This is a genomic window from Pseudomonas sp. F01002, from assembly GCF_004402115.1.
Lineage (GTDB): Bacteria > Pseudomonadota > Gammaproteobacteria > Pseudomonadales > Pseudomonadaceae > Aquipseudomonas > Aquipseudomonas frigoris.
In genome coordinates this window covers 70,322-113,904 of sequence record NZ_SOPU01000005.1, presented here as the reverse complement: position 1 = coordinate 113,904, position 43,583 = coordinate 70,322, and the positions used below count along the sequence as shown (strand labels likewise).

Sequence of the window (43,583 nt, the reverse complement as noted above, 5' to 3'; positions counted from 1 at the left end):
GCTGCGTGTATCGCGGCTATTCATCCAGCCGCTCGGTGTACACCACCCAAACGCTGCACGGCATTTTGTACAGCAGATGCTCCACCGTACTGCCGATCAGCCGGCCCATGCCGCGATGGCCGATCCGGCCCATGACAATCACGTCAACGTCATATGCATCGACATAGCGGGTGAGGACTTTGGCCGGGTTGCCCATGATCATGTGCCGCTGCTCCGGCGCGATGCCGTTGCGCTCGGCCAAGTCGTTGAAGGCATCCTCCTGGTAATCGAATACGGTCTTGGCCTTGCCCGACGAGAAGAACGCCGACCCGTTGTCGAAGCCGAATTCGTCGGCGCTGATGGATGAAAGGTCATAGGCGTAGACCACATCGAGCTCGGCATTACAGGCGCTCGCCAGTTTCGCCGCCTCGTGGAGGATCCGGTCGTTGAAGGTTTTGTAATGGTCATCGCGATGAAAGGGGTCGACCGCCGCGACGATCTTTCGCGGCAAGGCGTGCACGGCGTGGCTCACGAAATGCAGCGGCACCGGGCATTCGCGCAACAAATGCACATCGAGCGGGGTAAACATCAGCCGCGACAGCAGCGATTCGTGTTCCAGCGCCTTGATCAGCACGTCCATCGGCTGCTCTTTGAGGTGAATCAGGATTTCCTCCAAGGGGCGTTCGACCCAGGCCACTTCGGTGGTGACGTGCACACCGATTTTGCGCAAAGGGCGGGCCTGTTCCTCAAGCCATTGGCGGTGGCGCTCGACGTAGCCCACGCGGATTTGTTCCAGCGCCTTTTCGTTGACCAGACTGGCGGTCGCCAGGCCTTCCAGATAATCGAAGGCGACGATGTGCAGCGCGGCGTCTTCGGCCTTGGCCAGCGCAGCGGCCCTGTCGAAAGCGGGGCTGTGTTCCATCAGCGGTGATGCAACCAGCATGAAGCGGGATTGACCAGACATGACGAACCTCCCGTGGATTAGCCGCCCGACGTGCGGCTCGTGCGACGTACATCCAGTCTCTAAGTATTGACCATGATCAACCTCCCGTCCGTAAACCGGGCGCAGGCTGAGGTTCATGCTGAACTCAAACGCACGTGAACGCTCAGGAGAACCCCGATGGCAATCATGAAAGCCGCGATATTCGTTGAGAAAAACCGCATCGTGCTGGATGACAAACCGATCCCCGAGGTCGGGCCGCTGGATGCGCTGGTCCGCATTACTACCACGACGATCTGCGGCACCGACGTGCACATCCTGCGGGGTGAATACCCGGTGGCCAAAGGGCTGACCATCGGTCACGAACCGGTGGGCATCATCGAGCGGCTGGGCTCGCAGGTGCGTGGTTTTGTCGAAGGCCAGCGGGTGATTGCCGGCGCCATTACCCCCAGCGGACAAAGTTACGCCTGCCTGTGCGGTTGCAGTTCACAGGATGGCCCGGACACCCGCCATGGCTTCCGCGCCGCCGGTGGCTGGAAGTTCGGCAACACCATCGATGGCTGCCAGGCCGAGTACGTGCTGGTGCCGGATGCATTGGCCAACCTGTGCCCGATCCCCGATGGCCTCAGCGACGAACAGGTGCTGATGTGCCCGGACATCATGTCCACCGGGTTTTCCGGGGCAGAGCGGGGCGAGGTCAAGATTGGCGATACCGTGGCAGTGTTCGCCCTCGGGCCGATCGGCCTGTGTGCCGTGGCCGGCGCGCGCCTCAAGGGCGCCAGCACCATTATCGGCATCGATACCGTGGCAGAACGGATGAGCGTCGCCCGGCAGTTGGGTGCGACCCACGTGGTCAATTTCAAGGACGGCGACGTGGTCGCGCAGATCATGGCGCTGACCGACGGTCGAGGTGTCGACGTGGCCATCGAAGCGCTGGGCACCCAGGGTACTTTCGAGTCCGCGCTGCGGGTGTTGCGCCCCGGTGGTCGTTTGTCCAGCCTGGGGGTTTACTCCAGTGATCTGCGCATTCCCCTCGAAGCTTTTTCCGCGGGGCTCGGGGATTTCAGCATCGTCAGCACCTTGTGCCCCGGCGGTAAAGAACGCATGCGACGGTTGATGGCGGTGGTGCAAAGCGGTGGCGTCGATCTGTCGCCGCTGGTGACGCATCGCTTCAAGCTTGACGACATCGAAGCCGCGTATGAGTTGTTTGCGCATCAGCGGGACGGGGTGATGAAAGTTGCGATCACGCCTTGAGCTTGTCCTCAGGGTTTCCAGATATCGACGTCTTTCGCATCCACTGCCTTGGGCAATAAACCCGCGGCAAAAAAAGCGTCGGCGATTTTCTGCTGCTCACCCAACTGATCGCCTTGCACCGGCTGTACCTGGTAGCTGCGATGGGTGTTGGCCGTCTCGATGGTTGTTACATCAAGGTTGCCCCACAATGGGCTGAGTATTTGCGCCGCCTGCTTTTTCCAAGGCAGCGATCAGCCTGCGCAGCCTGAGCAAAAATCGGCATGGTATCCGCCACTTCAGCGCTGATATCGACGTTGCCGACATTCAGCGCTTCCAGCAGTGGCAAACCACTTGAAAACACATGCCAGCTCACATCGATGTTCTTCTGCGCGAGGGTTTTTTCCAGCGTGCCTTGGGTTTTCAACAAGGTGATGAGGGTCGATGACTTCTGGTAACCGATTCGTACCGTTTCCCGGGCCTGGGCCGCAAAGGTGAACGACATGGCCAGTGCAACGGCCAGACCGGCCAGTACCGGACGACGGTATTTCGCTTCAGCGTTTTGGTGTCAGCGATGCGTTGCTGCTCGGCCAGCTCATCGACCTTGATCGGGACGATGTCATAGCTACGGCGAGTGTTCGCCAGCTCCACCGTGGCGGCATTGATGACGGCCAGGATTCCCGCCGCCAACGGGTGTTTTTCCGGCAGATGCCGGACATTCATGAGGTCTTCAGGGATCGGAGCGCCCAGCGTGAGCGGGGCGAGTCAGCGCCAGCAGAGCTCATCTGATTCATGGGCGGCTCGCTCAGGTAGTCAGGACATATATCAGCACATTCGAGGACTTATTCGGAGAGTCCCTAAAGAGATTGTTCTTTAAAAGGTATTAACTATTGCGTGTATGGCGAGCGCCAATAAATAGTTATTAAAAAAATTGACGTGTTTCAGTAGCTTTACACAGTACGAGGAATTTATTAGATACGCTTACAATGTTGCAACGTTGGCATTGCACTGTGTCAGGGCTTTAGGCGTGTCTGTCCGGTAAGTATCGTAAGTATCTGCTTGTTTTTGGTGCGCAGGTATATGTTTTTGTTTGAGGTGTCAGTCACGATAAATTTTATATACCACTGATTTTAATAGTAATTTTATCAATGGTTAACGTGTTTACGATGTGGGTACTCACTTTGCTGATCCAACTACTCATGTTGTCGGCGCGAAGTGTTCGAAATTTCTTTTAAAAAAAACAGTACGTGCTTGATGTTTGTCTACACTCCAATTTTACGGTGTGGGTCGAGAGTCAAGTTGTATCTAACGGTCGGTTAGTTGGTGCGGTAGAGCGACTGTCGGCCTGCGCGGCATGCCGATGGCATTCCTGAATCAAGTTATACGGGGGGATTCACCGATGCGGATCAGCATATTTGGTTTGGGGTACGTGGGCGCTGTATGTGCGGGCTGTCTCTGTGCTCGCGGTCATGACGTAATCGGAGTGGATATCTCGCAAGTCAAGGTCGACCTGATCAACCAGGGTAAGTCGCCCATCGTTGAACCCGACCTGGAGCCGCTGCTCGAGCTGGGTGTGAGTTTTGGGCGGCTGCGTGGTGACCGTGATGTGAAGGCGGCAGTGATGGGCACGGACATGTCGTTCCTCTGCGTCGGTACGCCCAGCAAGAAGAATGGCGATCTGGACTTGGTCTACATCGAGTCGGTCTGCCGCGAGATCGGAGAAGCGCTGCACGACAAGCACAGTTGGCACACAGTAGTGGTGCGTAGCACGGTGCTGCCGGGCACGGTGAAGAACGTGGTCATCCCGATACTTGAAGACTATTCCGGCAAGAAGGCCGGGGTCGACTTCGGCGTGGCGATCAACCCGGAGTTCCTGCGCGAAAGTACCGCGATCAAGGATTACAACTGTCCGCCAATGACGGTGATCGGTGAACTCGACCAGCGCAGCGGTGACATGCTCGCCACGCTCTATCAAGAGCTGGACGCCCCGCTCCTGCGCAGGAGCATCGAAGTGGCGGAGATGATCAAGTACACCTGCAATGTCTGGCACGCGACCAAAGTGACCTTCGCCAATGAGATCGGCAATATCGCGAAGGCCGCCGGCGTGGACGGTCGCGATGTGATGGACGTGATCTGCCAGGACACCAAACTCAACCTGTCGCGTTATTACATGCGCCCCGGCTTTGCGTTCGGCGGTTCCTGCCTGCCCAAGGATGTGCGTGCGCTGAACTATCGCGCCGGGCAAATGGACGTCGAGCACCCGCTACTGGCCTCGATCATGCGCAGCAATGCGGTGCAGGTACAGAGAGCCTTCGACATTATCAGCAGTTACGGCAAGCGGCGTGTCGCGCTACTCGGCCTGAGCTTCAAGGCGGGCACCGATGACCTGCGCGAAAGCCCGCTGGTGGAGTTGGCCGAGATGCTGATAGGCAAGGGCTACGACCTGCATATCTTCGACCGCAACGTTGAATACGCGCGTATCTACGGGGCCAACAAAGAGTACATCGAGTCGAAGATTCCGCACCTGGCTTCGCTGTTGTGCCCTGACCTTGCGAAAGTGATCGAGCAGGCGGAGGTGATCGTGCTGGGTAACAGTGACGAGTCCTTCAAAGCCATTGCGCTTCAGGTGCCCGAGGGCAAGCAGGTGGTTGACCTGGTGGGCTTCCTGCCACACGCCAGTGACGATCGGCTCGAGGGTATCTGCTGGTAAGCGAGGCGCGGAGCTGATGCGCCCCAAACAACATGGGTTTATCGAACGGGGGGTCATAGGTATGGCTGATTCCAGGGTTTACTTGCGCGAAGCTGCGGGCTGGTTGTTCTACGTCACCGCGCTGATGGGGCTTGCACTGTTGCTGCCGCGCACCGTGTTCGATCCCCAATCCAGGGACTTTCTCCTGTTGCTGGGGGCGGTCGGTATCTGGCGTTATTCGATGGGCGCGATCCATTACCTGCGGGGGATGCTGTTCCTTTATCTGGTATTCCCTTATTACAGACGCAGAGTCACCAGGCTGGGCAGCACTGCCGATCCGTCGCAGGTGTTTTTGCTGGTCACCAGTTTTCGTATCGATGCGTTGACCACGGCGCAGGTCTACCGCTCGGTGATCGAAGAGGCCATCGGTTGTGGTTACCCGACCACGGTGGTCTGTTCCATCGTCGAGCTGGCCGATGAACTGCTGATCAAAGCGCTGTGGGACAGCTATACCCCGCCGGAGCAGGTCAAGCTGAGCTTCGTGCGGATTCCCGGCACCGGTAAGCGCGATGGCCTGGCCCATGGTTTTCGGGCGATCTCCCGGTATTTGCCGGATGCCGATGCGGTGGTGGCGGTGGTCGATGGCGACACCGTGCTCTCGCCCGGGCTGGTGCGTCAGACCGTGCCCTGGTTCAAGCTGTTCCCGAACGTCGGCGGGCTGACCACCAATGAGTTCTGCGAGGTGCGCGGAAGCTACCTGATGAGCCAATGGCATAAGCTGCGGTTCGCCCAGCGGCACATCAATATGTGTTCTATGGCACTGGGCAAGCGAGTGCTGACAATGACCGGGCGGATGTCGGTGTTTCGCGCCCAAGTGGTGACCGACCCCGGCTTTATTCAAGACGTAGAGAGCGATTATCTGCAGCACTGGCGCCTGGGGCGTTTCCGCTTCCTGACCGGTGATGACAAGTCCAGTTGGTACAGCCTGATGCGGCTGGGCTACGACACCTTTTATGTGCCCGATGCGGCGATCAACACGGTCGAGCACCCCCCGGAAAAGAGCTTCTTCAAGGCCAGCCGCCAGCTGATGTTCCGTTGGTATGGCAATAACCTGCGGCAGAACTCGCGGGCGCTGCACTTGGGCGTGCAGCGGTTGGGCTGGTTCACCTCGCTGGTGCTGTTCGATCAACGCGTATCGATGTGGGCCAGCCTGCTCGGGCCGTCAGTGGCGATCATTGCCAGCCTCAAATACAGCATGGCCTACCTGCTGATCTATGTGCTCTGGATCGGCCTGACTCGCTTGTTCCTGAGCCTGCTGTTGCTGGCTTCGGGGCACCCGGTCGGGCCGGCCTATCCACTGATTCTCTATTACAACCAGTTGGTCGGCGCCGTGGTGAAGATCTATGTGTTCTTCCGTCTCGACCGGCAATCGTGGACGCGCCAGAAAACCAGACTCGACCGCGGGCTGGCCAGCTATCAGCGCTGGTTCAATACCTGGTCGTCGCGGGCCATGACCTTTTCGGCCGGCAGTGTGTTTTGCGCGCTGCTGATGTGGATGGTGTAGCGCAGATGTCAGGGCAGTCGGCATGCCGTGCCGGTCTGCACAGCGGTAAAGGATAAAGGTGCATACCGGCTCTGACCTGCCGGATCGTTCTCAATCGTGGAAGGGAAGGGACGCGTTATGAACACAGCTTGTATTGCTGTTGATGACAATGTTGTGCATGAGTCGGAGGTGCAGCGTCAGCATGCGCGGCTGAATCTACCGGCGAGGCTCAAGTTACACGTGCCGAACCGGGAGATGTTCGATTGCGAGCTGATCGACTTGTCGGCCGGTGGCTTCAGCCTGAGTCAGCTGAACCCACCGCTGATCGTGGGCCGACAGCACAAAGGCAAACTGGTGTTTCAGGTCGATGCGCTTGGGTTTGCCATCGACGTGGAGTTTGTCGTGCGTTCGGTAGGTAGCGAGGGGCTGCGGGTGGGTTGCGAGTTCCACAACCTGCCTCCACGTGCGATCTCCGCATTGCGTTATCTGATCACCTCCTACCTCTCGGGTGGGGTGATCAGCCTGGGTGACATGCTCGCGACCCAGCAGCGCGACAACTTCACCAAGCCGCGAAAGCACGATAGCGGCAACGGCCTGGGCTTTTTCGCACGCTTGCGGGCGACCACGGTGAGCCTGCTGATGTTCCTGGTGGGACTGGGTGCCTTTGGTTATGTGCTGAACCAGTTGTATGGCATTTATTTCGTCACTCACGCCGAATCGGCGCGGGTCAACGTGCCCGGCCAGTTGATCGGCCTGCCGCGCGACGGCAGCGTCAAGTCGTTGGTCAAGGTGGGGGCGGTGGTGTCCAAGGGGGCGCCGCTGGCGACCTTTTCCGCGTCGCTGCTGGATGTGATGAAAGGCAACCTGCCACCCGGGCAGGCGACCCCGGAAAACCTCGAGCGCCTGTTCAGCCGGACCCTGCAAGGGTCGCTGACCAGCCCTTGCGATTGCCGGGTGGTGGCGCAGCTGGTGCCGGACGGCCAGGTCGTCGGCAAGGGCACCACGGTATACGAGTTGATGCCGATCGATGGTGTGGCGACCATCGAGGCGCGCTTCCCCTATAAGAACTTTGCCAAGATCCAGCCTGGCAAGGCAGTGAGCTTCCAACTGGTCGGTGAAGAACAGCCACGCACGGGCAAAATCGCCACGGTGGTGCTGGACAACGGCGGCCTGGCCTCCGACCTGCGGGTCACCATAGAGCCTGACAGCGCGTTGCAGACCGATCTCGCCGGGCGTCCGGTGGAAGTCAGTATCGAAAACCTGCAGAGCAATGCCTGGGTGAAGAATGCCTGGGCGGCCAATACCTGGGTGAAGAATGCCTGGGAGAATAAAGCCATGGCGGCCGGAAAATGAACGGCGCATGGCGATCGGGGCTGCGGTTTTCTGCGCTGGCCGCAGCTCTGATGATGATTCATGGTTGCGGCACCCTGCCGGATCAGGGGTTGGCGCGCGAGGCCATGTTGCGCGGCGATTATGAAACGGCACGCAAGCACTATGCGGCGCTGGCCCAGGACGGCTATGCCGATGCCCAGGCCGGGATGGGCGACCTGACGGCGTCGGCGGGCGACCCGGCGAGCCTGAAAGAGGCTGAAGCCTTGTACCGGCAGGCCGCGCCGGAGTCGGTCAAGGCGCAGTCACGTCTGGGCCGCTTGTTGTTGCGTCAGGGGCCGAGTGATCCCAAGCAAGTGCGCGAGGCCCAGCAATTATTGGAAGGCGCGCTGGATAAAGGCGAGTTCAGTGCGGTGGTGCCGCTGACGTTGTTGTACCTGGGCTACCCGCAACTGGTGCCTGGGGTGGATCCGCAGCAGAAGGTCGATGGCTGGCGCGCCCAGGGCATTGTCGAGGCGGATCTGGCGCAGATTCTGATTTACCGCAATCAGGGCACCTATAAGGCTCACCTGCCGCAGATCGAGCAGATGTGCCGGGCTCGGCTTGCGGTACTCGATGCCTGTTATGTGGAGCTGGCCACCATCAACCGAATGCGCGCCCAGCCCAATGCGCAAGCGGCCTTGCTGGTGGAGTTGCGCCAGGGTTGGCGCGAGGGACGAGTCGCGCCCTTGCGGGTCGAGTCGGTGGCGCGCGTTCTGTCGTCGCCAGCCCTCGAAGGCCCGGCCGATGCACAAAGCGCCCAGCGCCTGCTCGAGGAATTGGCGCCGGTCTATGCGCCGGCCTGGACCAGCCTGGCACGGTTGATCAACGACTACCCCGTGCAAGGCGATACGCCGCAATTGCTCTCGGCCTTGCAGCGCGGGCGCGAGGCGGGCGACCCACGGGCGGAACTGCTGACCGGGCGGCTGTATTACCTCGGCAAATGGTTGCCGCAGAACCCGCGTCTGGCTGAAGAGCATTTGCTCAAGGCGGCCGCGGCCGGTGAAGTCGGGGCGCATTACTACCTGGGCCAGTTGTACCGGCGCGGTTATCTGGGCCAGGTCGAACCGCAGAAGGCGCTGCAACATTTGTTGCTGGCGGCCCGCAACGGCTCGCCCAATGCCGACCTGGCCCTGGCGCACATGTTTTCCGACTCCCGCGGGGTCAAGGTCAATCGGATCAATGCCTATGTCTTTGCGCAACTCGCGCAGCGTCAGGGCGTGGTAAATGCAGAGCCAGTGCTGTCGGCCCTGCAGTCGGGGCTAACCCCGGCAGAAAGGAAAATCGCGCAGCCTTTGCTTGAAGGGGAAGCCCAGGCCCGTCTGACGGGCGCGGCGCTAGCCAGACTGCAAACTCCGGAAAATGGACAGGACTTACTATGAAGCAAGCATTATTGGCAGGTTGTGGTCTGGGTGTTTCGCTGATGTGCAGTGCCGGTCTGGTGCTGGCGGCGGAGGTGGCTCCGAAGAATTTCGGCCTGGATGTGAAGATTACCGGTGAGTCGCAGGACGACCGTGACCTGGGCACCGCACCCGGTGGCACGCTCAACGGTATTGGCATCGACTTGCGCCCCTGGGCCTTTGGCCAATGGGGTGACTGGAGTGCCTATTTGATGGGGCAGGCGGTGGCAGCGACCGATACCATCGACACCGATACGGTGAACAACGGCGTCGACGAAAGTAACGCCCGCGGGACCGATGACAGCTACCTGGCGATGCGCGAGTTCTGGGTCGACTATTCGGGCATCACCGCCTATCCGGGCGAGCATTTGCGCTTGGGGCGCCAGCGTTTGCGCGAGGACAGCGGCGAGTGGATGGACACCAACATCGAAGCGCTCAACTGGACCTTCGAGACCACGCTGTTGCGCGCCCACCTCGGCGCCGCTGAACGCTTTTCCGACTACCGCACTGACTTGAGTGACCTGGCGCCCGAAGACAAAGACCGTTCCCATGCCTTCGCCGACATCTCTACGCAATGGGCGCCCAATCACTGGTTCGGCCTGCGCGTGCATCACTCCGAGGACAGCGGCAGCCTGCCCAATACGGGCGAGCAGCTCGATGCGCTCGACAAGACCAACACCGGCAGCCTGACCTGGGTCGGTCTCGAAGCGAACGGTGACGGCTACAACTATCGCTCGACGATGCCGGTCAATTACTGGCTCAACGCGACCTGGCTGACCGGCAGTCGCGACAACCTCACCAGCGTGGTCGACGCTAACGGCGATCGCATTGCGACGGGCCACACCAGTGGCGACGTCAACGCCTGGGGGGCGGACCTTGGCCTGCGCTGGAACATCGATGAAAGCTGGCGCCTCGGTGCTGCCGCAGCCCGTGGCGACGGCGGTGGTCGCGACCAGGAGAATCAGTTCCAGCAAACCGGCCTGCAGAGCAACCGCTCGAATTACACCGGCACGCGTTCGCGCGTTCACCGTTTCGGCGAAGCCTTTCGCGGTGAACTGAGCAACCTCCAGGTGGCTACCCTGTTCGGCTCCTGGCAGCTGCGCGAGGACTACGACGCCAGCCTCGTCTACCACCGCTTCTGGCGGGTCGACGACCAGCAGGAAACCGGCGACGGCGGGATCATCAATGCGGCGCTGGTGGACGGTGAGAAGGACCTGGGCCAGGAAGTCGATCTGGTCATGACCAAGTACTTCAAACAAGGCCTGTTGCCCGCGAGCATGGTGGATTGGGTCGACGAACCCTCGGCGCTGATCCGCTTGCGCCTCGGCGTGTTCTTCCCGGGTGACGCGTACGCCAGCGACACCGACTCGAGCATGCACCGGGCGTTCATTGATTTCGTCTGGAAAATCTAGGCCCAGGTTGTTGCCCACGGTGATGCCATCGTGGGCAACGGCGCCTTGATCACACCACGTTGCATTTATTTTGATGAGTGAGGCTTATGGACAGTGTCGTCAAGATAGGGCTGTTGCTCGCCGGACTGCTGTTGGTGCAGACCGCGGGTGTCAGCGCGGCGGGTCTCGTATTCGCGCCGCGCTATACCATTAGCGAGGCACCGGGAAAGCCCTTGCTGATCAAAGAGCCAAAGATCCCCGACCTGTCCGGCTATACGGCCGAGGCAGCCATGGCGAAGATTTCCTACAAGCCCGCCGGCAGTGCCTTGATCCAGCCGATGCTCAAGGAAAACTCGCTCGACGAGTTCATCGGCGGCAAGGAGCGTCTCAAGGAATGGGTGGTGCGCCAGCAGCGAATGCCGGTGGCGATCTTCATCGATCGGGGCTACATGAACTTGACGCAACTGGCGCGCAGCCTGCCACCGACGGCCTTGCGCGAAACTGCGCCGGGGGTGTTTCTGGCACGCTTGCCAATTGTCATACGTCCGGGCGGGACCCTGCATATCGACAAGTCGGTCAAGGAGTTGCGATTGTCCCAGGAGGGCGGTTCCTTCCTGGTCAATGACGGCAAGCTGTTTATCACCGACACCAAGGTCAGCGCCTGGAGCGAGAAGGACGACAGCCCGGCCTGGTACAAGAAAGAGGGGGAGTTTCGGCCCTTCCTGGTGTCCTGGGGCGGCACCGAGACCTACATCGTCAACAGCACCATCACCAGCTTCGGCTACACCGCGAGCAAGAGTTATGGGGTGAGTATTTCCCAGTACAGCCCGAGCATGGCGCCGAAGATGAAGCGCAAGCGGCCGACCGGCTGGTTGCTCAATTCGCAGTTCGTTGACAACTGGTACGGCTTCTATTGCTATGAGGCCGACGACGTGGTGATTCTCGGCAATTCCTACCGCGACAACATCGTCTATGGCATCGACCCGCACGACCGTTCACGCCGGCTGATCATTGCCCACAACGACGCCTTTGGTACCCGCAAGAAGCACGGCATTATCCTCTCACGCGAGGTCAATGACAGCTGGATCATCTACAACCGCGCCTACAACAACCACCTGTCGGGCATCGTTCTGGACCGTTCCAGCGTCAATAACCTGGTGGCCTACAACGAGACCTACAAAAACCGCTCCGACGGCATGACCCTGTATGAGAGCGGCAATAACCTGATCTGGCGCAACCGCGCGATCGACAATGACCGGCACGGGATCCGGGTGCGTAACAGCACCGGTGTGCGGCTGTATGAAAACGAGCTGATGGCTAATGCCCTGACCGGTATCTACGGTCACATCAAGGATTTGCGCGGCAGCGACCGCGACCTCAAGGAAGATCCCTACGAAGCCAGGTTGTCGCTCACCGTGGTCGGCGGCAAGCTGATCGGCAACGGTTCCAGCCCCATCACCGTGTTTTCACCCTCGCGTCTGGAACTCTATGACTTGACCTTTCTGGCGCCGCAGAAACAGGACGGCCTTGCCTTCACCGGTTTGCTGGGGGAGGTGCAAGGCGACTTGATGGACATTCTCCTGCGCCGCCATGCAGCCGCGTTGATTCTGCCCGAGACACTGTGAGGAGCCTGCCGATGAACACCCTCCATGGATTTGCCGCGCTGTGCCTGCTGTCTGTGCCGACGTGGGGACAGGCGCAGCCGCAGTACACGGCCGAGGCCTGCTGTCAGCTGTGCCCACAAGCGGCGCAGGCGACACTTTACGAGCAGCCGGAGCTGAAAAACTACGCGACCCTGGTGGAGGCCCAAGACCAGTGGCTCTTTCGCACCCAAAGCGATTTTCGCACTGACTTCGGCCTCGATGAGAGCGGTTACAAAGCCCTCAAGCGTCTGCGCGACGGGCTGGCCCAACGCGGGGTCGAGCTGGTGTTGGTGTTGCCACCCAGCCGCGGCTTGCTGCATGCCGACCGCCTGACGCCGCTGGAACTGGCCAACTTCGATCAGGCCAAGGCCCGGCAGAACTACTTGCAAACGCTGGACCGGGTGCGCGACTTACGTATTCTGGTCCCCGACTTCACCAGCCTGCTGGGTGCGCCGCAGCCAACCGGGCAGCCTTTCTACTTCAAGGGCGACCACAACTGGACGCCCTATGGCGCCGAACGCAGCGCCCAGCTGGTGGCCCAGACGCTCAGCGGTAACGACGTGCTCAAGGCGTTGCCGCATCAGGTCTTCGCCAGCCAGCCGGTCGGCTTGTTGGGACGCTCTGGCACGTTGCAAAAAGCCGCCGCGCAGATCTGCGGCAACGGTTATGCGGCGCAGTTTGTCACCCGTTATCAAACCCGGGCCCAAGGCGATGCCAAGGTCCCCGCCAAGGTCGTATTGATCGGTACCAGCGCCAGCGGCGAGGCGTTCAACTTTGCCGGCTTCCTCGAACAGTATCTGCAGACGCCGGTCAGCAACTTCAGTGTGCCGGGCGGTGGCTATGATGATTCGTTGATCGCCTACCTGCTCGGCGACGACTTCCAGAAGCGCCCGCCGACGGTGCTGGTGTGGGAAACCGATAATCTCGACAACCTGGGCAAATCCAGTTTCTACCGGCAGGCGATGGCAGCGCTGAGCGATGGCTGCGACAACCAGGCGCCGCTGCTCAAAAGCCTTTCGACCCTGCACAGCGGGCGCAATCAGGTGTTGTTCAACGGCGGTGGCGGCAATGTGTATCCGATCAAGGGCAATCGTTATCAGGTCGACCTAAAGTTCGCCGATCCCGCCGTGCACCTGATGAGCGCGACCCTGACCTACATGAACGGTCGCCAGGAAAACATCAGCTTGAGCCGTTCGCCGACGGTCAATACCCAGGGCCGCTTCGCCTTCGAGCTGCGCGCCGATGCGGACTGGGACGAACTGACTTTTCTTTCCATGGACGTGCAGCCACCGCCTGGACCGACCTCCATGGAGCTCTCGGCCCGCTTGTGTGCCAAGCCCGTCATCTCTGCGACACCTTCCCTGCGCACCGCGCAGACGGAGGGGCACTGATGCGTCAGGCGCACTGGGCCGCCATTGGCGTGGCCTTCATTCTGATGGGGCCGACCGTGCAGGCGGTGGCCGCTCAACTGCGCCCGCCGCAGGGCTATTACGCGCCGGCCGTGGACAAGAAGGGCGACGTGCCGAGCTGTCCGGCGGCGCCCAAACCCTATACCGGTGACCTGTTGATCCCCAGTAAGTACGAGGGCTCGGGCAAGGCACGTGATCAGCTCAACGTGGAATCCAACCAACGCTACAAGCAAATGTCAGCCGATATCAACGAACTGGAGAAGGGCGTCAACAAACAAGTCGCCGCCTATTTACGGCTCGGCCGCGCCGGCCATGTGGACTGCACCATGAGTTGGCTGGGCGATTGGGCCAAGGCGCAGGCGCTGCTGAGTACCACCTACACCCATACCGGCAAGTCGATGCGCAAATGGGCGCTGGGCAGTATTTCTTCGGCCTATCTGCGGCTCAAGTATTCGCGCTCGCAGCCTTTGAGGGGCCGCGAGGCGCAGACCCGACCGATCGAGGTCTGGATCGGCCAGCTCGCCGATCAGGTGGTGCGGGACTGGCGCGACCAGCCACTGGACCGACTGAACAATCACCAGTATTGGGCGGCCTGGGCCGTCATGGCGGCCTCGGTGGTGGTCGACCGACGCGACCTGTTCGACTGGTCGGTAGCGCAGTTTCGCATCGGCGCTTCCCAGGTCGATGCAGACGGATACCTGCCCAACGAACTGAACCGCGAAACCCGTGCGCTGGCTTACCACAACTATGCGATGGGGCCGCTGATGATGATCGCTGCCTTTGCCCGAGCCAATGACATCGACCTGCGCGAAGAAAACCACGGTGCCATGCGGCGTCTGGCGGCGCGGGTGGAGGAGGGGATCAAGGACCCACGCACGTTTGAACGCAAGACCGGCTACAAGCAGGAACTCGAGGACCTCGACGAGGATGGCAAGTTTGCCTGGCTGGAACCTTACTGCGCGCTGTACGACTGCTCGTTGCAAACCAACCGCTGGCGCCAATCGTTCGAACCGATGAAAACCTACCGCCTGGGCGGCGACATCACCCAGCTATTTGCTGACCAGAAAGAATAAATGTAACAACCAACACGCTCTGGATACCCGGTGGGGCCATTCGTAATTGGGCTTGTGTTGTAAAAGAGAAGGCAGTCCTTCGCTGTTCGAAGCGCCTTCATGTCGAGTGATGAAGGTGCAGGAGGAAAGTGCAATGATTCCAGTCATTCTGTCCGGCGGCAGTGGTTCGCGGTTGTGGCCGTTGTCGCGCAAGTTGTATCCCAAGCAATTCCTGAGTCTGGCAGGCGAGGGATCGCTGTTTCAGCAGACCCTGCAGCGCCTGGCGTTCGAGGGTATCGGCAAGCCGATCGTGGTCTGTAATCAGGAACATCGCTTTATCGTCAATGAACAACTCGCCGCCATCGGCTGTACGCCGCAGGCGATACTGCTCGAACCCTTCGGCCGCAATACCGCGCCGGCGGTGGCGCTGGTGGCCCTCAAGCTGATCGCCGAGGGCCGCGATGAGCTGCTGCTGGTGCTTCCGGCCGACCACGTGATTAGTGACGTCCCCGCCTTGCGCGCCACGCTGTCACACGCGCAGGAAGAGGCGCTCAAAGGCAATATGGTGTTGTTCGGCATTCCGGCGATGCGTCCGGAAACCGGTTTTGGGTATATCAAGGCCGCCGGCAGCGATGCTGGCGCCGGCGCCTTCAAGGTCGAGAAGTTTATCGAGAAACCCGACCAGCAAACCGCCAGCGAATTTGTCCGATCCGGCGAGTACTTCTGGAACAGCGGGATGTTCCTGTTCCGTGCCAGCCGCTATCTCGACGAGTTGCGCACTCACGAACCCGACATGTACGACACCTGCGTGCTGGCCCTGGAGCGCAGCCGCAGCAGCGAAGGCGTGACCAGTATCGATCGGGTCACCTTTGAATGCTGCCCGGACAACTCCATCGACTATGCGGTGATGGAGCGCACCAGCCGCGCCTGGGTCGTCCCGCTAAGCGCTGGCTGGAGTGATGTCGGTTGCTGGTCTTCGCTGTGGGATGTGCACGACAAAGACGTCGACGGGAATGTGCTCAAGGGCGATGTCGTCAGCTACAACAGCCGCAATTGCTTCGTGCATGGCAGTAGCAAGCTGGTGACCCTGCTAGGGCTGAACGATTTGGTCGTGATAGAAACCAAAGATGCGTTGATGGTCGCGCACCGCGATGCCGTGCAGGACGTGAAAAAACTGGTCAATGCGCTCGATGCCAAAGGTCGCTCGGAAACCCAGAGCCACTGCGCGGTGTATCGCCCCTGGGGCAGTTACGATTCGGTGGACAGCGGCACCCGCCACCAAGTCAAGCACATCACCGTGAAACCGGGCGCGCAGCTTTCCCTGCAGATGCATCACCACCGCGCCGAACACTGGATCGTGGTCTCCGGTACAGCCCAGGTGACGTGCAACGAAAAGGTCTTCCTGCTCACTGAAAACCAGTCAACCTACATCCCGATCGCTTCGGTGCACCGCCTGTCCAACCCCGGCAAGATCCCGCTGGAAATCATCGAGGTGCAGTCGGGCAGTTACCTGGGCGAGGACGATATCGAGCGCCTGGAAGATGTCTACGGCAGGAGCCAACAGGTCAAGAGTTGAGCCCATTTACCAGAAGCGTTGGCTTGTTTATCGAACGAGGAAGATACGCGAGCTTCGTTGGGATCGAACCCACGACCCCTGCCTTCGGAGCGCGGCATGAATGGAGTGGCTGAAATATAATAAAAAAAAATGATAATTAGCTTGGATTAACATGTGCTTTTTATTATTTTTTGGCTTCCCATAGGCTTGCTGGAGATCCTTAAGGCCCTCCAGGAAGTTTTGCCATGAGCAGCGTCAGCCCGTTATCCAGCGTCTCGAAAAATGTTCGCCAGCGCGTCAGCCCCGAAGAATGGGATGTGCGGGTGAAACTGGCCGCGGCCTATCGGCTGGCGGCCCTGTTCAAATGGACTGATCACATCTACACGCATTTTTCGGCGCGAGTGCCGGGGCCCGACGAGCATTTCCTGATCAATGCCTTTGGGCTGCTTTTGGGGGCGGTGGGTAGGGCACAGTTGAACACTAACTACACTTGACGCTAACGGCCTTCGCGGCGCGTTGCAGTTCTTGTTTAACGTCGACAGGTATCCGCTGTTTCACGAGTCGCTGCTCGAGGAATGTCTGATCGCCTCGGGTATCAACCTGAGCGTCAATAGCCGCATCCTCCGCTTCCAGGGCGGCAGCGTGAGCCTCTATGACCGAGTCGACCTCAGCGTCGCTCTTGGCGGCATCGAGCGCAACAATGAGTGTCGCCACTTCGTCTTCTTCAGCCTTGGCATAGGCGTCTACAGACAATCCGGCAGCCAACGCCCGCGCTCGCATTTCCACGCCTTTCAGCGTCTGCTTGGCCTCTCCACACAGCATGTCGTGCTTGTGGCTTTCGACGACTTTCCATTGGAAAAATCCATACGTCATCGTGCCGATAATCGCTACGGCGATACCACCGATCAGGAACCGTTTCATGGCTACAGTCGTGAACGTGTGGGGATTGAGAGTTCGGTGGACATCGCTTCGTTCTCTATTCGAGGAAATGAAAGCGTAGCACCGGAACCGGCCTAGCCCCGTCCAACGTCAATGCAAATACATTGGTGAAGGAGAGGAGCGGCGTGTCTTCAAGATTACAACCTCACGTCCCTTGGACCCTTACTAGTTACCGTCCGCCACCTTCCGTTCTATCTCAGCTATTTTCCGACTGAGTTCCTCAGCTTCCTGCCCTTTGGTTCGAGTTGAAGAGGGCGTAACGGTTTCATCCACACCTTTGGCGTCCGTGTCCCTGTCCTCAAGCTCTCTTTCGGCGTTTGACGTTGCATTTGATTTGACGTCATTAACACTGTCATCGCTGTTCATATCGCTGACCTCCATTGACCTGAACATTGGATTCAACGCTATGGCTTGAGTTCGAGATTTTTTGTCGGCGTTCCTCGATTACCTGACGAAACGTACCGGCGGTCAGACGGCCTGAATTCTACCGGGTCGCAATACTCCACCGTCCGAGGAGCAGTCGCTCCTTGATAGCGGTGGAATCCGCCGGGGGAACACGTAATGCCATCGGTCGAAGACTTCAGGATCCACTCTCACGCTTTCCTGATCGAGCTGGATGCCGCAACGATGGGAATGATGACGCTGGTCTCTTCTAGATGTGTTTCAGGGCCGGAATGGGAAGAGGCAACCAAACGGCATCACGATGCTTATGAGATGTGGAATTCCTTTCTTAATGTCTCTGCTTCAGGCACTGACTCAGTCACTCCGTTAAATGCTTCAGGCGCTGACGCTTGCTAGAGCCCTTGTGTGCGGTATTCAGCATCCCTGCGATTCGCCGTTTCAGTGCTCTTTGACCTTCTTGATGCGGAAAATAATCAGCGCAAGGATGGCGATCGCGAGGGGCGTCATCGCCAGCATGGCCTCCCGCGGGGCCACCTCGGCGCCGAGCAGGTGCAACCCTGAGTAGCCAAGCTTGAGCAGGTTCAGCAGGTAGTAAGTAATGGCGATAATCGACAGACCTTCGACGGCGCGCTGGATTTTGATCTGGGCATCGGCGCGGGCGTTCAGGCTTTTGAGAATTTCCGAGTTCTGTTCTTCCATTTCCACCTGAACCCGGGCTTGTAACAGGTCGCCCAGGTTGGCCACGCTTTTCGCCAGGTGCTCCAGGCGTTGTTCGGTGGCGGTGCAGTACCTGACGGTGGGTTTGAAGCGGCGTTCGATGAACACCCCGAGGCGCTGGCAATCGCCTACGTGACTTTCCCGCAATTCGCCCAGGCGTTCGTACACGAGTTGGGCATAGGCCTGGGTGGCACTGAAGCGGTGGCGGGTTTTCGCGGTACTGCTGACCACTTGGGCTGACAGGTTGGAGATGTCCGCCAGCAGGGTTTTCGCGTTGCCGCTGTCGGCGTCGGCGTTACGCTCGGAGAGGGTGACCAAGGTCTTGTCAAAGACATCAAGTTGCGCGCTGAGGGTCTTGGCCGTGGTCAACGACAGCGAGGCCATCATGCGGTAGGTCTCGATTTCCAGCAGACGGCGGATCATCCGCCCTTGGCGGTAAGCGTTAAGGCGCCGGTTGACGAACAGGATGTGGTTGTTGCCGTCCTCGCTGAGACGAAAATCGCTCCAGACCACCGCATCGCCACCGCCCACGCAGGAACCGCACGGGTCCTTGAAGTCGTAGCCGGCGAGGTCCAGGCCGGCTTCGCCACGCACTACGATCTGCACCGAGTTGATCAACTGCGGCAAATGCGCTTCGACTTTTTGCGCCAGCACCTCGGGCAGCGATGTCCAGGACAGGTCATCGCAGGATGACGTGACCACCAGGGTCAGGGTGAAGAACTCGGCGTGGCGTTCCCATTTCAGGGCGTGGCCATCGAGTTGGGTGATGCCCTGGGCGGCATGAGGATCGATCGGGATAGGGCAGCAGCGCTCCAGCAGCGCATTGCACTCCGGTTCCCCGCCAAGAAAGGCCAGATGAAACACATGGGCCGGTTCGTCGAAATACAGTGACGGGCGCGCGTGCAGTTCGTTGTGCAGGGTTTGTCTTTGCGGATGCATGCTGTTCAGGCCATTGATCGACTGCTGTTGTAGGTGGGACAGGTCGATGAACTCACGAGTCACAAGCAGCAATCCATGGGTTGTCGCTGGGTGGTAACGCACCGCTGTTGATTCAGTAGCAGGCAGGCGAACCATTGCGTGGGAGGGAAGAACTAAAAAAGGCGCCTTCTACAACGTGAACCAGGCGCCCAAAACAGAAGAACGGGTTGCCGCTCACTTCTTGCTTGATTGCTCCCTGATCTGGGTCAGGCTAAGACGAGGGGTCAATGCTTCAGGGTCGACTCTGACCTCAATCAAGGATGGCCGGGACAAATCAAGGCAGCGTTCAAACGCTGGGGCAAATTCCGACGTCGTTGTGACCACCTCGCCATGCAGTCCATAGGCTTGGGCCAGTGCGGCGAAATCCGGGTTGTGCAATTCGGTGCCTGAAACGCGTCCAGGGTAATTGCGTTCCTGGTGCATTCTGATGGTTCCGTACATTCCGTTGTTGATCACGACGAAAATCACATGGGCGCCATACTGCGCTGCAGTCGCTATCTCCTGACCGTTCATCAAGAAGCAACCATCCCCGGAAAACGAAACCACCACTCGATCCGGGCACGTCAGTTTGGCGGCCACCGCCGCAGGAACGCCGTAGCCCATGGAGCCATTGGTAGGGCCTAACTGAGTGCGGTATTGGCGGAACTGATAGAAGCGTTGAAGCCAGACGGCGTAGTTTCCGGCGCCATTTGTCAGGATCGCGTCGTCCGGAAGACTGCGATTCAACCACTCAATGATTTCGGCCATTTGCACATCGCCAGGGGAGGGCGAGTGTTGCAGATTTTCGCAGTAGTGTTTGTTCAGGGTGCGCGTCCATTCACTCTTTATTTGGCTGGGCACCGCCGGAAGTTTTGCGGCTGATTTAGCAAAGGTCGACATGCTGCTGTTTATCGCTAACGCAGGTTGGTAAACCCGCCCCAGTTCCTCGATGCCTTGGTGAATATGGATCAAGGTTTGCTTGGGTACCGGGATGTCCAAGGCAGCATATCCGCCCGTTGAAACCTCACCCATTCTGGAGCCCACGACCAGCAGCAGATCGGCGTTTTTTACCGCTGAGGACAGCTGCGCTGACGCGGCGAAACCAAGATCGCCGACATAGTTCGGGTGTCGATTGTCGAACAGGTCCTGGCAGCGAAAGGAGGCGGCAACCGGGATATTTTGCTGTTCAGCAAAAAGCCGGATGTCGTGCACTGACTCGGTGTCCCAACCGCTGCCACCCAGCACCATCAATGGACGCTCTGATCGCTCAAGCAGTTGCTGCATGGCGGCCATTTGCTCGGCTGCCGGGGTCATCAATACGCGTTTGAAAGGCCCGGCATCACTGACTTCCGCCATTTCGGTCAGCATGTCTTCCGGCAGTGCGACCACGACAGGCCCAGGTCTGCCATTGACCGCTCGGTGGAACGCCTGGCTGATCAGTTCGGGAATTCTGCGGGTGTCGTCTATTTGCACGACCCATTTCGCCAAGGGGCCAAACATCTGGCGAAAATCAACTTCCTGAAAGGCTTCGCGATACTGCTGATCGCGAGCGACCTGGCCAATGAACAGAATCATCGGCGATGAATCCTGGAACGCAGTGTGAACGCCAATCGAGGCGTTTGTAGCACCCGGGCCTCGGGTCACGAAGCAGATGCCTGGCTCTCCAGTGAGCTTGCCGTAGGCTTCGGCCATATAGGCCGCCCCACCTTCCTGGCGGCACACCACCAGGTCGATTTCTTCTTGCACGTCATGCAATGCATCGAGAACCGCGAGGTAGCTTTCTCCCGGAACACAAAAAGCTCTTTTGACGCCATGGATGCGTAAGGCATCCACCAATATCTGACCTCCGCTACGACGAGAAATGGTTTTATTCATTGTTATCTCCTGAGTCGAATGGTGCGGTGTGAAAGGGTGAATCGCTCTCTTTCTGACAGGTACTGACTCGATCAAATGGAAGAACAATGGCTAACGTCTGCGCCACGAATTCTGAGCATCATCGAGTAGGGGTACAAACGATGATTGCTCAGCACTTCATTCCCTCAGCTATTGAAGTCGGACTTCAAGTCACCCAGTGACTTTTTTATGCTGCCGCGCGCTTCAGTCATGGCTATAAATCGTGAAATTGCAATTTCACACGACTACCGACTAATATACGGTTCATATGCATTTCATATCGGATTGAGCAGTGGGTATCGTAAAAATTTCAGAAGCCATGCACGAGAATCTGCGCGTCGCCAGCGATGCGCTGAGTCGCTCGATCAACGCCCAAGCCGAGCACTGGATGCGCATCGGGATGCTTGCGGAGTTACATCCCAACCTCGACCACAGCGACATCTGCCGCTTGCTGATTCGTGCCGAACTGGCTGGCGGCCTCGATCTAAAACAGCTATGCGCACTCGCCGATTTTTCGCAAAACGCCCAGGTTGATGCAACACCAGGAGCCCAGCAATGAAGGCCAGTGTTGCTATCAATACCCCGGCAGAAATAGCCAAGTCTCGCGCTGCGGGCACGCTGGCCGCCGAGGTCCTGGCCATGATTGCTCCGCATGTCAAAGCGGGGGGCACCACCGACGAACTTGATCAGCTCTGTCACGACTACATCGTCAACGTGCAGAAAGCCATTCCGGGGAATGTCGGCTATCACGGCTTCCCGAAAACCGTGTGTACATCGGTCAACCAAGTGGTCTGCCATGGCATTCCTTCGGCCACGCCACTAAAGGATGGCGACATCGTCAATATCGACATTGCCGTTATCAAGGAGGGTTGGTACGGCGACACCAGCCGCATGTACTTCGTGGGTGAGCCCGGCCCGGATGCCCGACGTCTGGCCGAGACGACCTATGAAGCGATGTGTGCCGGTATTCGCGTCGTCCGCCCCGGCGCTACCCTGGGTGACATTGGCCATGCCATTCAGACGGTGGCCGAAAGAGACGGATTCAGCGTCGTGCGCGAATACTGCGGTCACGGTATCGGCAAGATTTATCACGATGAGCCGCAGGTCCTTCACTACGGCTATCCAGGCCAGGGCCTGAAACTGAAAGCCGGCATGATCTTCACCATTGAACCCATGTTGAACGCTGGCAAACGCCATGTGAAAACGCTGGCTGATGGCTGGACCGTGGTCACCAAGGATCACTCACTCTCGGCTCAGTGGGAGCATATGGTCGCAGTCACTGACGACGGCTTCGAGGTTCTGTCCCCTTGGCCCGATAGTGTCGATGGGTATCCCGCCATCGTTTAGGCGCGGTTTGCGAGTGACACACAGCTACGTCACGGCCATCCAGATGGCCTGATCAATCGCAAAATGGCGCTAGTGGTTTTGAAACGTCTGCAGTTAGCATTGAGGTTTATCAACGCACCCAACGACAGGTTGGGTAACGTAACCGAGTAGGTCGAACATTGATCGAACGACGCCAATTTAGCGGAGGCATGAAGGGGAAAAATCTCCGCTATCTGAATGAGAACCCCAACGAGAAAACTCAAATGGTCCGGGCAGGATTTCTGCTGCTTGAGCATTTCTCGCTGCCCGCATTCACGCAAGCACTGGATACGATTGTCACCGCGAATCTTCTGCGACCCGGGTTGTTCTCTTCCCGAACGTTCGGCTTGACCGATGAGGAAGTCGTCAGTGACCTGGGCCTGGTCATTCGGCCGGATACCCGTTTCGATGGCTCAACGATCCAGGAGCTGGACCTTCTGGTCGTTTGTGGCGGCTACAGGACAGAACTCAAAGCGACGGATGAACTCATCTCCCTATTGAGGGCTGCATCAGACCAGGGCGTCATTTTGGCCGGGTTGTGGAATGGCGCATGGTTCCTGGGAAGGGCAGGTTTGCTTGACGGATATCGTTGCGCGATTCACCCCGAACATCGCCCCGCGCTCGCGGAAATCGCCAAGGCGACGCATGTCACCAGTGAGCCCTACGTCATCGATCGAGACCGACTCACGGCTTCCAGTCCCTCGGGGGCATTCCACATGGCGCTGGACTGGATCAAAGGCTTGCATGACAAAGCCCTCGTCGAGGGTATTGAGGACATCCTGGCTTTCGAGGAGTCACGTTATCGGCGCATAAAACCGACTGAAAATGTTTGCGTGAGCGCACCATTACGCGAGGTGGTGAAGCTGATGGATGCCAACCTCGAAGAACCTCTGGAGTTGGAGCAGTTGGCCGTATACGCAGGTCGTTCGCGTCGACAACTCGAGCGCTTGTTCAAGGAGCAACTGGGCACAACGCCGCAACGGTATTACATGGAATTGCGGATTACCGAGGCGCGTCGGTTGCTCCAGCACACGGAGCTATCCCAGGTGGACGTGTTGGTTGCGTGTGGCTTTGTATCGCCCAGCCATTTCAGCAAGTGCTATAGCTCGTACTTTGGATACAGGCCTTCCAAGGAAACGCGACTGGTCAAATAGAACTGCTTTTTGAGTCGATGCTTACTCGTGATTTGTGCAGATTTACGCCGTCATCATTCAGTAGTTTTGAGGAAGCCAAAACGTCCGTTTTCGACTCTTTGCCCCAACCTTGGGGTCATTCCTGAAAGTGGAGCGGTCTGTCGTCTAGATGCTTACCACAATCAACACCCTGTTCAGGTCCTGCATAAACTCCATGATCGTCACCAGGCTTGCGGTCTGCATCAGCAGCAGCGGTCGTCTACTAAGCCCTATCAGGCATAAACATTCGAAATTCCGGAAAGATGACCAGGTGCCGCAAAAGATGCCAAAGCAATGCCTGGGCCAATAGCCAAGTATTTCGACGGGACCGATGACTCGGGGGCGTCCCCCGGAAAGTGATCCGCGAACATGGGATGGCCGCCCGCGGAGCTTTCGCGCGTCGCCTCGTCTTGGGTGACATCGTTCGACCATCACGCCGTCTTCGACGCAATAACTCGTCTGCGTTCTTGCAGACGGGGAAATCCCTGCTTAACTCTGAACATATGGTCAGTCAGTGACTCATTGGTCACGGCAGCCATCCGAGCACCCTCGCGCTGTTGTCGCTTGTCCGTGTTGCCAGATTAAGCCCGAGGAGGCCTATGCGTTGACGCTTGAAAACCACTCTGAGTTATTGATGTATTGGCCTGACACTTCGCTGTCAGGTCCACGTGTTCTGCTGTCTGCGATAGGGCCCTGTGGGCATCCCAAACGCTGTGCGCTTAGTCCAATGGGTTCAAGGAAGTAAATGTCATGATGCCGAAAACTGCCATCGTCGAGATCTGCGGGAAGTACAAGGTATATACCGAGCACTATCTCAACACTGCCGCTGACAAGACCATCATTCTGGTCAACGGCTCACTGGCAACGACCGCATCTTTTGCCCAAACGGTGCGTTACCTGCAGCCGCGATTCAATGTGATTCTCTACGACCAGCCCTATGCCGGTCAGTCGAAGGAACACAACCTTCACGGCCAACCGATCCGAAAGGAAGACGAGGCCGCGATACTGCTGGATTTAATCGAACACTTTGGTGCGCACCATGTGCTGTCCTTTTCCTGGGGCGGTGCGGCTACCTTGCTGGCGCTGGCCCAGCGGCCGCGACGAATCGAGAAGGCGGTGATCAATTCATTCGCAGCTCGTATCAATACACCGATGCGCGATTACCTGGAGAGCGGCCTGAACCATCTCCAGGCTTGCGACCGCCTCAATGTCGGTCGCTTGATCAACAGCACAATCGGCAAGCACCTGCCATCGCTGTTCAAACGCTTTAATGACCGCCATGTCAGAAGCCTGGCCGAGCACGAGTACAGGCAGATGCATTTCCACGTCAATGAGGTGCTGACCCAAGACACCCATTGCTATGTCGCCTGTGCCGCTGCCATCGAAATACCGCTGCTGTTTGTCAACGGCGAATGGGATGAGTACACCTCGGTCGAAGACGCCCGGCTGTTCGCCGATCATGCGTCTCAGTCCCGGTTCCATACCATCAAGAACGCCGGGCACTTCCTCGATATGGAACATCCGGCGGCCTGGCATGACACCCGGCAGGCCTTGCTCGGTTTTCTGGATCCGGCTTCCAGGAGGCAGGGCCGTGTTGCCTCAGATATCCAGGTCAATCACGTATGAGCGATTAAATTCCGGATTTTCATTAACGCCATTTTTTGCATAGCCCCGGGCGTTGCAAATGACGCGAGTTTTGCCCACCTGGTAGTCAAAGCTCCCATGGGTATGGCCATGCAGCCAAAGTGCCGGCTGCCAGACGTTGATCCGGTCTTCGAGGTCTGAAACAAAACTCGCGTTAATCGGCGAATTCTCAAACAGCGGGCCTATGCTCAACCGTGTCGGTGCAAAATGCGAAACCACCACCGTGGGAGTGCTTCTGTCGCGGGTGAAGCAGTCTTCCAGCCAGGCGACTGTCTGTAAAAAAATCAGTTGGGAAATTGCCGGGCTGAACAGGTCTGGAAAATCTGGTGAGATTTTTATGTGGGTGAAGTCCCGCATGAGCTTCGTAGCCAGATCAATACCCTGTGCCCGATCCTCTGCAGAATCGAAAAGTCGATAGTCAGACCACAGGGTGCAACCCAAAAACCGCACACCGTTGTGGAGATACTCCGAGCGTTCCAATACGTGGATCTGTGTGCCTTCCGACAACCTGTTCAAGTGCTCGTAGGTAGAGATCAAGTCGCTGCCATAAAACTCGTGATTCCCTGCCACGTACACGATCGGAACAGGGCACGATTTGGCCCACTCAATGGCCGTGGCCGGTCGGGAGATGTCTCCCGCGAGGACGACAATATCGGCATCCACATCGGGAAAAGGTAACGCGTTGACGGACAAGTGGATGTCTGACAGCAAGGCGATGCGCATCGATCAACTCCTACTTATTTTGGATGGTAACGAGAACAGCTCAATGACGGACATTCGCTGGCGTCAGTTTGTGTAGTCGACAACGGGCCTCAAACGCCGCTCCATAATTATCGTGCGCTCGACCCCGTGAAATTCGTCGCGGATTTTTCGATAACCCAGCTTGAAGTAAAAGGCTTCTGCGGTGATGGAGGAGGGGACGCGCAGTACCTCGATTTTTGCTTCTTGGGCGACAGATTGAATCGTTGCCATCAACTGCCTGCCGAGTCCGCGTCCCTGATGGCGTGGGTCAACGAATACACTGCGCACAACGTCTTGATCAAGGCTGGCCGTGGCGACTACACGCTTATCGATGGTGGCGACAAAGACCTGGCGTTGGCTCAACAAGGCGCGGATGGCCTCGGTAGAAAAGCTTTTCTCTACCTGGGTGATGACGTCAGGAGGGTAGTCCAGGGCATTGGACTGGCGCAGCGATTGAATGATGACCCGGCTGATGGTTGCCGCATCGTCAGTGGTGGCGAGTCGAATCTGGTTATTCATTTTCAAGACCTCGATCCTTGTGTCTTTGCCAAAATCCTTTAAGCCGATCTTGAGCGGTCAATGTCGGGGCAGCCTTCGGCAACCACTAGGTGATCTGCGCACCACGCGCCTTTAACAACTCCCGCAATACCGACCGATGGCAATGCGCTTCATCTTCGCAATAACAGCCAATGGCCAGTGACGTTTGGTGGGACAACGCCGCCAACAAATCGAGCAACTGGCTGGGCGCCGGGTGGTTCATTTCGGTCTTGAACTTGCGCTTGAAGGCTTCCCACGCCTTCGCGTCTTCTGCCGCTTTGGCTTCTGCGACCAGTTCGGCACTGGGAGACAGCAGCGGCTGCCACACGTCATAAAAATCCCGACTGGCAAACTCGGCTTTCGGCACGCCACGCGGCGGGCGACGCACCGTGCCCAAGCGCAAGCCTTCATTGGCGGCGCGCGGTGAGCCGAGGCGCACGATATGGATGGGCATGGTCGATGTGTTCCCTCTTATGGCCGATTTCTGCAGTGTGCGGGAGAAATCGGCCACGCTCTGGGGTCCTTCATCACCGCGAGCTTTCGAACCACTCCAGCGCCGTGCGCCAGATGCAGATCCCCAGGAAGTAAGCCGACATCAGCAGCCAAAGCCCCATCACCAGCGGGTTGATCACCGGATGGTTGACCACCAGCGACAAGCTGCACAGCAGCCAGATGGCCGTTACCGCGATGTTGATCGGCATGAACTTGCGCACGCGGAACGGGTGGAGGAACTTCATCCGGGTCACGGTCAACAGCGCCAGGCCGATGATGGTGAGAAAGGTGATCCACGGCGACGGGGCGATGATGTACAGGCACAGGGCGACCACGTTCCAGGCGGCGGGAAAGCCCTGGAAGTAGTTGTCCTTGCTCTTCATGTTGACGTTGCAGAAGCAAAACAGCGACGAGACCAGAATCAGCGACACGGACAGCAGCAGCGTGTAGTCCGGCAAGGGGATGTAACGATAAATGAACAGCGCGGGGATAAACACGTACGTCAGGTAGTCGATGACCAGATCGAGGATCGAGCCATCGAAACTTGGCAGTACCGACTGGACATTGACCTTGCGTGCCAACGCACCATCCAGTCCATCGACGATCAGGGCGACGCCCAGCCACAGCAGGCAGTTTGTGGCCTGGTTTTCCAGCAGGGCGAGGGTCGCGAGGAAGGCAGTGACCACGCCGGTGGCGGTAAAACCATGGGCGCCCCATGCTTTGAGCCTGGCGATGTGTAGGGTCGATATCACGGGGGCGTTCTCCAGAAAGTGAAGCAAGCCTGTTATCACCCCTTCAATCGGGGGTGTCGGCAAACCAAGTCAGGTTGCATGTATCGACCGGGTATCCGGGGATAAGGTTCACCATCTGTAAATCTTAGCTGGGCGGCAAAAAAATACCCCGGATAAATCTGGGGTATTAAATGAAACATCGGCGCAGGGCGATACGTTTTACTCAAACGCAGTGACCGGCGGATTGATCGGCTGCAGACAGGCTCATTCACAGCGCCTTGCTCATGAACACCCGACTCGTGCCTGGCGGGTCGCAAGGCACTTCGCCGAAGCGCTGCCAGCCGTGTTTTTCATAGAACTGCGGGGCCTGGAAACTGAGGGTATAGAGCACCGCCGAGCGGCAACCACGACGACGGCCTTCGTCCTCGTACGCTTTAAGCAGTCGAGAACCGAGCCCGGAGCCGCGCAGTGACTCGGGCAAGTAGAAAAGATCGAGAAACAGCAGACCGAGCGACGTACGCCCGGTAATACCGCCCAGCACCTGATGGGTATCCGGATCGCGGACCGTTACTGCCAGCGACTGGCGGTCGTTTATGCCGGTCGTCTGATCATTGAAGGCACTCAGCCCGGCGCTGAGTACGTGCTCGACTTCAGGTTCGATGACGTCGCTGACGACAATCAGGTGGCGGTCCATGTGTTCGTTGATCCTGTGGGCATCGGGTTTGCAAGGGTAGAACACTCGCAGCCGAGGGGCATCAGGGTCAAGGGCAATAAGGGTTTCATGTCAGCCAAACGGTGGTGGCGCAATTGCCGGCGAGGACTATCGTTGCCTGACTGGGTCACTCCAACCGATGAGGACATCGTCATGAACACCAGCGATTTGCTCGAACAATTACTAAGGGCCGGCCAGGGCTCAACGTCGCAACAGGGTGGCGGTGGCGCGTCGGCCCAAGGTGGTCTCGGCGGTCTCGGTGGATTGCTCGGCGGCCTGTTGGGCGGTGGTGCCGGTTCAAGCGCCGGGGGCGGTGGCCTGGGTGGTTTGCTCGGTGGTCTGCTGGGCGGTGGCTCCGCGATGGGCGGTTCGCCCCAGACCCGGTCGACCCAGACTCGGTCGGGTGGCGGCACCAATTACGCGGCGCTGGCTTCGCTCGGAATGATGGCATTCCAGGCCTATCAAGCCTGGCAACGCAGCCAGGCCTCGGCGCCGCAACAGGCACCGCGCACTGTCGACCTGTTGTCCGGCCCGGAAGTCGAGGACCACAGCCATGCGATTCTTCGTGCATTGATTGCGGCGGCGAAGGCCGATGGCCGGATTGATGATGCCGAGAAGCAGATGATCAGCACCGAAATCGGCCGCCACACCGACGACCCAGAGCTCCAGCAATGGCTGGATGACGAAGTCGCGCGGCCGCTGGACGCCGCCGATGTGGCGCAGTCGGCCACGGATTCCGGCATGGCGGCGGAGATGTACCTGGCCAGTGTGATGTTGGTGGACGATCAGCAGGACGCCGAACGTAGCTATCTGGATGAACTGGCTGCGGCGCTGAGTATCGATCCGGAGCTGCAAGTGCATCTGGAGCAGCAGGCCAGAGGTGGCACTGTTTGAGGTTCATCCACAAAAAAAGTTGGCTGTCAGGTTGCCTTCGCGTGCAAGTCGAATCGTCGCACCGCCGCTCCCACATTAGATCTTCAGTGAATGCATTTTTTGTGTTCAATACAGATCCAGTGTGGGAGCGGCGGTGCGACGATTCGACTTGCTCGCGAAGAACGATGACGCGGTGATGCTGGTTGCAACGCCTACGAGGTCATGGGGGCTTTTGGCACCAGAAACGTAACCCCGAAACTCTCGGCGATCTCCAGTATCCGCGGCAAATCCTGCGGCACTTTGAGCTGATCCATCGCGGCAAAGAACTGACCACCGAGCGGATCAGAGACCACACCAATCATCTTTGCCGTCGCGCTGATGTTCTTGTAAGCATGAACAGTCCCAGCAGGAATATGCACATAACCCCCGGGGAAAACGGTGGTGGCCTTGCCCGCAACTGTCACTTCCACCTGCCCGTCGATGACGTAGAACGCTTCGTCCCAAGGGTGAAAGTGCGGAGGCGGCCCGCCGCCTTGCACGCCTTCCTGGATATGCATTTCAAAGGGCTTGGTCAGATCCCCGCCCGCGAGAATGGTGATGGCCTCACCCACGACATTGACCGGGTCGGGGGTTTTTTCGGGCTCGATGACATGAACCGTTCGCATGATTGCTCTCCGAAGGATGAGTCCACACCCGCTGAGTATATTCACTTGATTTGGCGCCGGGTGCTGCGGCGCTGCCCGTCTGTCCGAGCAATTTCAACGCCGATTGAATTATTTTCCGGGCGTGTCGCTCTGCTGATGTAGAGACGTGCTGATTCAGCGTCCTGCCATTGGCCTCAGACCGAGAGACGACCCCATGACTGCCCTGACACGACTTGAATCCCAGCCGACCCACGAACGCTCGATCCCGACCGCCGGCAGCCTGAAACGTATCTACGAACAGTTATTGCTGAGCGACGATATCGAACACCAGCGCGCACTCGGCAAAACCTTCCTCGAGGCTCAACTTGCGCACGCAAAGGACCTGCCCGAGGACATGCCGCACGACCTGTCGGCACTGCCAACCTTTGTCGAACATCACTGCGCCGAAGTGGCTCGTCAATACGCCGATTACCTGCAACAGCGCAAGGACGGCGGGCCGCGTCAGTTCTTCACCAACAAGGCACACGCATTGTTTTTCCTGCAAGCCGTTGCCCCGACCAAACTGGTGGACGGCGCATGGCTGTATGGCCTGCTGCGGCACTGGCATAACCCGCGTTTCGAAGGGCTGATTTGCACCTATCTGGAAGAGCTGGGCGACGGCAACCCGGCGCAAAATCATGTGGTGATCTACCGCAAACTGCTCGCCGAACATGGCTTGCTGGACAACGCGTTCATCCCGGACGAGCGTTACCTGCAAGGCGCGGTGCAATTGGCGCTGGGTTATTGCAGCGACGATTTTTTGCCGGAAGTGATCGGCTACAACCTCGGTTATGAACAACTGCCGCTGCATTTGCTGATCAGCGCCTATGAACTCAGCGAACTGGGCATCGATCCGTATTACTTCACCCTGCACGTGACCATCGACAATGCCAGCACCGGCCACGCGCAAAAGGCCGTGCAGTCGGTGCTGCAATTGTTGCCGGTGGAAGGCGACCGTGAAGACTTTCTGCGCAGGGTTGCGCTGGGTTATCGGCTCAACGATCTGGGGCAGGGCAGTCGCGCGATCATCGAGTCGTTCGACCTGTACGGCGAGTTGCTCAACATGCTTGAACGCAAGCGCCCGTTTGGTCAGCACATGCATTCCGACTACTGCCGGTTTGAAGGCAAGACCGTCAATCAATGGTTGTCGACGCCGGAGCAGTTGCCAGGCTTCCTCATCGCCATGGAAAACAAGGGCTGGATCAAGCGCCACCAGGACCCGCAAGCCAGCCGTTTCTGGCAATTGATCGATGGCGACGGCGCGGCCATGTTCGGGGTGTTCAGCCCCTACGAAAAACAGCTGCTGCACGACTGGATTGCCGGGGACTGGCGACCTGCGCGAGCGCCGGCAGCGGTTCGACGCGGTAGCAGTGCCGCGACCGAACAGCCAGTACCCGTCAATGACCCGGATGTCCAAAGCCTGCACGCTACACTTAAAGGGCTTGCCGCCGACGAGCAAATGCAAGTCTTGATTCCGTGGTTGTCTGCGCATCGGCACGCCCACCCCGCTGGCCTGATGGCCACGCGACGGTTCATCGAACTCAAATCCGGTTTTCGATAGGGAGCCCTTCATGAATCAGGAAGAACACCTTAGCGCCGCCGATCTGGCCCTGCTGCAACTGGGGCGCCGCTTGCAGGCCGACGGTTATCGTTTCATCACGCCAACGCCGCTAACCCATCAGCGGGTCAATGATCGCTCCTTTGGGCAAAGCGCCCGGACCCTGCGCGAAGTGTTCGGCTGGTCGCGGCCGTTTGAGCCGGGTCTGTTGTCGGTGGATGAGCAGCGGCAGTTGCAACAGGCTGGCGTCCTCGAGGAATGCAATGGTCGACTGAAAAGTCATGTGCGCTGGTCAAGCCTCGATGACCTGTTGTTCGTGCACTCGGGTTACCCCACTGATGCCGCTGACGCGGTGTTCTTCGGTCCCGACACTTATCGTTTTGCACAACTGATTCACGCTCATCTGCAACAGAGCTTCGCGCCGATCAGGCGCGCCGTGGACATTGGTTGCGGCGCTGGTGTCGGAGCGATTGTTATTGCCCGCGCACGCCGTGAGGCCGAAGTGCTGGCCGTGGACATCAACCCTTTGGCGTTACGCATGACGGCAGTCAACGTCGCGCTTGCCGAGTTGGCTAACGTCAGCATCGAGGCCAGCGATGTGCTGCAAGACGTCGACGGCCACTTCGACCTGATCGTCGCCAATCCGCCCTACATGGCCGACCCGGCCGAGCGTGCTTACCGGCATGGCGGCGGCGCGCTTGGCGCGCAATTGTCGTTGCGCATTGTCGAGCAAGCCTTGTATCGGTTGGCCCCCGGTGGCTCCTTGGTGCTGTACACCGGGGTGGCGATGATCGATGGCGTCGACCCGTTTCTGGATGCGGTGACACCGCGTCTGGAATCGCCGATGTTCGGCTGGACCTACCACGAACTCGACCCCGATGTGTTCGGTGAAGAACTGATGACCCCTGGCTATCAGCGGGTGGAACGCATTGCCGTCGTAGCCCTGATTGTCACGCGTATCGGTTCGGGCATCGGGGGCACCGTTACGTCGTCAGTCGGTGCGCCATGACCAGGAGCCTGGACGATTACAATCGCATGCGCGATTTCTCGGCGACCTCTGAACCGGTTGCCGGCAAACGTTCGGGCAAAAAAACCGTGAAAGATCATGCGTTACAGTTCTGCATCCAGAAGCACGACGCCTCACGGCTGCATTACGACTTTCGCCTGGAGCTCGATGGCGCACTGAAAAGTTGGGCGGTGCCCAAAGGTCCGTCACTGGACCCCAAGGTCAAGCGCCTGGCGGTGCACGTCGAAGACCATCCGATTGATTACGCCACCTTCGAGGGCAGCATTCCCGAAGGGCATTACGGCGCCGGCGACGTGATTGTCTGGGACCGGGGGGTGTGGATTCCTCAGGACGACCCGGCCAAGGCGTACGCCAAGGGCAAGCTCAAATTCGAGCTAAAGGGCGAGAAGCTCGGCGGCCTGTGGAACCTGGTGCGCACGCACATGCCGGGCAAGCAGGAGCAATGGTTTTTGATCAAGCATCAGGACGGCGCGGCCAAACCCGAAAGCGATTACGACGTGGTCGCCGCCGAGCCCGACAGCGTGCTCAGTGACCGGACCATCGTTGCCAAAAAGCCGAAGACCGCTGCCAAACCCAAACCGGTCAAAAAAACCGCTACCCCGGCGCGCAAGGAAAAATCGGCGCCATTGACGGGCGCCCGAAAAGCCAAATTGCCGGAACTGCTCAAACCGGAACTGGCGAAGCTGGTCGAAAAAGCCCCGGGCGGCGAGTGGAGCTATGAGATCAAGTTCGATGGCTATCGGATCATGGCGCGCATCGACCACGACGAAGTCAAACTGTTCACCCGCAACGGCCACGACTGGACCCACAAACTGCCCAGACAAGCCGAGGCGTTGGCGGCGCTAGGCCTCGAATCGGCCTGGCTCGACGGGGAAATGGTGGTCGCCGACGAGCAGGGCGTGCCGGACTTTCAGGCCTTGCAAAACGCCTTCGACTCGGGCCGTAGCGGCAACATCGTCTACTACCTGTTCGACATGCCTTACCTCAACGGCGTGGACCTGCGCGAGGTACCGGTCGAGGAGCGAAGGGTTGCGCTGTCGACCGTGCTAAACCCCAACAAAGACCCGCTACTGCGCTTCTCCGATGCCTTTAGCGAAGAACCGGAAGCCCTGCTCAACAGCGCCTGCCAAATGCAGATGGAAGGGCTGATCGGCAAGCGTCTGGGTTCGCCTTACGTGTCGCGGCGCAGCAGCGACTGGATCAAGCTAAAGTGCAAGCATCGGCAGGAATTTGTGGTCGTCGGCTTCACCGACCCGAAAGGCTCGCGCAATGCCTTCGGCGCGCTGCTGCTGGGGTTGCATGACCGCGACAGCGGTGAGTTGCGTTACGCGGGCAAAGTCGGCACCGGGTTCAACGAGACGACGCTCAAGCGCATCTACGAGCAGCTGAAACCGCTGCAAACCAAGAAGATTTCGGTGGTCAATCCACCGAGCGGTTTTGACGCCAAGGGTGTGCACTGGCTCAAGCCCACGCTGCTGGCAGAGGTCGCTTTTGCCGAAATGACCAAGGAAGGTTCAGTCCGTCATGCAGTGTTCCATGGCCTGCGTGACGACAAACCTGCCGAAGACATTACCGAGGAGCGTCCGAAAGCCGTGAAGACTTCAGCCGCGAAAAAAACCACTGCCGAAAAACCTTCCACCCCTGCCAAAAAGAAAGCCGCGCCCGCGCCCTCACAAATCGGCCTGGGCGAGGGCAAGGTCCGCATCACTCACCCGGACCGGGTCATCGACGCCAGCAGCGGCACCACCAAAGTGCAACTGGCGGAGTATTACGCCAGCGTCGCCGAATGGATTTTGCCCGAGCTCAAGGACCGCCCCGTGGCGCTGGTGCGCGCGCCGGACGGCATCAACGGCGAACTGTTTTTCCAGAAGAACGCCGAGCGCCTGGCCATTCCGGGGATCACCACCCTGGACAAGGCACTCACCGGCCAACCGGTGATGATCATCAACAACGCCGAAGCCCTGATCGGCGCCGTGCAAATGAGCACCGTCGAGCTGCACACCTGGAACGCCACCTCGGACAACCTCGACAAACCCGACCGCTTCGTCCTCGACCTCGACCCGGACCCGGCACTGCCCTGGAAAAGCATGGTCGAGGCCACCCAGCTGACCCTCTCGGTACTCGATGAACTGGGGCTCAAGGCGTTCCTCAAGACCAGCGGCGGCAAAGGGATTCACCTGGTGGTGCCACTGACTTGCAAGCTGGGTTGGGATGAGGTGAAAGACTTCAGCCACGCGATCGTCAGCCACATGGCCAAGTTGCTGCCGGAGCGTTTTTCCGCCGTGTCGGGCCCGAAGAACCGGGTAGGGCGGATCTTCATCGATTACCTGCGCAACGGTCTGGGCGCCACGACCATCTGCGCCTACGCCGTGCGCACCCGCGAAGGGCTGCCGGTGTCGGTGCCGATCTTTCGCGAAGAGGTGGGCGAGCTCAAGGGTGGCAATCAGTGGAACGTGCACACTGTGCATGAACGCCTGGCCGAGGTCGGTGATGAACCCTGGAAGGATTTGAAGAAAACCCGGCAGTCGATCACCGCCGAGATGCGGCGACGGGTAGGGATGAAAAAATAGCGGTTGGGATGAACACGATCGGTGTAGGAGCTGGCGAAGCCTGCGATCTTGGCGGCGGTTGTTACACCGACAAAATCAAGATCAAAAGATCGCAGCCTGCGGCAGCTCCTACGGGGGGCTACTTGATGAATGCTTGTAGGTCACTGGTCAGTTTGTCGATCGCCACTTTGAAATCCTTGGTGGTGATCTTCTGGCTGGCGTTTGACAGGGTGCTGCCAAAGACTTTGCGCACCACTTTGGCCACGGTCTGGTTGTTGCTGGCGTCGATAAACTCGGCCTCGATAAACAGTGTGGTGTCCTGATCGCGATGGCCACTGGCAGCGGAAACACCCCCCACGACGGCGGCAACCGGCACCACTTCATACCACTTCATGCCTTCGTTTTCGGCACTCACCCCGGTGATCGCCGCGCGCATGATCAAGGTTTTTGAACCCTTCGGCGCTGATTTTTCGCTCGATACCACCCGATATTTCTGACCCAGCACACCTTTGGCCTTACTGGTCATGTAGTTCTGCAACTCGTCCAGGGTTTGCTGGTTAACCCGCTCAGTGGGCTTGGGCGCCGGGTAGAGCTCCAGCTTATTGAAAACCACGGTGTTATAGGCATCTGGATTCCAGGACGGGCTCACCCAGCGCATGGCTGTTTCGCCGCTGGTGGTGGTGACCTGCTGCAAGTTGTTGTAGTTGGACAGGAAGCCGGAATACTGCTCACGCTCGGTGACTTTCGAGGTGCAACCGCCGAGCAGCAGGCTGGCCAGCGCAGCGCCAATAAACAGTTTTCGGGACAAGTTCATAGTGGTGTGTGCTCCATGGATTAAGTCGTTTTTTTTCAGTAGCAGGGCATCAGAATCGCCAGGTCATGTTTCCGGTCACGGCTTGAATCCAGGCATTGTCGAACTGACCCGGGGGTCGAGTACCTGACGCGGATTTGGTCAAATCCACCGGCATGTCGCCGAGCCAGACCATGGCCCAGCTGACATTGATGTCGGTGACCTTGTTCAGAGCATAGGTGGCCGGCCGCAATGCGCCAGAATTCGCCCATGGGAGCGGTAAAAGTTCGGTTTGCGTCCGAAACGGCGCTGCTGTCGTACACCACAGAGTACTGGAAGCGCTGAAAGGGCAGGCTTGATACGCAGGCATGAGGCGGCGAGCCCGGCTCGCCGCCCCAACGACTATTGCTTGCCGACAGCGCCCGCCAGCAGCGGCGCTATCTGTTCATCGGTCAGTGCCGCCTGGACCTCCATGGTCATGAGGTCGCTCCATTCCAGCACCCACTTCTGAATGGCTGCCGGATCACTGGCCTCTGCCACGCCAAAACCGGATGCACCACCGACGGCGTGCCAGCGTCCCAGCATCTTGACGCCAACGGGTGGAGCCCCCCCGGTCTTGAGGAAACGCTCGATCGCGCTGTTACGATTTGCCGAACTGATAGACCAACTGACTATGAATAACATTTGCCACCTCCTGCTACGGATTGGCACCTGTTGCTCTTCGCGCACCTGGCGGGTGCCGGGACCACGGTCACGCTTGAGTGTCCAGATTCATCCCTGACTGGCTTGAAACCATTGCTCCCATGAGAAGGCATAGCAGCGGGCCAGCCTCTGCGTATGACCGCTGATCCTGTTTCGTTGCATGGCAACGAATTTTGCAGGTGCTTCGAGGACGAGGTTCATGGGGCTGATTTCACGCATCGCGCAACAGGTCGTTGGCGTTGAGCAGCTCGTAGGCAATCTCCGGGTGCTTCTCCAGTGCGCGACGAATCGCGGCCGGGATCGACTGACGGGTTTTGCGGCATAGCCCCGGTTGTTCGCCGAGGTTAATACCGATACCGCGCATGGTGCGTACTTCGTTGAAACTGGGGACGATGTCCACGCGGATGCCCAACTGTTCGTACATTCGCTGTTGCAGGCGTTCCAGATCACTCAGGCTCTGGAGGTTTTCCAGGCGTTCGACCAGGCGCTTTTCTTCCGAACGGGTCAGAAACAGGATGCGCACGTCCGCCCCCGGTGTTTCCAGCAGCGGGTCACGCCCGCAGTCGCAGGCGCCGGGCGGGCAGGGTTGGCGGATTGGAGGCGTGGTGGTCATGGGGTTCAATCATAGAGTGCTCCAATCGGGTTTGCCCATAGGGTTTCTTGCCCTTCTGGCGAACGGGTCACGCCGGGACTAGGCTTAAGAGTCGTGCACAGGCCAAGGAGCGGGATCAATGAAAGCCAACGCGAGTGTTTTCTGCCTGTTGTTCACCCTTGCGCTGGCCCCGGGCGCTCGTGCCGACGATCCGCCAACACCGGACGCCACCCCGACGATCAACCCGCAAGTGGTCGATAAACTCATCGATATGGGCACCTACCTACGCAGTCTGCCGACGTTTCAGGTCGACGCCGAAGTGTCCCGGGATACCGTTCTGGAGTCTGGCCAGAAGATCAAGACCGAAGCCTCGACTGTCTTGAAAGTGGTGGGTCGCGATCGGATGTATGCCAAAACGGAAGGCGATGTTCGAACGCGAGAGTTCTTCTACAACGGCAAAAAACTGACCCAGTATTCTCCGCTTCTCAAGTACGACACCACCGTGGATGCACCGCCTAAAATCTCCGATACGCTGCACATGATAGAAAATCATTATGGGATTCAGGTGCCCATGGAGGACCTGTTTCTGTTTGGCAGCGATCAGGCGCAGATCGATGCACTGAAAGCGGCGCTGTACGTCGGTCCGTCGACGATCAAGGGGCAACTGTGTGATCACCTGGCCTTTCGGCAGGAGGGCGTTGACTGGCAGTTGTGGATCACTCGATCCGACAAGCCACTGCCGTGCAAACTGGTGATCACTACCACCGATGAACCGGGTTCTCCGGAATACAGCGCGGTGTATCGCTGGAACCTGAAACCGGGCATCAAGGACTCGATCTTCACCTTCGCACCGCGCAAGGGCGATGTGGCGATTCCTTTGAAGAAAGCCAGTGATCAGGGAGGGGCATGACATGAACAGGACGATGTCGTGGAGCCTGTTGTTATCGCTCGTAACCACCTCGGTACTGACGCTGAGCCTGGTCACTTATGTGGATGCCCGACCCCAGCGCGCCCAAGGGCACGCTAGGGCATCGGTCAATCATGCGCCGCCGCCCAGTGCTCAAAGGGCTCAGCGCGTCAACACCGGCAATACCGCTCAACGCGCTACCAACGTCAACGCGGGCAATCGGGTCAACACCGGCAACACAGTCAACTCTGGAAATCGGGCGAATGCCGGTAACACCGTCAACTCTGGAAATCGGGCCAATACCGGAAACACGGTCGGCAACCGAACCAACATCAACAACAGCACCCGTAACGTCAACATCGACAACAGCCGCGACGTGGACATCGACGTAGACGGGCAGGGCCGCTATGGCTACGACGATCACTACCATCCGATCGCCACGGCGGCGGCCGTCACCGCAACGGTCGCGGTGACAGCGGCGGTGGTCGGGTCCATCTTCACGCCAGCGCAATTGCCCCCCAGTTGCGTGCAAGTCATCCAGTACAACACGGCTTACATGCAGTGCGGTTCAACCTGGTATCAACCACAGTATCAGGGCAGCGATGTGACTTATGTCGTGGTGAATGCGCCTTGAGTCGGGGGGATCACATTCCGACCGCTTGATTTTAGAGGAGACGCAGCATGGAGCGATTCACGGGTGGTTGCCTGTGCGGCAACGTCCGAATTGAGGCGTCGGGACTCCCGTATCGGGTCGGCCTTTGTCACTGTCTCGATTGCCGCAAGCATCATGGGGCGCTTTTTCATGCTTGCGCGATATTCCCTCAGAGTGCGGTGACGATCGACGGCGAAACACGTGACTACGCAGGACGGTTTTTCTGTCCCCGCTGCGGCTCGTCCGTTTTTGCGCGCACCGACGACGAAATCGAAGTGAACCTGGGGTCCCTGGATGCCCCTGACCAACTGATGCCAACCTACGAAAGCTGGATCGTGCGTCGTGAGTCCTGGTTGCCGCCGTTTCCGCTCACGAGACGATACGAGCGCGATCGTGACGCCACGGGTCGCTTTGAGGAGTAGGTTCCGATGCTTGAACCGGGTCTGGAGCGTTGCATGAAAGTGGGCGTGATTTCCGATACCCATGGCTTGCTCCGCGCCGAAGCCCTTGCTGCACTGCAGGGTTGTGAACGGATTATTCACGCGGGCGACATCGGCAGCCCCGAAATCCTCGATCAACTGGCATCAATAGCCCCGCTGCACGTGGTCCGCGGGAACAACGATCTGGACGCCCCTTGGGCGGAAAATCTCGCCGACTGCTTATGTTTCGACCTGAACGGATGGCAGGTCTTTCTGGTACATGACAGTGCCGATGTCCCAGCCGTGCTTGATGCAGGCATAAAGCTGGTGATCACCGGCCATTCGCACAAGCCCCGCATAGAATGGCGCGGCGAACAGCTCTACCTCAATCCCGGCAGCGCGGGACGCCGGCGCTTCAAGCTGCCGGTGACGCTGGCTCTGCTTGAGGTGCTTGAGACCTCAATTGAGCCGCGTCTGGTCTCGCTACTGGAATGACCTTTCCCTGGGTTGTAGATTTTTCTGTGAGCAGGGCCTTGCCAAACTGGGCGTTCCACACCGAGTTTTCCAGCCGCTATATACTCGACGGCCCCTTTACCACCTCATGCAAGAGATCCCCATGGCAAACCACGACCTCACCTTCCTCCCCGACCCCGATCCGCAGTCCATCTCCTCGGATGTCGCCGGTTTCGGCGGCCTGCTGGTCTCCACTCAGATCCCCACCCGCGCCGACGGCAGCCTGGAGTTGGGCGACATCGCCCTGCAAAGCGAATGCACCCTGCAGGCACTCAAGGTAGCGCTGGAGCACGCCGGCAGTTCCATGGACCGGGTTCTGCATCTGACCATCTACCTCACCGACATGGCTGACCGCGCCGCCTTCAACGAGGTCTACCAGCGCTTCTTCGCCAAGCCCTGGCCGGTTCGGGCCGCCGTTGGCGTGGCCTCCCTGGCAGTTGAAGGCATGCGCGTGGAAGTCACCGCGATGGCGGCCAAGGGCTGAGTCCGCGGACTTGTCCGGAGGTCCCGCTCAACGAGCGGGCGCCACCGGGCGGGTTGGCAAAGACTGCGTCAAGGATGGCTTTTACTGGCCGTCTACGAGGCGAGGCAGCCCCAAGGGATCAACCTCGCGCAATGACTCAGGCAATAGGGCATCAGGAAAACCCTGGTAAGACACCGGGCGCAAAAAGCGTTCAATCGACGTCATGCCAACCGAGGTGAAGCGGCTGTCCGACGTTGCCGGAAACGGTCCACCGTGGATGGTGGCGAAAGACACCTCCTGAGGATGCGCGAAGGCGTTGACAACGATTCGCCCGGTGCGCCGCTCCACGACCGGCAGCAAGCGATGAGCCAGTGGCATATCGCGCTTATCAAGATGCATGGCAGCGCTGAGCTGCCCCTTGAGCGAGCGAGCGACGGCGAGCAGTTCATCCTCATCCTTGACGTTCACCAGCAGTGCCGAGGGACCGAATATTTCTTGCGCAAGTACCGTCTCGGTCAGGAAACGTTGGCCATCGACTTCATGCAACACCAGATCAGCGAGCCGAGCGCCGCCTACATCGAAGAACGAAACGCACGGCGTGAGGCTTTCAAGGGGAATCGAATCCAGCAGTAAGGAGGGAATCCACAGTGCTCGTTGCCCGCTGAACTTGTTGGTCCGCATGGTAGGACGAGCGCACCAGCGGTCCGGACGCAACGTTCTTGAAGCCCATCCGCGTACCTTCCTCAGCGAACCAGGCGAACACGTCCGGGTGGACGAAACGCTGGACCGGCAAGTGGCTGCGAGACGGTTGCAGGTACTGGCCGAGGGTGAGCATATCGACATCGTGCTCACGCATGCGCTGCATGACTTCGATGACTTCCTCGTCGGTCTCGCCAAGGCCCAGCATCAGGCCGGATTTGGTTGGTACTCGCGGGACCAATCGCTTGAACTTCTGCAGCAGATCCAGCGACCACTCGAAATCCGAACCCGGCCGCGCGGCTTTGTAAAGGCGCGGGACGGTCTCCAGATTATGGTTGAACACATCGGGTGGCTCAGTGGCGGTGATCGCCAGGGCAACGTCCATCCGGCCACGGTAATCCGGCACCAGGGTTTCCAGCTGCACGCCCGGCGACCGCTTGCGGATTTCGCGCAGGCAATCGACGAAATGCTGGGCGCCGCCGTCGCGCAAGTCGTCGCGGTCCACCGAGGTGATCACCACGTACTTCAGGCGCAGGTCGGCGATGGCCTCGGCGAGGTTCATCGGCTCTTCGGCGTCCAGCGGTTTTGGCCGGCCGTGGCCGACGTCGCAGAACGGGCAACGGCGGGTGCAGATGTCACCCATGATCATGAAGGTCGCCGTGCCACCGGAAAAACACTCGCCGAGGTTCGGGCAGGAGGCTTCTTCACAGACGCTGTGCAGCTTGTGTTTGCGCAGCAGCTGTTTGATCCGGTCGACCTCGGGGGAGGTCGGTATGCGCACGCGAATCCAGTCGGGTTTGCGTGGGAACTCATCGGTCGGGATGATCTTCACCGGAATTCGCGCGACCTTTTCTGCACCGCGCAGTTTGACCCCGACTTGCATTTTTACCGGGCTTTTGCCGGTCGATTCCACAAGTACGCTCATGTATTTTTTCCTCTTGTGCGAGCGGGAGAGCCCCGCGCTGACGCCAGAAAAACGCATTCTTTGTAGCAGCTGGCGCAGCCTGCGTTCGGCTGCGCAGCAGTCGTAAAACCTGAGTGCGAGGTTTTTCTGAAACACCGCATTGCCTGATTTCACGACTGCTGCGCAGCCGAACGCAGGCTTCGCCATCTGCTACAAAAAGTGCTGCGGATCAGTCGCGGTAGACCGGGAAGTCGCTGCACATTGCAGCGGCTTGCCGGGCGACGTGGGCCTCGACATCGGCATCGCCGAGGTGATCGAGAATGTCGCAGATCCAGCCCGCCAGCTCGATGCTCTGGGCTTCCTTGAAACCACGGCTGGTGATCGCCGGCGTGCCGATGCGCAGGCCAGAGGTCACGAACGGCGATTGTGGATCGTTCGGCACGGCGTTCTTGTTCACGGTGATACCGGCACGACCGAGGGCGGCGTCGGCGTCTTTGCCGGTCAGGCCCTGACGAATCAGGCTGACCAGGAACAGGTGGTTGTCGGTACCGCCCGACACGACGTCGTAGCCTCGGTCGATGAAGACTTTAGCCATCGCCTGGGCGTTGCGGATCACTTGCGCCTGATAGGTCTTGAAGGCGGGCTCCAGCGCTTCTTTGAAGCACACAGCCTTGGCGGCGATCACGTGCATCAACGGGCCACCCTGGCCGCCGGGGAACACCGCTGAGTTGAGTTTTTTCTCCAATTCCGGATTGGCCTTGGCCAGGATCAGGCCACCACGCGGACCGCGCAGGGTTTTGTGGGTTGTGGTGGTGACGACATCGGCAAAGGGAATCGGGTTCGGGTACAGACCTGTCGCTACCAGCCCGGCAACGTGGGCCATGTCCACAAACAGATAAGCGCCGACCTTGTCGGCAATCGCCCGGAAGCGTGGGAAGTCCAGGGTCTTCGAGTAAGCGGAGAAGCCGGCGATGATCATTTTGGGCTGGTGCTCGACGGCCAGGCGTTCGACTTCGTCGTAATCGATCAGCCCGGTCGCGGTGTCGATGCCGTACTGAACGGCGTTATACAATTTGCCGGAAAAACTGACTTTGGCGCCGTGGGTCAGGTGACCGCCGTGGGCCAGGCTCATGCCCAGCACGGTGTCGCCGGCCTGCAGCAACGCCAGATAGACCGCGGCGTTGGCCTGGCTGCCGGAGTGCGGCTGGACGTTGGCGTAATCGGCGCCGAACAGCTGTTTGGCGCGGTCGATGGCCAGTTGTTCGACCACATCGACGTGTTCGCAACCGCCGTAATAGCGCTTGCCCGGATAGCCTTCGGCGTACTTGTTGGTCAGGCCGCTGCCTTGCGCTTCCATCACCCGTTGGCTGGTGTAGTTTTCCGAAGCGATCAGCTCGATGTGGTGTTCTTGCCGTGCGTCTTCGGCGTTCATCGCCGCCAGCAGTGCGTCGTCGTAGCCTTTGATCTGGTCGTGTTTGCTGAACATGGTGGAGTCCTCTGTTGTTCTTGGATGGATAGACATACAAGGAGCTGCCGAGTGAAACGAGGCTGCGATCTTTTGATTTTTTAGAAGCCAGATCAAAAGATCGCAGCCTTCGGCAGCTCCTACAGGGGTTAAGCGGTGTTTTTAAGCGTCCTGGTAGTCCGCTATCGACGGGCAGGCACAGATCAGGTTGCGATCGCCAAACACGTTGTCGACGCGACCGACGGGCGGCCAGTATTTGGCCTCGATCAAGGTTTCGAGTGGGTAA

General features: G+C 59.0%; 41 protein-coding genes and 4 pseudogenes. 25 read left to right on the top strand and 20 right to left on the bottom strand.

All coding sequences use genetic code 11. The annotated features are described in order from the left end of the window. Positions 1 to 16 precede the first annotated feature (16 nt). Positions 17 to 943, bottom strand: a complete 927-nt coding sequence (locus tag E3W21_RS04350) for a universal stress protein (protein ID WP_129436751.1) — start codon at positions 941 to 943, stop codon at positions 17 to 19. A 156-nt stretch (positions 944 to 1,099) separates the two neighbouring features. On the opposite strand from E3W21_RS04350, the gene E3W21_RS04345 reads away from it, so the two are divergent. Then, positions 1,100 to 2,173 (top strand): NAD(P)-dependent alcohol dehydrogenase, encoded by a 1,074-nt coding sequence (locus E3W21_RS04345; protein ID WP_134418568.1) that lies wholly within the window; start codon positions 1,100 to 1,102, stop codon positions 2,171 to 2,173. An 8-nt stretch (positions 2,174 to 2,181) separates the two neighbouring features. Here the strand turns inward: E3W21_RS04345 and E3W21_RS04340 are convergent. Continuing rightward, positions 2,182 to 2,654 (bottom strand): annotated as a pseudogene (locus E3W21_RS04340) (hypothetical protein). Positions 2,655 to 2,659: 5 nt separating this feature from the next. Here E3W21_RS04340 and E3W21_RS32265 point away from each other — a divergent pair. The 11 genes and pseudogenes from E3W21_RS32265 to E3W21_RS04285 form a co-directional block, all read left to right on the top strand. Next, positions 2,660 to 2,938, top strand: a complete 279-nt coding sequence (locus tag E3W21_RS32265) for a hypothetical protein (RefSeq protein WP_371927038.1) — start codon at positions 2,660 to 2,662, stop codon at positions 2,936 to 2,938. Positions 2,939 to 3,548: 610 nt separating this feature from the next. Further along, entirely contained in the window at positions 3,549 to 4,859 is a 1,311-nt protein-coding gene (locus E3W21_RS04330) for a nucleotide sugar dehydrogenase (protein ID WP_134418567.1), read from the top strand. Positions 4,860 to 4,920: 61 nt separating this feature from the next. Then, on the top strand, positions 4,921 to 6,402 hold the full coding sequence (locus E3W21_RS04325) for a glycosyltransferase family 2 protein (RefSeq protein WP_129445038.1): 1,482 nt from the start codon (positions 4,921 to 4,923) through the stop codon (positions 6,400 to 6,402). Between the two features lie 117 nt (positions 6,403 to 6,519). After that, the gene (locus tag E3W21_RS04320; RefSeq protein ID WP_129436748.1) at positions 6,520 to 7,734 is read left to right on the top strand and encodes an alginate biosynthesis protein Alg44; all 1,215 of its coding nucleotides are present in this window, start codon (positions 6,520 to 6,522) and stop codon (positions 7,732 to 7,734) included. Then, positions 7,731 to 9,131: an SEL1-like repeat protein gene (locus tag E3W21_RS04315; protein WP_134418566.1), complete on the top strand. Its 1,401-nt coding sequence runs from the start codon at positions 7,731 to 7,733 to the stop codon at positions 9,129 to 9,131. The genes E3W21_RS04320 and E3W21_RS04315 overlap by 4 nt, the downstream gene beginning before the upstream one ends. 41 nt (positions 9,132 to 9,172) lie before the next feature. Next, positions 9,173 to 10,561, top strand: a complete 1,389-nt coding sequence (locus tag E3W21_RS04310) for an alginate export family protein (RefSeq protein WP_256661511.1) — start codon at positions 9,173 to 9,175, stop codon at positions 10,559 to 10,561. 86 nt (positions 10,562 to 10,647) lie between these two features. Beyond that, positions 10,648 to 12,165, top strand: a complete 1,518-nt coding sequence (algG, locus tag E3W21_RS04305) for a mannuronan 5-epimerase AlgG (protein ID WP_134418564.1) — start codon at positions 10,648 to 10,650, stop codon at positions 12,163 to 12,165. A gap of 11 nt (positions 12,166 to 12,176) precedes the next feature. Then, positions 12,177 to 13,574, top strand: coding sequence for an alginate biosynthesis protein AlgX (locus E3W21_RS04300; RefSeq protein WP_134418563.1), 1,398 nt, complete (start codon positions 12,177 to 12,179; stop codon positions 13,572 to 13,574). Next, the gene (locus E3W21_RS04295; protein ID WP_134418562.1) at positions 13,574 to 14,665 is read left to right on the top strand and encodes a mannuronate-specific alginate lyase; all 1,092 of its coding nucleotides are present in this window, start codon (positions 13,574 to 13,576) and stop codon (positions 14,663 to 14,665) included. Before E3W21_RS04300 ends, E3W21_RS04295 begins: the two co-directional genes overlap by 1 nt. Before the next feature lie 133 nt (positions 14,666 to 14,798). Next, the gene (locus tag E3W21_RS04290) at positions 14,799 to 16,220 is read left to right on the top strand and encodes a mannose-1-phosphate guanylyltransferase/mannose-6-phosphate isomerase (protein WP_129436742.1); all 1,422 of its coding nucleotides are present in this window, start codon (positions 14,799 to 14,801) and stop codon (positions 16,218 to 16,220) included. 224 nt (positions 16,221 to 16,444) lie between these two features. Beyond that, positions 16,445 to 16,675: pseudogene (locus tag E3W21_RS04285) on the top strand (class II aldolase/adducin family protein); the annotation flags it as partial. 4 nt (positions 16,676 to 16,679) lie between these two features. Here E3W21_RS04285 and E3W21_RS04280 read toward each other — a convergent pair. From E3W21_RS04280 to E3W21_RS04260, 4 genes are all read right to left on the bottom strand, one after another. Continuing rightward, positions 16,680 to 17,120 (bottom strand): hypothetical protein, encoded by a 441-nt coding sequence (locus E3W21_RS04280; RefSeq protein ID WP_129436741.1) that lies wholly within the window; start codon positions 17,118 to 17,120, stop codon positions 16,680 to 16,682. Positions 17,121 to 17,303: 183 nt separating this feature from the next. Further along, entirely contained in the window at positions 17,304 to 17,504 is a 201-nt protein-coding gene (locus E3W21_RS04275) for a hypothetical protein (RefSeq protein WP_134418561.1), read from the bottom strand. A 474-nt stretch (positions 17,505 to 17,978) separates the two neighbouring features. Beyond that, the gene (locus tag E3W21_RS04265; protein ID WP_134418629.1) at positions 17,979 to 19,196 is read right to left on the bottom strand and encodes a DUF3422 domain-containing protein; all 1,218 of its coding nucleotides are present in this window, start codon (positions 19,194 to 19,196) and stop codon (positions 17,979 to 17,981) included. 213 nt (positions 19,197 to 19,409) lie between these two features. Further along, positions 19,410 to 21,089, bottom strand: coding sequence for a thiamine pyrophosphate-binding protein (locus E3W21_RS04260; protein ID WP_134418560.1), 1,680 nt, complete (start codon positions 21,087 to 21,089; stop codon positions 19,410 to 19,412). A gap of 310 nt (positions 21,090 to 21,399) precedes the next feature. On the opposite strand from E3W21_RS04260, the gene E3W21_RS04255 reads away from it, so the two are divergent. From E3W21_RS04255 to E3W21_RS04240, 4 genes are all read left to right on the top strand, one after another. Beyond that, the gene (locus E3W21_RS04255; RefSeq protein ID WP_129436737.1) at positions 21,400 to 21,666 is read left to right on the top strand and encodes a ParD-like family protein; all 267 of its coding nucleotides are present in this window, start codon (positions 21,400 to 21,402) and stop codon (positions 21,664 to 21,666) included. Continuing rightward, positions 21,663 to 22,454 carry a type I methionyl aminopeptidase gene (gene map, locus E3W21_RS04250; RefSeq protein ID WP_134418559.1) on the top strand — a complete coding sequence of 264 codons (792 nt, stop codon included), beginning with the start codon at positions 21,663 to 21,665 and terminating at the stop codon, positions 22,452 to 22,454. Before E3W21_RS04255 ends, map begins: the two co-directional genes overlap by 4 nt. A gap of 188 nt (positions 22,455 to 22,642) precedes the next feature. Next, positions 22,643 to 23,626 carry a GlxA family transcriptional regulator gene (locus tag E3W21_RS04245; RefSeq protein ID WP_134418628.1) on the top strand — a complete coding sequence of 328 codons (984 nt, stop codon included), beginning with the start codon at positions 22,643 to 22,645 and terminating at the stop codon, positions 23,624 to 23,626. A 768-nt stretch (positions 23,627 to 24,394) separates the two neighbouring features. Then, complete coding sequence (locus E3W21_RS04240) at positions 24,395 to 25,270, top strand: alpha/beta fold hydrolase (protein WP_134418558.1); 876 nt, start codon at positions 24,395 to 24,397, stop codon at positions 25,268 to 25,270. Here E3W21_RS04240 and E3W21_RS04235 read toward each other — a convergent pair. The 5 genes from E3W21_RS04235 to E3W21_RS04215 form a co-directional block, all read right to left on the bottom strand. Continuing rightward, entirely contained in the window at positions 25,244 to 26,011 is a 768-nt protein-coding gene (locus E3W21_RS04235; RefSeq protein WP_134418557.1) for a metallophosphoesterase, read from the bottom strand. The genes E3W21_RS04240 and E3W21_RS04235 overlap by 27 nt on opposite strands. A gap of 63 nt (positions 26,012 to 26,074) precedes the next feature. Beyond that, positions 26,075 to 26,548: a GNAT family N-acetyltransferase gene (locus E3W21_RS04230; protein ID WP_134418627.1), complete on the bottom strand. Its 474-nt coding sequence runs from the start codon at positions 26,546 to 26,548 to the stop codon at positions 26,075 to 26,077. Positions 26,549 to 26,633: 85 nt separating this feature from the next. Further along, on the bottom strand, positions 26,634 to 27,020 hold the full coding sequence (locus tag E3W21_RS04225; RefSeq protein WP_134418556.1) for a DUF488 domain-containing protein: 387 nt from the start codon (positions 27,018 to 27,020) through the stop codon (positions 26,634 to 26,636). A 73-nt stretch (positions 27,021 to 27,093) separates the two neighbouring features. After that, positions 27,094 to 27,810, bottom strand: coding sequence for a phosphatidylcholine synthase (pcsA, locus tag E3W21_RS04220; RefSeq protein ID WP_129436727.1), 717 nt, complete (start codon positions 27,808 to 27,810; stop codon positions 27,094 to 27,096). 247 nt (positions 27,811 to 28,057) lie between these two features. Further along, on the bottom strand, positions 28,058 to 28,483 hold the full coding sequence (locus E3W21_RS04215; RefSeq protein WP_129436726.1) for an N-acetyltransferase: 426 nt from the start codon (positions 28,481 to 28,483) through the stop codon (positions 28,058 to 28,060). Between the two features lie 171 nt (positions 28,484 to 28,654). On the opposite strand from E3W21_RS04215, the gene E3W21_RS04210 reads away from it, so the two are divergent. Next, on the top strand, positions 28,655 to 29,395 hold the full coding sequence (locus tag E3W21_RS04210; RefSeq protein ID WP_134418555.1) for a tellurite resistance TerB family protein: 741 nt from the start codon (positions 28,655 to 28,657) through the stop codon (positions 29,393 to 29,395). Positions 29,396 to 29,586: 191 nt separating this feature from the next. Here the strand turns inward: E3W21_RS04210 and E3W21_RS04205 are convergent, their stop codons facing one another. Next, complete coding sequence (locus E3W21_RS04205) at positions 29,587 to 30,039, bottom strand: cupin domain-containing protein (RefSeq protein WP_129436724.1); 453 nt, start codon at positions 30,037 to 30,039, stop codon at positions 29,587 to 29,589. Positions 30,040 to 30,232: 193 nt separating this feature from the next. Between E3W21_RS04205 and E3W21_RS04200 the strand changes: the two genes are divergently transcribed. Genes E3W21_RS04200 through ligD form a run of 3 tightly spaced genes read left to right on the top strand, consistent with a single transcriptional unit; the run spans position 30,233 to position 35,212 of the window. Next, positions 30,233 to 31,618: an iron-containing redox enzyme family protein gene (locus tag E3W21_RS04200; RefSeq protein ID WP_134418554.1), complete on the top strand. Its 1,386-nt coding sequence runs from the start codon at positions 30,233 to 30,235 to the stop codon at positions 31,616 to 31,618. Between the two features lie 10 nt (positions 31,619 to 31,628). After that, positions 31,629 to 32,624, top strand: coding sequence for a class I SAM-dependent methyltransferase (locus tag E3W21_RS04195; protein ID WP_134418553.1), 996 nt, complete (start codon positions 31,629 to 31,631; stop codon positions 32,622 to 32,624). Beyond that, complete coding sequence (gene ligD, locus E3W21_RS04190; RefSeq protein WP_134418552.1) at positions 32,621 to 35,212, top strand: DNA ligase D; 2,592 nt, start codon at positions 32,621 to 32,623, stop codon at positions 35,210 to 35,212. Before E3W21_RS04195 ends, ligD begins: the two co-directional genes overlap by 4 nt. Positions 35,213 to 35,330: 118 nt before the next feature. On the opposite strand, the gene E3W21_RS04185 is transcribed toward ligD, so the two are convergent. From E3W21_RS04185 to E3W21_RS04170, 4 genes and pseudogenes are all read right to left on the bottom strand, one after another. Next, positions 35,331 to 36,005: a DUF3313 domain-containing protein gene (locus E3W21_RS04185; protein ID WP_134418551.1), complete on the bottom strand. Its 675-nt coding sequence runs from the start codon at positions 36,003 to 36,005 to the stop codon at positions 35,331 to 35,333. Positions 36,006 to 36,054: 49 nt separating this feature from the next. Beyond that, positions 36,055 to 36,307 (bottom strand): annotated as a pseudogene (locus E3W21_RS31645) (transporter); the annotation flags it as partial. A 76-nt stretch (positions 36,308 to 36,383) separates the two neighbouring features. Then, the gene (locus E3W21_RS04175; RefSeq protein WP_134418550.1) at positions 36,384 to 36,665 is read right to left on the bottom strand and encodes a DUF3303 domain-containing protein; all 282 of its coding nucleotides are present in this window, start codon (positions 36,663 to 36,665) and stop codon (positions 36,384 to 36,386) included. Positions 36,666 to 36,894: 229 nt separating this feature from the next. After that, entirely contained in the window at positions 36,895 to 37,296 is a 402-nt protein-coding gene (locus E3W21_RS04170) for a hypothetical protein (protein WP_134418549.1), read from the bottom strand. Between the two features lie 118 nt (positions 37,297 to 37,414). Between E3W21_RS04170 and E3W21_RS04165 the strand changes: the two genes are divergently transcribed. The 5 genes from E3W21_RS04165 (at position 37,415) to E3W21_RS04145 (ending at position 40,250) form a co-directional block, all read left to right on the top strand. Beyond that, the gene (locus E3W21_RS04165) at positions 37,415 to 38,185 is read left to right on the top strand and encodes a DUF2092 domain-containing protein (RefSeq protein ID WP_134418548.1); all 771 of its coding nucleotides are present in this window, start codon (positions 37,415 to 37,417) and stop codon (positions 38,183 to 38,185) included. Position 38,186: 1 nt separating this feature from the next. Beyond that, entirely contained in the window at positions 38,187 to 38,816 is a 630-nt protein-coding gene (locus E3W21_RS04160) for a hypothetical protein (RefSeq protein ID WP_134418547.1), read from the top strand. 47 nt (positions 38,817 to 38,863) lie between these two features. After that, on the top strand, positions 38,864 to 39,256 hold the full coding sequence (locus tag E3W21_RS04155) for a GFA family protein (protein ID WP_129436698.1): 393 nt from the start codon (positions 38,864 to 38,866) through the stop codon (positions 39,254 to 39,256). A 33-nt stretch (positions 39,257 to 39,289) separates the two neighbouring features. After that, a complete protein-coding gene (locus E3W21_RS04150; protein WP_129436697.1) occupies positions 39,290 to 39,748 on the top strand; it encodes a metallophosphoesterase family protein in 459 nt (152 codons plus the stop codon). 121 nt (positions 39,749 to 39,869) lie between these two features. Next, on the top strand, positions 39,870 to 40,250 hold the full coding sequence (locus E3W21_RS04145; RefSeq protein ID WP_123369193.1) for a RidA family protein: 381 nt from the start codon (positions 39,870 to 39,872) through the stop codon (positions 40,248 to 40,250). Between the two features lie 81 nt (positions 40,251 to 40,331). Here E3W21_RS04145 and E3W21_RS04140 read toward each other — a convergent pair. The 4 genes and pseudogenes from E3W21_RS04140 to E3W21_RS32260 all read right to left on the bottom strand — a co-directional run. Beyond that, positions 40,332 to 40,775: pseudogene (locus E3W21_RS04140) on the bottom strand (aldehyde dehydrogenase (NADP(+))); the annotation flags it as partial. Positions 40,776 to 40,836: 61 nt separating this feature from the next. Then, entirely contained in the window at positions 40,837 to 41,853 is a 1,017-nt protein-coding gene (lipA, locus tag E3W21_RS04130; protein WP_134418546.1) for a lipoyl synthase, read from the bottom strand. A gap of 208 nt (positions 41,854 to 42,061) precedes the next feature. Further along, on the bottom strand, positions 42,062 to 43,318 hold the full coding sequence (gene glyA, locus E3W21_RS04125) for a serine hydroxymethyltransferase (protein WP_134418545.1): 1,257 nt from the start codon (positions 43,316 to 43,318) through the stop codon (positions 42,062 to 42,064). Between the two features lie 141 nt (positions 43,319 to 43,459). Beyond that, the coding region (locus E3W21_RS32260; protein WP_371927040.1) for a hypothetical protein at positions 43,460 to 43,583 on the bottom strand (124 nt) is incomplete at its 5' end.

What these genes read in the sequence shown, in the direction of transcription:
- E3W21_RS04350 (WP_129436751.1), bottom strand. Translation starts at nt 943, where the DNA reads ATGTCTGGTCAATCCCGCTTCATGCTGGTTGCATCACCGCTGATGGAA.
- E3W21_RS04345 (WP_134418568.1), top strand. Translation starts at nt 1,100, where the DNA reads ATGGCAATCATGAAAGCCGCGATATTCGTTGAGAAAAACCGCATCGTG.
- E3W21_RS04330 (WP_134418567.1), top strand. Translation starts at nt 3,549, where the DNA reads ATGCGGATCAGCATATTTGGTTTGGGGTACGTGGGCGCTGTATGTGCG.
- E3W21_RS04325 (WP_129445038.1), top strand. Translation starts at nt 4,921, where the DNA reads ATGGCTGATTCCAGGGTTTACTTGCGCGAAGCTGCGGGCTGGTTGTTC.
- E3W21_RS04320 (WP_129436748.1), top strand. Translation starts at nt 6,520, where the DNA reads ATGAACACAGCTTGTATTGCTGTTGATGACAATGTTGTGCATGAGTCG.
- E3W21_RS04315 (WP_134418566.1), top strand. Translation starts at nt 7,731, where the DNA reads ATGAACGGCGCATGGCGATCGGGGCTGCGGTTTTCTGCGCTGGCCGCA.
- E3W21_RS04310 (WP_256661511.1), top strand. Translation starts at nt 9,173, where the DNA reads ATGTGCAGTGCCGGTCTGGTGCTGGCGGCGGAGGTGGCTCCGAAGAAT.
- algG (WP_134418564.1), top strand. Translation starts at nt 10,648, where the DNA reads ATGGACAGTGTCGTCAAGATAGGGCTGTTGCTCGCCGGACTGCTGTTG.
- E3W21_RS04300 (WP_134418563.1), top strand. Translation starts at nt 12,177, where the DNA reads ATGAACACCCTCCATGGATTTGCCGCGCTGTGCCTGCTGTCTGTGCCG.
- E3W21_RS04295 (WP_134418562.1), top strand. Translation starts at nt 13,574, where the DNA reads ATGCGTCAGGCGCACTGGGCCGCCATTGGCGTGGCCTTCATTCTGATG.
- E3W21_RS04290 (WP_129436742.1), top strand. Translation starts at nt 14,799, where the DNA reads ATGATTCCAGTCATTCTGTCCGGCGGCAGTGGTTCGCGGTTGTGGCCG.
- E3W21_RS04280 (WP_129436741.1), bottom strand. Translation starts at nt 17,120, where the DNA reads ATGAAACGGTTCCTGATCGGTGGTATCGCCGTAGCGATTATCGGCACG.
- E3W21_RS04275 (WP_134418561.1), bottom strand. Translation starts at nt 17,504, where the DNA reads ATGAACAGCGATGACAGTGTTAATGACGTCAAATCAAATGCAACGTCA.
- E3W21_RS04265 (WP_134418629.1), bottom strand. Translation starts at nt 19,196, where the DNA reads ATGCATCCGCAAAGACAAACCCTGCACAACGAACTGCACGCGCGCCCG.
- E3W21_RS04260 (WP_134418560.1), bottom strand. Translation starts at nt 21,089, where the DNA reads ATGAATAAAACCATTTCTCGTCGTAGCGGAGGTCAGATATTGGTGGAT.
- map (WP_134418559.1), top strand. Translation starts at nt 21,663, where the DNA reads ATGAAGGCCAGTGTTGCTATCAATACCCCGGCAGAAATAGCCAAGTCT.
- E3W21_RS04245 (WP_134418628.1), top strand. Translation starts at nt 22,643, where the DNA reads ATGAAGGGGAAAAATCTCCGCTATCTGAATGAGAACCCCAACGAGAAA.
- E3W21_RS04240 (WP_134418558.1), top strand. Translation starts at nt 24,395, where the DNA reads ATGATGCCGAAAACTGCCATCGTCGAGATCTGCGGGAAGTACAAGGTA.
- E3W21_RS04235 (WP_134418557.1), bottom strand. Translation starts at nt 26,011, where the DNA reads ATGCGCATCGCCTTGCTGTCAGACATCCACTTGTCCGTCAACGCGTTA.
- E3W21_RS04230 (WP_134418627.1), bottom strand. Translation starts at nt 26,548, where the DNA reads ATGAATAACCAGATTCGACTCGCCACCACTGACGATGCGGCAACCATC.
- E3W21_RS04225 (WP_134418556.1), bottom strand. Translation starts at nt 27,020, where the DNA reads ATGCCCATCCATATCGTGCGCCTCGGCTCACCGCGCGCCGCCAATGAA.
- E3W21_RS04215 (WP_129436726.1), bottom strand. Translation starts at nt 28,483, where the DNA reads ATGGACCGCCACCTGATTGTCGTCAGCGACGTCATCGAACCTGAAGTC.
- E3W21_RS04210 (WP_134418555.1), top strand. Translation starts at nt 28,655, where the DNA reads ATGAACACCAGCGATTTGCTCGAACAATTACTAAGGGCCGGCCAGGGC.
- E3W21_RS04205 (WP_129436724.1), bottom strand. Translation starts at nt 30,039, where the DNA reads ATGCGAACGGTTCATGTCATCGAGCCCGAAAAAACCCCCGACCCGGTC.
- E3W21_RS04200 (WP_134418554.1), top strand. Translation starts at nt 30,233, where the DNA reads ATGACTGCCCTGACACGACTTGAATCCCAGCCGACCCACGAACGCTCG.
- E3W21_RS04195 (WP_134418553.1), top strand. Translation starts at nt 31,629, where the DNA reads ATGAATCAGGAAGAACACCTTAGCGCCGCCGATCTGGCCCTGCTGCAA.
- ligD (WP_134418552.1), top strand. Translation starts at nt 32,621, where the DNA reads ATGACCAGGAGCCTGGACGATTACAATCGCATGCGCGATTTCTCGGCG.
- E3W21_RS04185 (WP_134418551.1), bottom strand. Translation starts at nt 36,005, where the DNA reads ATGAACTTGTCCCGAAAACTGTTTATTGGCGCTGCGCTGGCCAGCCTG.
- E3W21_RS04175 (WP_134418550.1), bottom strand. Translation starts at nt 36,665, where the DNA reads ATGTTATTCATAGTCAGTTGGTCTATCAGTTCGGCAAATCGTAACAGC.
- E3W21_RS04170 (WP_134418549.1), bottom strand. Translation starts at nt 37,296, where the DNA reads ATGACCACCACGCCTCCAATCCGCCAACCCTGCCCGCCCGGCGCCTGC.
- E3W21_RS04165 (WP_134418548.1), top strand. Translation starts at nt 37,415, where the DNA reads ATGAAAGCCAACGCGAGTGTTTTCTGCCTGTTGTTCACCCTTGCGCTG.
- E3W21_RS04160 (WP_134418547.1), top strand. Translation starts at nt 38,187, where the DNA reads ATGAACAGGACGATGTCGTGGAGCCTGTTGTTATCGCTCGTAACCACC.
- E3W21_RS04155 (WP_129436698.1), top strand. Translation starts at nt 38,864, where the DNA reads ATGGAGCGATTCACGGGTGGTTGCCTGTGCGGCAACGTCCGAATTGAG.
- E3W21_RS04150 (WP_129436697.1), top strand. Translation starts at nt 39,290, where the DNA reads ATGAAAGTGGGCGTGATTTCCGATACCCATGGCTTGCTCCGCGCCGAA.
- E3W21_RS04145 (WP_123369193.1), top strand. Translation starts at nt 39,870, where the DNA reads ATGGCAAACCACGACCTCACCTTCCTCCCCGACCCCGATCCGCAGTCC.
- lipA (WP_134418546.1), bottom strand. Translation starts at nt 41,853, where the DNA reads ATGAGCGTACTTGTGGAATCGACCGGCAAAAGCCCGGTAAAAATGCAA.
- glyA (WP_134418545.1), bottom strand. Translation starts at nt 43,318, where the DNA reads ATGTTCAGCAAACACGACCAGATCAAAGGCTACGACGACGCACTGCTG.